The organism is Sorangium sp. So ce1153 (assembly GCF_051521595.1).
In the GTDB taxonomy this organism is placed as follows: domain Bacteria; phylum Myxococcota_A; class Polyangia; order Polyangiales; family Polyangiaceae; genus Sorangium.
This window is the reverse complement of sequence record NZ_CP150361.1, coordinates 5,927,128-5,984,798: the sequence shown is the minus strand read 5'-3', so window position 1 is coordinate 5,984,798 and position 57,671 is coordinate 5,927,128. Positions and strand designations below refer to the sequence as shown.

The 57,671-nt window shown below is 72.9% G+C and carries 43 protein-coding genes (1 of these 43 running past the window's edge); 13 read left to right on the top strand and 30 right to left on the bottom strand.

Translation table 11 applies throughout. From position 1 onward, the window contains the following. The 4 genes from WME85_RS21285 to WME85_RS21270 form a co-directional block, all read right to left on the bottom strand. Window positions 1–441, bottom strand: partial view of a lipase secretion chaperone gene (locus tag WME85_RS21285; RefSeq protein ID WP_437840532.1) — the beginning only. It extends 606 nt beyond the left edge of the window; the window shows 441 of its 1,047 coding nt (coding positions 1–441); the start codon lies at window positions 439–441; its stop codon lies beyond the left edge, outside the window. Between the two features lie 14 nt (window positions 442–455). After that, window positions 456–1,355 (bottom strand): esterase/lipase family protein, encoded by a 900-nt coding sequence (locus WME85_RS21280; protein WP_437840531.1) that lies wholly within the window; start codon window positions 1,353–1,355, stop codon window positions 456–458. 536 nt (window positions 1,356–1,891) lie between these two features. Next, the gene (locus tag WME85_RS21275) at window positions 1,892–6,157 is read right to left on the bottom strand and encodes a serine/threonine-protein kinase (RefSeq protein ID WP_437840530.1); all 4,266 of its coding nucleotides are present in this window, start codon (window positions 6,155–6,157) and stop codon (window positions 1,892–1,894) included. A gap of 1 nt (window position 6,158) precedes the next feature. Beyond that, window positions 6,159–6,986, bottom strand: coding sequence for a hypothetical protein (locus WME85_RS21270; protein WP_437840529.1), 828 nt, complete (start codon window positions 6,984–6,986; stop codon window positions 6,159–6,161). A gap of 840 nt (window positions 6,987–7,826) precedes the next feature. Between WME85_RS21270 and WME85_RS21265 the strand changes: the two genes are divergently transcribed. Beyond that, window positions 7,827–8,231, top strand: a complete 405-nt coding sequence (locus tag WME85_RS21265; RefSeq protein ID WP_437840528.1) for a CBS domain-containing protein — start codon at window positions 7,827–7,829, stop codon at window positions 8,229–8,231. Window positions 8,232–8,636: 405 nt separating this feature from the next. Continuing rightward, a complete protein-coding gene (locus tag WME85_RS21260; RefSeq protein WP_437840527.1) occupies window positions 8,637–9,704 on the top strand; it encodes an Rpn family recombination-promoting nuclease/putative transposase in 1,068 nt (355 codons plus the stop codon). A 139-nt stretch (window positions 9,705–9,843) separates the two neighbouring features. Here WME85_RS21260 and WME85_RS21255 read toward each other — a convergent pair whose 3' ends face one another. Both WME85_RS21255 and WME85_RS21250 read right to left on the bottom strand, forming a co-directional pair. Then, window positions 9,844–10,656 (bottom strand): metallophosphoesterase family protein, encoded by an 813-nt coding sequence (locus WME85_RS21255; RefSeq protein ID WP_437840526.1) that lies wholly within the window; start codon window positions 10,654–10,656, stop codon window positions 9,844–9,846. Window positions 10,657–10,670: 14 nt separating this feature from the next. Continuing rightward, the gene (locus WME85_RS21250; RefSeq protein WP_437840525.1) at window positions 10,671–11,006 is read right to left on the bottom strand and encodes a BolA family protein; all 336 of its coding nucleotides are present in this window, start codon (window positions 11,004–11,006) and stop codon (window positions 10,671–10,673) included. Between the two features lie 290 nt (window positions 11,007–11,296). Here WME85_RS21250 and WME85_RS21245 point away from each other — a divergent pair, with 290 nt between their 5' ends. Beyond that, window positions 11,297–11,905, top strand: coding sequence for a hypothetical protein (locus WME85_RS21245; protein ID WP_437840524.1), 609 nt, complete (start codon window positions 11,297–11,299; stop codon window positions 11,903–11,905). A 69-nt stretch (window positions 11,906–11,974) separates the two neighbouring features. Here WME85_RS21245 and WME85_RS21240 read toward each other — a convergent pair whose 3' ends face one another. The 7 genes from WME85_RS21240 to WME85_RS21210 all read right to left on the bottom strand — a co-directional run bounded on the left by WME85_RS21240 (window position 11,975) and on the right by WME85_RS21210 (window position 19,813). Further along, window positions 11,975–13,597 carry a hypothetical protein gene (locus tag WME85_RS21240; protein ID WP_437840523.1) on the bottom strand — a complete coding sequence of 541 codons (1,623 nt, stop codon included), beginning with the start codon at window positions 13,595–13,597 and terminating at the stop codon, window positions 11,975–11,977. A 124-nt stretch (window positions 13,598–13,721) separates the two neighbouring features. Next, entirely contained in the window at window positions 13,722–14,753 is a 1,032-nt protein-coding gene (locus WME85_RS21235) for an ABC transporter ATP-binding protein (RefSeq protein ID WP_437840522.1), read from the bottom strand. Continuing rightward, the gene (locus WME85_RS21230; RefSeq protein WP_437311256.1) at window positions 14,750–15,763 is read right to left on the bottom strand and encodes an ABC transporter ATP-binding protein; all 1,014 of its coding nucleotides are present in this window, start codon (window positions 15,761–15,763) and stop codon (window positions 14,750–14,752) included. The genes WME85_RS21235 and WME85_RS21230 overlap by 4 nt, the downstream gene beginning before the upstream one ends. 24 nt (window positions 15,764–15,787) lie before the next feature. After that, entirely contained in the window at window positions 15,788–16,843 is a 1,056-nt protein-coding gene (locus tag WME85_RS21225) for an ABC transporter permease (RefSeq protein WP_437840521.1), read from the bottom strand. 2 nt (window positions 16,844–16,845) lie between these two features. Then, on the bottom strand, window positions 16,846–17,766 hold the full coding sequence (locus WME85_RS21220) for an ABC transporter permease (protein WP_437840520.1): 921 nt from the start codon (window positions 17,764–17,766) through the stop codon (window positions 16,846–16,848). Window positions 17,767–18,138: 372 nt separating this feature from the next. Next, the gene (locus WME85_RS21215; protein ID WP_437840519.1) at window positions 18,139–18,504 is read right to left on the bottom strand and encodes a glutaredoxin domain-containing protein; all 366 of its coding nucleotides are present in this window, start codon (window positions 18,502–18,504) and stop codon (window positions 18,139–18,141) included. A gap of 340 nt (window positions 18,505–18,844) precedes the next feature. Further along, a complete protein-coding gene (locus WME85_RS21210; protein WP_437842339.1) occupies window positions 18,845–19,813 on the bottom strand; it encodes a quinone oxidoreductase family protein in 969 nt (322 codons plus the stop codon). Window positions 19,814–19,920: 107 nt separating this feature from the next. On the opposite strand from WME85_RS21210, the gene WME85_RS21205 reads away from it, so the two are divergent. Next, window positions 19,921–21,480 (top strand): GH1 family beta-glucosidase, encoded by a 1,560-nt coding sequence (locus tag WME85_RS21205; RefSeq protein WP_437840518.1) that lies wholly within the window; start codon window positions 19,921–19,923, stop codon window positions 21,478–21,480. Between the two features lie 448 nt (window positions 21,481–21,928). Then, window positions 21,929–25,447, top strand: coding sequence for a family 43 glycosylhydrolase (locus WME85_RS21200; protein WP_437840517.1), 3,519 nt, complete (start codon window positions 21,929–21,931; stop codon window positions 25,445–25,447). Between the two features lie 40 nt (window positions 25,448–25,487). Here the strand turns inward: WME85_RS21200 and WME85_RS21195 are convergent, their stop codons facing one another. Then, a complete protein-coding gene (locus tag WME85_RS21195; RefSeq protein ID WP_437840516.1) occupies window positions 25,488–25,901 on the bottom strand; it encodes an ester cyclase in 414 nt (137 codons plus the stop codon). Window positions 25,902–26,349: 448 nt separating this feature from the next. Between WME85_RS21195 and WME85_RS21190 the strand changes: the two genes are divergently transcribed. Further along, entirely contained in the window at window positions 26,350–27,756 is a 1,407-nt protein-coding gene (locus WME85_RS21190) for a hypothetical protein (protein WP_437840515.1), read from the top strand. A 6-nt stretch (window positions 27,757–27,762) separates the two neighbouring features. Here WME85_RS21190 and WME85_RS21185 read toward each other — a convergent pair whose 3' ends face one another. The 4 genes from WME85_RS21185 to WME85_RS21170 all read right to left on the bottom strand — a co-directional run bounded on the left by WME85_RS21185 (window position 27,763) and on the right by WME85_RS21170 (window position 32,326). Further along, a complete protein-coding gene (locus WME85_RS21185) occupies window positions 27,763–28,707 on the bottom strand; it encodes a fibro-slime domain-containing protein (protein ID WP_437840514.1) in 945 nt (314 codons plus the stop codon). Between the two features lie 212 nt (window positions 28,708–28,919). After that, window positions 28,920–30,125, bottom strand: a complete 1,206-nt coding sequence (locus tag WME85_RS21180) for an SO2930 family diheme c-type cytochrome (RefSeq protein WP_437840513.1) — start codon at window positions 30,123–30,125, stop codon at window positions 28,920–28,922. Beyond that, window positions 30,100–31,497 carry a parallel beta-helix domain-containing protein gene (locus WME85_RS21175; RefSeq protein ID WP_437840512.1) on the bottom strand — a complete coding sequence of 466 codons (1,398 nt, stop codon included), beginning with the start codon at window positions 31,495–31,497 and terminating at the stop codon, window positions 30,100–30,102. The genes WME85_RS21180 and WME85_RS21175 overlap by 26 nt, the downstream gene beginning before the upstream one ends. A gap of 112 nt (window positions 31,498–31,609) precedes the next feature. Continuing rightward, entirely contained in the window at window positions 31,610–32,326 is a 717-nt protein-coding gene (locus tag WME85_RS21170; RefSeq protein WP_437840511.1) for an SDR family oxidoreductase, read from the bottom strand. Window positions 32,327–32,388: 62 nt separating this feature from the next. On the opposite strand from WME85_RS21170, the gene WME85_RS21165 reads away from it, so the two are divergent. Continuing rightward, a complete protein-coding gene (locus WME85_RS21165; protein WP_437840510.1) occupies window positions 32,389–33,276 on the top strand; it encodes a LysR family transcriptional regulator in 888 nt (295 codons plus the stop codon). Window positions 33,277–33,335: 59 nt separating this feature from the next. Here the strand turns inward: WME85_RS21165 and WME85_RS21160 are convergent, their stop codons facing one another. From WME85_RS21160 to WME85_RS21145, 4 genes are all read right to left on the bottom strand, one after another. Further along, window positions 33,336–35,741 carry a glycoside hydrolase family 31 protein gene (locus WME85_RS21160; RefSeq protein WP_437840509.1) on the bottom strand — a complete coding sequence of 802 codons (2,406 nt, stop codon included), beginning with the start codon at window positions 35,739–35,741 and terminating at the stop codon, window positions 33,336–33,338. A gap of 70 nt (window positions 35,742–35,811) precedes the next feature. Beyond that, window positions 35,812–36,555 carry a DJ-1/PfpI family protein gene (locus WME85_RS21155; protein ID WP_437840508.1) on the bottom strand — a complete coding sequence of 248 codons (744 nt, stop codon included), beginning with the start codon at window positions 36,553–36,555 and terminating at the stop codon, window positions 35,812–35,814. A 49-nt stretch (window positions 36,556–36,604) separates the two neighbouring features. Then, window positions 36,605–36,913 (bottom strand): DUF3817 domain-containing protein, encoded by a 309-nt coding sequence (locus WME85_RS21150; protein WP_437840507.1) that lies wholly within the window; start codon window positions 36,911–36,913, stop codon window positions 36,605–36,607. Further along, window positions 36,910–37,278: a hypothetical protein gene (locus tag WME85_RS21145; protein ID WP_437840506.1), complete on the bottom strand. Its 369-nt coding sequence runs from the start codon at window positions 37,276–37,278 to the stop codon at window positions 36,910–36,912. The genes WME85_RS21150 and WME85_RS21145 overlap by 4 nt, the downstream gene beginning before the upstream one ends. 213 nt (window positions 37,279–37,491) lie before the next feature. Here WME85_RS21145 and WME85_RS21140 point away from each other — a divergent pair, with 213 nt between their 5' ends. Then, window positions 37,492–38,529, top strand: coding sequence for a GlxA family transcriptional regulator (locus tag WME85_RS21140; protein ID WP_437840505.1), 1,038 nt, complete (start codon window positions 37,492–37,494; stop codon window positions 38,527–38,529). Here the strand turns inward: WME85_RS21140 and WME85_RS21135 are convergent. Continuing rightward, the gene (locus tag WME85_RS21135) at window positions 38,480–38,821 is read right to left on the bottom strand and encodes a hypothetical protein (RefSeq protein WP_437840504.1); all 342 of its coding nucleotides are present in this window, start codon (window positions 38,819–38,821) and stop codon (window positions 38,480–38,482) included. The two genes, WME85_RS21140 and WME85_RS21135, sit on opposite strands and share 50 nt — an antisense overlap. Before the next feature lie 133 nt (window positions 38,822–38,954). Between WME85_RS21135 and WME85_RS21130 the strand changes: the two genes are divergently transcribed. Continuing rightward, window positions 38,955–39,446: an NADAR family protein gene (locus tag WME85_RS21130; protein ID WP_437840503.1), complete on the top strand. Its 492-nt coding sequence runs from the start codon at window positions 38,955–38,957 to the stop codon at window positions 39,444–39,446. 94 nt (window positions 39,447–39,540) lie between these two features. Here the strand turns inward: WME85_RS21130 and WME85_RS21125 are convergent, their stop codons facing one another. The 3 genes from WME85_RS21125 to WME85_RS21115 form a co-directional block, all read right to left on the bottom strand. Continuing rightward, on the bottom strand, window positions 39,541–41,880 hold the full coding sequence (locus WME85_RS21125) for a peptide ABC transporter substrate-binding protein (protein WP_437840502.1): 2,340 nt from the start codon (window positions 41,878–41,880) through the stop codon (window positions 39,541–39,543). A gap of 183 nt (window positions 41,881–42,063) precedes the next feature. Next, entirely contained in the window at window positions 42,064–43,080 is a 1,017-nt protein-coding gene (gene galE / locus WME85_RS21120) for a UDP-glucose 4-epimerase GalE (protein WP_437840501.1), read from the bottom strand. A gap of 239 nt (window positions 43,081–43,319) precedes the next feature. Next, the gene (locus tag WME85_RS21115) at window positions 43,320–45,734 is read right to left on the bottom strand and encodes a peptide ABC transporter substrate-binding protein (protein ID WP_437840500.1); all 2,415 of its coding nucleotides are present in this window, start codon (window positions 45,732–45,734) and stop codon (window positions 43,320–43,322) included. Between the two features lie 132 nt (window positions 45,735–45,866). Between WME85_RS21115 and WME85_RS21110 the strand changes: the two genes are divergently transcribed. Beyond that, window positions 45,867–50,486: a hypothetical protein gene (locus tag WME85_RS21110; protein ID WP_437840499.1), complete on the top strand. Its 4,620-nt coding sequence runs from the start codon at window positions 45,867–45,869 to the stop codon at window positions 50,484–50,486. Here WME85_RS21110 and WME85_RS21105 read toward each other — a convergent pair. Together WME85_RS21105 and WME85_RS21100 are read right to left on the bottom strand one after the other, a co-directional pair. After that, window positions 50,473–51,501, bottom strand: coding sequence for an OmpA family protein (locus WME85_RS21105; protein ID WP_437840498.1), 1,029 nt, complete (start codon window positions 51,499–51,501; stop codon window positions 50,473–50,475). The genes WME85_RS21110 and WME85_RS21105 overlap by 14 nt on opposite strands. 259 nt (window positions 51,502–51,760) lie before the next feature. Continuing rightward, on the bottom strand, window positions 51,761–52,828 hold the full coding sequence (locus WME85_RS21100; RefSeq protein ID WP_437840497.1) for an RNA polymerase sigma factor: 1,068 nt from the start codon (window positions 52,826–52,828) through the stop codon (window positions 51,761–51,763). 118 nt (window positions 52,829–52,946) lie between these two features. Between WME85_RS21100 and WME85_RS21095 the strand changes: the two genes are divergently transcribed. The 3 genes from WME85_RS21095 to WME85_RS21085 all read left to right on the top strand — a co-directional run bounded on the left by WME85_RS21095 (window position 52,947) and on the right by WME85_RS21085 (window position 54,991). Then, window positions 52,947–53,687: a L,D-transpeptidase family protein gene (locus WME85_RS21095; RefSeq protein ID WP_437840496.1), complete on the top strand. Its 741-nt coding sequence runs from the start codon at window positions 52,947–52,949 to the stop codon at window positions 53,685–53,687. A gap of 126 nt (window positions 53,688–53,813) precedes the next feature. Then, entirely contained in the window at window positions 53,814–54,218 is a 405-nt protein-coding gene (locus WME85_RS21090; RefSeq protein WP_437840495.1) for an EVE domain-containing protein, read from the top strand. A gap of 32 nt (window positions 54,219–54,250) precedes the next feature. Then, window positions 54,251–54,991, top strand: coding sequence for a hypothetical protein (locus tag WME85_RS21085; RefSeq protein WP_437840494.1), 741 nt, complete (start codon window positions 54,251–54,253; stop codon window positions 54,989–54,991). A gap of 48 nt (window positions 54,992–55,039) precedes the next feature. On the opposite strand, the gene WME85_RS21080 is transcribed toward WME85_RS21085, so the two are convergent. Together WME85_RS21080 and WME85_RS21075 are read right to left on the bottom strand one after the other, a co-directional pair. After that, window positions 55,040–56,302: a glycosyltransferase gene (locus WME85_RS21080; RefSeq protein WP_437840493.1), complete on the bottom strand. Its 1,263-nt coding sequence runs from the start codon at window positions 56,300–56,302 to the stop codon at window positions 55,040–55,042. 515 nt (window positions 56,303–56,817) lie between these two features. Further along, the gene (locus WME85_RS21075) at window positions 56,818–57,480 is read right to left on the bottom strand and encodes an HAD family hydrolase (protein WP_437311220.1); all 663 of its coding nucleotides are present in this window, start codon (window positions 57,478–57,480) and stop codon (window positions 56,818–56,820) included. Window positions 57,481–57,671: the final 191 nt, after the last annotated feature.

Sequence of the window (57,671 nt, the reverse complement as noted above, 5' to 3'; positions counted from 1 at the left end):
GTCCGCCGCCGGCTCGGCGGCGCGCTCCCGGATCGCCGCGATGATCCGGGCCCTGATCGCCGCCGCCGGCTCCTCGCCGGCGGCGCTGAGGAAGTAGTCGAACAGCGCGAGGATCTCGGGGCCGACGACCAGATCGCCGCGCTCGTCGACGAGCACCGCGCCGTCGACCTCCGTGCCGCGGAGGGATGCCGGCGCGGGCGCCGCCTCCGGCCGCGCCGCGGGGACCGGCGTCACCGACAGCGCCCGCTGGAGGCGCGCGGGGTCCGGCGCCACCGACAAGGCCGGCAGCGCCCCCTTCCGGACGGGGCGCGCGGCCGCGCCCATCGACCGAGCGGCCGAGGGGACCGGGCGCTGCCGCTCGCCCAGGGCGAGCCAGCCGACGCCGACGAGCGCGGCGAGCGCCATCGCCGCGAGGAGGCCTGTCGTTCCACGACGCTCCACGTGTGCCCCCTGGCTCAGAGACCGGCGCCCTTGAGCCGGCTCGCGTGCGCCCGGAACACGGACTTCGGGTTCGGGCCAGATAGATTGATGAACCCGAAGAGCTGATTCACCTCGTCGAGGTGGTTCATCCCGTAATCGTCGCGGAGCACCTCGCCGAAGTGGGAGCTGCACCTGCCGACCATCCCGTCGTTCGACTCCGAATACAGCTTGGAGATGAGGCCGAGCGTCAGGTCGGTCGGATCGAGGACGCTGGTGATGATCCCTGTCCCCGACCACGAGAAGAAGCGCACGCCGCCCTCCTCGGCGGGCCCCTGCCCGCACCGGCTGGCGGGCAGCCCGGCCGGATAGCGCGCGTTGAACTCGCGCATCCCCTCGGCCGAGAGCGACCTCACGGCGGCGATCGAGTCCTGAGGCGCAGATCGCCCGGTGAGCAGGCCGAGCACCGTGCCGAGGCTGTTGGCGAGGAACGAGAGCGCCCCCTGGGCAAACCCGCCATCCCGCAGGTTCTCCTGCAGGTAGCTGGCGAGCTCGGCCCCCTGGTGCGGCGCGCCGATCGTCGTGACCGAGGCGACGAGATCCGGCCGCACCGCGGCGACATACCGGACGTCGAGCCCTCCATGGCTGTGCCCGATCAGGTTCACCTTCCCGCTCCCCGTGCGCGCGACGATGTCCTCGACCTGCGCGAGCAGCGCCTCCCCGCGCGCCTCGGTGCTGTCGAACTGGGGCACCGACGTGGCGTACACCTCCGCTCCGCCCGAGCGCAGCGCCGAGGCGACGCCACCGAAGTAGTCGACCACACCGAACATGGCCTTGAACCCGGCCATCCCATGACAGAGCACGATCGGATACTGCGTCTGCGCATAGCTCTTCAGCGCCAGCGCGCTCTCGCCGATGTCGGCGCGCTCCGCGTCCACCGGCTCATCCGTCGACGCAACGCATCCTTGCGCGAGCAACGCCACGACAACCCCCGCCGCACAGCGCAATGCGTCAATTCGCGGCCGGCCCCCGGTCCCTCGTTTTCTCTCGACTCTCTCCTGATTTCGAGCAGGTGTGACGGTGCTGGGTAGTACAGCGCGCGAGTTGGAGGAATGAGCTCGTCTGATCACCTGTCACCTCTGATAGAGTATTTTTTTAATTCGAATCAAGCAGAACTCACAGGCTCTCAGCGCGACAAGCACCTGGCGTATCCTGGACAATCGGCACGCCGGTGTCCTCGCCATCACCTGGCGCGTCGATCCAGGCCACGCGACAGGCCATCAGCGCGGCGCCAAACCGCCATGTCGCGCGCCGCTCGCTGGCGGAGCGCCCGAGAGGCGGCGCGGGCGGGCGAGGCGGAGGGGGCGTTTGCCCTCGGGCCGGCCCGCTCCGCCGCGCGGCGCGCCTTCCGTCCCGCGCTCGCGGCGCGCCTTCCGTCCCGCGTTCGCGGCGCGGTTGGCCGCGGCCGCATCGCCTACGAGGCCCGCGCGGCGCAGGGAGGGCTCTCCTCGCCCGCCGGCGCGCCGCCGCCTTCCTCGGTCGCCGCGACGCCCCGGACGACGCGCGCGTTCTCCGGCACCGCCGTCAGGAACCGCTCGCGCCGCCGCGGGTCCGCGATGCGCTCGGCCCGCGCGAGCAGGCTCTCCCTGGCCTCCGCGAGCACCGCCGCCGCCTCGCCGTGGGCGCCGGACGCGGCGAGCGCATCGGCGTACGCGAGCCGCACGAGCGACTCGCCCTCTTCGAGGGACCCGAGCGCCGCGAGCTCGCCGAACGCCGCCCGCGCCGCGCCGAGCGCCGCCGCGACCTCGCCGAGGGCGAGCAGGGCCCGCGCGCGCACCGCCACGGCGGGCGCGCGCAGCCGCGGGGCCACGTGCAGCGCCGCCTCGGCCGCGCGCGCCTCCCGCTCGGCGGTCGCGGCGTCGCCCGAGAGCAGCGCGATCTTCGCGAGGTACGTCCGCGCCACGCCCTCCATGCGGAGGTCGCCCCGCTGCTGGAACGCCTCCACCGCGCGCCGCTCGGCGAGCTGCGCCTCGTCCAGCTTGCCGAGCTGCCCGAGCACGTGGCCGAGGTTGTGCAGCGCCACCGTGGCGAGCTCGCGCAGCCCCATCCGGTCGGCGGCCTCGAGGGCGGCGCGCAGGACGGACTCGGCCGCCGGGAGCTCGCCGAGCTCGGCGTAGATGAAGCCGAGGTTCGCGCCGATCACGCACGCGCTGCGCCGGTCGCCGGCCTGCTCGAAGGCCGCGAGCGCCGCCTCCAGCCCCTCGAGGCACGCCTCGGGATCACCGCCGGCCGAGGCGCGGATGGCGCGCAGCTGCTGCGCCATCGCGACGAGCTCGGCGTCCGGCGCCGGCAGCGCGCGGAGGTCCTCGTCGATGCGCGCGAGCAGCGCGTCGGCCTCGGCGTATCGCCCGCCGAAGACGAGCTGCGCGCCGCACTCGCAGAAGCACGCGACGCGGGCGCGGCGCAGCCCGGCGGCGCTCGAGGTCGGCCCTGCCGCGGCGCTCGAGGTCGGCCCTGCCGCGGCGCTCGAGGTCGGCCCTGCCGCGGCGCTCGAGGTCGACCCTGCCGCGGCGCTCGAGGTCGACCCTGCCGCGGCGCTCGGGGGCGGCCCTCCGGCGAGGCCCTCGGCGATGGCCGCCCACCGCGCCACGCGGTCGACCGCGCCGAGCTTCCCTGCGGCGGCGGCGATCTGCGTGACCGCGCGGAACCACCCGGGGCAGCCGGCGGGGAGCAGCTCGGCCGCGGACGCGCCGAGCTCCTCGGCGGCGGCGAGGTCGCCCTCCCAGACGTTGGCCTCGGCCGCGACGAGCCGCAGCGCGCCGAGGTCCTCGCCGGCCGCGCCGCACGACTCGCCGCACGCCGCGCGCTCGATCGCGGCGCGCAGGTCGTTCGCCTCGAGCGACTGCTCGGCCGCGCGCCGGTACCAGCGCACCGCGCGGCCGGGCTCGCCCCCCTTCCGGAAGTGCTCGGCCACGACGCGCGGGTCCGCGGCGCCGCCCCGCTCGAGCCACGCGCCCGCGAGCCGGTGGCCGAGGGCGCGATCGCGCTCGGTCAGCATGGCGTAGGCCGCCTCGCGGACGAGCGTGTGGCGGAAGACGTGGTCCGGGGCGTCGCCGAGGCCCGCCGACGCGCCGATCGGCGCGACGAGCTCGCGGTCCGCGAGCGCCGAGAGCCAGGCCTCCACGTCGGCGAGGCGCTCCTCGCCGCCGAGCAGCGCCGCGACGCCGCGCTTCGAGAAGCGATCGCCGAAGATGCTGGCCGCCCGGAGCACGCGCTTGCCCTCGTTGCCCTCGGCGTCGAGCCGCGCCTCCACCGTGCCGAGCACCGAGTCGGGCGGGAGCTCTCCCTTGCCGCTCGCCACCGCCCGGATGAGCTCTTCCAGGTAGAACGGGTTGCCGCCGGCGCGCTCGACGAGGTGCGCGACCACGCCGTCGGGCACCGACTCGCCGAGCGCCGCGCGCACGAGCTCCGCGCCGGCGCGGCGCGGCAGCGGGCCGAGCTTGATCGTCTGCACCTCGCGCTCGGCCCACAGGCTCGGGAACTGCCGGTGCACGTCGGGGCGCGCGAGCGCGAGCAGCATCAGCGGCAGCTCGCGGAGGTTCCGCAGGGTCGCGTCGAGCAGGCGCACGGTGGCGGCGTCGCCCCAGTGCAGGTCCTCCAGCGCGAGGAGCACCGGCCGCGCGGCGCACTCGGCCGCGAGCCAGTCCTCCCACGCGGCCCGCGCGCCGTCGCTCATGCCGGCCGCGCTCTGGCGCGCCGCCCGCAGCAGGCGGGCGTGTTCGGGGGCCGGCGCGCCGGCGATCTCGCCGAGGAAGGCGGCGGCGCGATCGAGCTCCGGGCCGCCGAGGTGGCGCCCGAGCCGCTGCTTCAGCTTGCGGTGCCGCGCCCGCGTCGGGTCGCGATCGCGGAGGCCGGCGGCCCGGCAGAGGACGTCCGCGATCATGCCGAACGGCGAGCCGGACGAGCTCGAGTCGGCGCGGCCCCAGAGGATCTCGACCGGCTCGTCCCGCCGCTGCAGCGCGGCGAAGAGCTCCTGGCGCAGCCGGGACTTGCCGGCGCCGGGCGGTCCGAGGACGAGCACGGCGCTCGCGAGCGACTCGGAGATGCAGCCGGAGAGCACGCCGTGGAGCATCGAGAGCTCGCGGGCGCGGCCGACGCAGGGCGTGCTCCTCCCGAGCAGCGCGGGGGCGATCTCGTCGACGGCGCGCTCGCCGGAGAGGACGAGCGCCTCGCTCGGCGGCGCGCCGGGCGCGACGAGGAAGCGCGGCCCGAGCATGTCGGCGGTCGCGCGGTCGACGCGCACGCCGCGCGCGGCGTGGACGGCGTCGCGCGCGGCGCGGAGCTCGGCGACGCCGCGGTCGATCACGTCGCCCTCGACGAGGCCCGCGGAGACGACGCCGCGCCCGGTGATCACGCAGAGCGCTGCGCCCGGCAGCTCGGCGCGGAGGGCCAGCGCGCACTGGGCGGCGCGCTCGGCGCGATCCACGGCGCTGCCGGGGCCGGACATCATGACGAGCTCCGCGCCCGGCACGAGCTGCGTGAGCCTGCCGCCATGGAGCTCGACGAGCGCGCGGATCTCCGCGCCTCGGCCGGTGGACGCGGGCGGCGGCGCCCCGGCCGAGCTCGACGGCGGCTCGTCCGGGGCGTGCGCGGCCAGCGGGGCGTGCGCGGCCAGCGGGGCGTGCGCGGCAGGCGGGGCGGGCGCGGCCGACCGCGGCGCGCCGGGCGCGTCGTGGTCGGCCGCGCCGAGGAAGATCAGGCTGACGAGGCGCTGTTCGCCGAGCGTGAGGGCGACGCGCTCGCGCGGTGCCGGGCCGCGGGCCGGCGCGCCCGCGGAGCTCGCGAGCGCCGCCGCGTCTGGCGGGGGCACGCTCCCCGCGAGCGTCGTCGCGTCCGGGGGCGCGGTCCACGCGCCGCCCGCGGCGGCGATCCGATCGAGCTCGGCCGCGACCTCGGCGGCGTCGCGCGGGCGCTCGCCGGGCGCCCTGGACAGCATGCGCGCGACGAGCTGGTCGAGCGGCGCGGGCGCGTCTGCGCGGAAGTCGCGGAGGCGGGGGGCGTCCCTGAGGAGCATCTCGCTGAGCGCGGCCATCGGGCTCGCGCCGGCGAAGGCGGGGTAGCCGGTGAGGCACTCGAACAGGACGCACCCGAGGGAGAACACGTCGCTGCGCGGATCGGGCGTGGACCTGGCCTCGACCTGCTCCGGGGCCATGTACCCCGGCGTGCCGAGGACGCCGCCGGTGACGGTCACGCGCCCCGCCTCCGCGCTGGGCCGCGCGATGCCGAAGTCGACGAGCTTGACCCGCCCTGCGTCTCCGCCGGGCAGGAAGAGGTTGCTCGGCTTGATGTCGCGGTGGACGATGCCGCGCGCGTGCGCGAACGCGAGGGCCTCGGCGGCGCGGCGCACGAGCGAGAGCCCCTCGCTCGCGGGCAGCACGCGGCGCGCGAGGCGCGCGGCGAGGTCCTCGCCGTCGAGCCACTCCATGGCGAGGTAGCGGTCCCCAGCCGGCGTGCTGCCGTGCGCGATGTAGCGCACGATGCCCGGGTGGACGAGGGCGGCGAGGAGGGCGGCCTCCCGCTCGAACCGCTCGACCTGGATCGCGCTCCGCAGGCGGACGATCTTGAGGGCGACCGCCCCCCCGCCGAGGCGGTCCTGGGCCTTGTAGACGGTGCCCATCCCGCCGGAGGCGGCCTCTCCTTCGACGACGAAGCGCCCCGCGATGACCTCCGCGTTGCTCACGTCAGCGCAGGAAGACGGTGACCGAGCCGGCGTGCGGCGTCTTCGCGACGGCGAGCTTGCCCGACGGGCGGCGGAACGTGCCGTGGCAGCTCGGGAAGCTGCCGTCGTCGTTCGGCTCGCCGCACAGCGCGTCGCACGGGCCGGCGATCTCGATCGCGCACGACTCGAGCGAGGGCCCGCAGACGCGAGGGATGGACGATGCCCCGGGCGGCAGGCACGCCTGGTAGATGGGCTGCGCCGCGAAGAGGTCGCCGTAGTACGTCGCCTCCCGGACGGGGTACGCGGCGCGCTCGGCCTTGTCGGCCCGGAGCTCCTCGCGGTCTCCGCGGACCGAGATGCTCACCTTCTGTCCCAGGTAGTTGACGCGGGCGAGGACGCAGCCGCTGACCCAGCTCCGGCACGCGTCGTCGCAGGAGCCGCCCTCCTGTCCCCAGCTCGCCGCGAGGCCGAGCTCCCCCGGGAAGGACAGCTTGGCGCCGTCGAGCGTGATGGTGAGGCGCTCGCCTGCGGGCAGCGCGCAGCTCGCGATGTACCTCAGCACGGTGCGCGCGGCCGGATCGCGCAGCGCCTCGGCGGTGAGCTCGTTCGACGTCAGCGCCTCGGCGGTGAGGGCGTTCGACGTCAGCGCGCTCGACGTCAGCGCCTCGGCGGTGAGGGCGTTCGACGTCAGCGCGTTCGACGTCAGCGCGTTGTGCGTCCGCAGCGCCTGAGGAGCCGCGTCCTCCGCTTCCTCGACCGGCGGATCCGGGTCGAGCTGGACCGCGCACGCGCTCGCGGCGAGCGCGGCGACGGCCAGGACGAATGCTGCGAGCTTCGGCGAATGCTCCATGGATGACGTGTTCCCCCTGGGAGGCCATGAGCGGGTGGCCCATGAGCTCCCGAAATCACCGGCGCGGGGACACGGGCCACGGGTGCGCGCATCGACGGCCGGTGCGTACATCTTGGTTCAACTGCAGGGTCAGCGAAAACGCCTACAGGCCGGTGCGCCGGTGCGGGCCATCTTCGCTACAGCGACACTTGGAAAGATGTCACTGATAGCCCGACTGGCAAAGACCGACGCGCACGCAATACGCTCTTTTTTTGTGTCGGGGGGCGATCGATCTGTCTCGACGCACGCCGATGCACGCGATGCGAGGTCCCGGCTCTGTCCACGGCATCATGGATAGCGATGTTCGCACCGGGGACGGAGGAGCGATGACGGGTCGGCGCGTGTCCTGTCGCAGACATCCATCCTTCTGCCGGAAGGCGTGGGGTGGCGCGCGGCGCGATGAGGTGGTCGGCGTGGACCGGTCGCCGGTGGCGTGGACCGGTCGCCGGTGGCGTGGACCGGTCGCCGGTGGCGTGGACGGGTCGCCGGCAGCGTGGACCGGTGGGCCGCCGGTGCGAACGGCGGTGCACCATCCACCTGCGGGGTCGCCCACGTGGCCAGCGGACTGCGCGGGAGTGGCGCAATGAGCTCGTCTGCTCTCGTGCGCCGCCCGTGGCCGGCGCCCGCGACACGGGCGCGCGGGCAGGCAGATAGCCCTCATGTCCGGTGAGCCCTGACGGCGTTTTGCGTCCCCTCCTTGATGGGGTTCCCTGTGGCGTCTGGTGGCGGACGGACTGCTCGGCGCGGCGCTTCGGTGCGCCCTTGACGCCGCCGCGGCTCGATCATTAGATGGCGTACACGATGAAGGGACATGCGCGCAATCTGATGACCGAGCGCGTGATCGCGCTGGAGCAGGGCACGCCGGTCACCGACATGTTGCAGCTCTTCGCCAACGAGAACCTGAGCGGCGCGCCGGTCATCGACGGGGGCCACCGGGTCGTCGGCTTCGTCAGCGAGACGGATCTCCTGGGTGCGCTCCTGCGCAAGGAGTACGAGGGGATGACGGCCGCGGACGTGATGAGCACCCCGCCCATCTCCGTGGACGAGTTCATGTCCACCGACGAGGTGATGACGCTGCTGCGCGAGAACCGGATTCACCATCTTCCGGTCGTGCGCAACGGGCGCCTCGTCGGGATCATCACCCCTCAGGACATCCTGCGCTATCTCGTCGAGCGGGTGCTGCCGATACCGCCGGATCCCGCCTGAGGCGACGAGCACCGGAGCGCTGACCGCCTCGTCAGGGGCGTGGCGCTGCGATGCGGGCGCCCGGGGCCGGTGAGCGCGCCTCCAGGCCTGCGCGAGGACACCAGCGTGACAGCGGCTGGGCGGCCGCCGCTCCCCGACCGGTACGCCTGTCCGCGTCGAGGCCGCGTGCGTATGGCGCGATCTGCGGCGCTGACTCCTTCCTTTTTGTGACGTTGCAGAGGAGTTGTTCGTAAGCGACCCGAAGGAAACGCACGAATCCGCACGACGACCGCGACGATGCAGGATCCCGGAACGAACGCATCGGCTCCTATGTAATGTTGTGCCGAGCGGGCCAGTCGCTCGCGTGCGCATCAAATTCGCTGCTGGCGACTTGCCTCCAGCGCCTCGATCCTCGAGGGTTGATCCGTGCCGAAGTCGCCGCGCAAACGTGCGCTGACCTCCCCTCACGATGCGCTGTTCCAGTGGACCTTCTCTCAGCGCGAGCACGCGATCGGGCTGCTCAAGGCCGCGCTGCCGCCCGAGGTGATCGCGGCCGTGCGCTGGAGCACGCTGCGCATCGAAAAGGGCAGCTTCGTCGACCGCGCGCTGCGCAGCCGCCACAGCGACATGGTGCTTTCCGCCCGGATGGGGGCGGGGCGCATCTACTTCTATACGATCATCGAGCACCAGCGCGACGTCGAGGCGTTGATGGTCTTCCGCATGGGCCTGTACATGATGCGCCTGTGGGAGCGGCTCACCCGCGAGCGGCCAGGTCTGAAGATGCTGCCGCCGATCATGCCGGTGCTGATCCACCACAGCGACACGGGGTGGACGGCGGCCAGGGCTTTCCAGGACATCGTCGCGGTCGAAGGGCCGGAGCGGGCGGCGCTCCTGCCGCACATTCCGCGCTTCGAGGTGCGCCTCGTCGATGTCAGCGGCGGCCGGGCGGCCGACCTGGTGGAGCAAGCGTTGACCGCGCTCGGAAAGGTGGTGCTGTGGTGCCTGTCGGTGGCCGGCGACGACGCGCGGCTCGAGCGGGAGATCGGGCGCATCGCGGCGGCGCTGGACGAGGTGCTGCAGGCGCCGAACGGGCTCGCTGCGCTGGAGGCGCTGCTGCGCTACCTTGTGGCCACGCACGAGCGCTTGAGCGTGCGGAAGATCGGTGGGATCCTGGAGAAAGCGGCGGGCCCGCGGGCCCAGGAGGTTGTCGTGACGGCGCTGGACGAGATCGAGCGTAGGGGTGAGCGTAGGGGTGAGCGCAGGGGGCGAGCGCAGGGGCGAGCGCAGACGCTGCTGGATGTGCTGGCAGCCCGGTTCGGCGCGTTACCGGCCGAGGTGAGCGCCCGCATCCTGGCCGCGGACGAAGCGACGCTCGTCACGTGGACCGCGCGGGTGCTCACGGCGCCGACGCCGGAGGACGTGCTCGGTGAGGACGGCCAGCGCGCCTCGCCGGCACGGCGCCCCGCGGCGCGCAAACGCGCCCGCCGCACCTGACACCGGGCCGACGCCACGCCCGCACGCGGCCTCCCGGCGGCTCGCCGGCACACCGGTCGCCGCCGCGCGCACCGGCCGGCTCAGCTCCTCACGAAGAGGCCACCGCCGCGCACAGGCCCCTTGAGCCGGCGGCGCCCGCCTACCTCCGATCGAACTGGTACCGCGCCCGCTCGGCTCCCTCGATCTCCACCACGATGCGCTTCGGGCCGAGCCGCGCGATCGCGTGCGCGGCGGCGGGACGGCCCGGCGCGTCGTCGTCGAGGTTCTCGATCAGGCTCTGGAGCGTCACGTACGGGATGCCGCGGATCACGTCGAGGTGGTTCCAGTGCAGGTGGCCGTTGAACACGGCGAGCACGCCGTGCTCCTCGAACAGCTTCCGCATCGCGCGCCGCTCTCGCACGAGGCAGATGTGCGGGCTCCCCTCGAACCAGCGGTTGCCCCGGAGGTCCTGATCGGCCGCGCTGTGGTGCATCAGCACGATCTTGGGCAGCGATGACGTCGCGAGGTCCTCGGCGAGCCAGGCGAGCTGCTCCTGGCCCACCGACACATCGTGATCCTTGCGCTCGCGCGTGTGGAGGACCGTGAAGTGGAAGCCGCCGCGGTCGAAGGAGTAGTGGAGCCGCGTCACCTCCGGCCTGCCCCACGCGGACAGGAGCTCCGCCTCGCTCAGGTGGACCACGTCGTGGTTGCCGGCGACGTGGAAGAGCTCGGCCTTCACGCCGCGAAGCGCGGCGACGCACTCGCCGTAGCGCGCCCGATCGGCCTCGGGCCCCTCGTCCTCGATGTCGTCGCCCAGGTTCACGACGAGATCGGGCCGCGTGACCTCGTTCATCCGCTCCACGAAGGCGCGGGTCAGCGCGGGCGCCTCGCCCGTCAGCTTGCGCAGCTTGCCCCCGAACGACGCCTGAGGGCCGAAGTGCAGGTCCGAGACGAACGCGACGACGAGCTCCATGCGCGCCCCGCCGATCAGCTCGACTTCGCGCCGGGCTCCGCCTTGGAGCCGCCCAGGCACGCCGGAGAGCGGAAGTCCGCGCCCCCCTGCCGCTCCCACTCGTCCGGCGTCATCGCGCGGATCGTCAGGGCGTGCAGCCCGGCGCGGAACTCCTCGCGCACGATGTCGTTGACGCGCCGGTGGCGATCGAGGGGGCTCAGCCCCCGGAACGCCTCGCTCACGACGAGCACCTTGAAGTGGGTCTCCGAGCCCGCCGGCACGCTGTGCATGCGGCTCTCGTTCTCCACATCGAGGTGCACCGGTTCGAGCGCGTCAACGAGCTTGCTCCGGATCGACTCCTGCTTCGTCATGGCGCGCGAAGCTTAGCCTCCGCCGCGCCGCCGGTCACCCGCGCGCCGGCCGCCAGGGAGGCGCGGCGGCGCTCCCGCCCGCCGGGGAGGCGCCGGAGCGCGGTCCGCCAGCCCGAGGAGCGCGGCCCCCGCTTCGCTGCCGGCATGGCCGGCGCCGCCCGGCGCCGCCCGGCGCGGCCCGCTGCGGGCTACCCCGCGGTCCACCTGTGCGGCCCGCTGCGGGTGACCGGCGCGGGCCTTCTCGGACGAAGGGATTGCCCGGCGCCACGCCAACGGATAAACCGCGCGGCATGGCATCCCCGATGGTTGCGCGGCTCGCGCTCGTTCTTGCCGCCGCGCTCGCCGGCGCATCCGGTTGCAGCGACGACGAGAGCGAGAGCGTCCCCGGCCCGACCGGAACGCCCGAGCTCGAGATCGTGACCCCGAAGGACGGCGCGTGCGTCGCGATCGGCGCGCCTCCGGCCGCCCCTTCCGCCGACGAGCCGACGATTCCGATCCGCGTCAGCGTCTCGCAGCTCTTCCTCCGCCCTCCTGGCACGTGCGGAACGTACGCGCAGTGCGGGCACCTGGAGCTCAGCATCGACGGCGAGAAGAACAGCGCCGCGGCGGGCCTCGTGATCGACGCGCGCCTCGGCGAGCTCGAGCCCGAGGAGCGCTACGGTGAGCTCACGATCGCCATCACCGTCGTGAGCGACGCGGGCGTGCCGCTCCTCGGCGGCGAGAGCAGGAAGGAGCCGCTCAGCCGAAGCCTGTCGCTGACCGTCGCGGAGTCGTGTGGAGACGGCAGCGGAGGTGCCGGCGGCTCGGGCGGCGCTGGTGGCTCGGGCGGCGCTGGCGGTGCCGGTGGCTCGGGCGGCGCTGGTGGCTCGGGCGGTGCCGGTGGCGCTGGTGGCAGCTGAGTCAAACGCACCGAGACACGTTGCGCGCTCGGGAGCATCGTCCGAGCCCCGTTCCCGCTCGGCTGCGCGTCACTTCGCCTCCGGGTCGGCGCGAGGCAGACCGCGCTCATCGAAGAGGAGCGCGATGTCGACGTGGAACTGCGCTCTGCGCGAGGACGGCGGCGCGCGGTGCGAGCTCGGCGGCGGCGGCGTCGGGTAACAACGCCCTTGCGTTTCGTCTCCCTGCGATCCTGACGCCAGCGCCTCTCGCTGCGAGGACGCCGCGCCCGGCTGCGGTTCTTGCCGCGGATACGCCGCCGCCCGCTGCGAGACCGGCACCGGCGTCTCCCGCCAAGCTTGCGCCACGCCCGGCTGCCCCTCTCGCCGCGAGCTCGGCGCCGCCGCTTGCGACGACGGCGCCAGCGTCTCCCGCCGCGCTCCCTGCGCCGCCTGCCCCTCTCGCCGCGAGCTCGGCGCCGCCGCTTGCGACGACGGCGCCAGCGTCTCCCGCCGCGCTCCCTGCGCCGCCACTTGCGCCCCCCGCCACGAGCTCGGCGCCACCGACTGCGACGACGGCGCCAGCGTTTCCCGACGCGCTCCCTGCGCCGCCGCTTGCGACGACGGTGCCAGCGTCTCGCGCCGCGAGCTCGGCGCCGCCGCCTGCCCCTCCCGCGCCGGGTAGCCCCCGGCCGGCTGCGTGGCAGGCGCCGGCGTGTCCCGCCGCGCATACGGCGCGGCAGGCGGCCCCTCCCGCCACGGAGGCGCCCCGGCCGGCTGCGCGCCCATCGAGCCCACCACCGGCGTGTCGCGGCGCGAGGAGGCCCCGCCAGGCCGCGACGTCGGCACCGGCGTGTCCCGCCGCGCGTACGTGACGCCCCTCGCCGAGGGCGGCTCCGACGGCTCTCGCCGCGCGTACGTGACGCCCCTCGCCGAGGGCGGCTCCGACGGCTCCCGCCGCGCGTACGTGACGCCCCTCGCCGAGGGCGGCTCCGACGGCTCCCGCCGCGCGTACACGACGCCCGCCGGCGCCGGCGGATCGCGGCGAGGCCTCGACGAAGCCGGCCCCGCCCCGAACCCCGCCATGACCCCGATACGCGCCGACTGCGGCCCCGCCGGCTCGCTCGGCGGGCGCGCCCCCTCCGCGGGCGCCCCCGCGCCCCAGCGCTCCGGCGGCGCGGCCACCGCGGCCGCCACGCGCTCGCGGTACGCGGGCTCCGGCGCGCCCGCGCTCCGCGGACCGGAGCGCGGCAGCGGCGTCGACTCCGCCTCGCGCCGCGACGGCGTCATCACGCCGATGCTCCACCGCTCCGAGCGCGGCTCGGATGCCCCCTCGTCTGCGGGCATCAGCGAGTAGCGCCCCGGCGTGTTCTGCCGCGAGCGCTGCTTCCGGCTCTCGCGCGCCGCCGTCGTCAGCATCGCCTCGAGCTCCTCGTCCGTCAGCGCCTCATCGACCCGCACGAGCGTGCTCACCACGTCGCGCGCGATCTCCTCGAACCCCTCCGGCGCGAGCGCGTAGGTCGACGCCGTGACCACGATGACCACCGGCCTGCGCTCCTCCGCCAGCGCCGCGGCCATCGAGACGGGGCACGCCTTGACGACGATCCCGACATCCATCGCCGCCGCCTGGCAGCGCGCTAGCAGCGCCTGATCGCCGCCGATGAGGAGGGCTGTCGGGATCTGGGCGCGAAGCGTGGCGTCAGAAATGCGCGGCATCGGTCCAAGGATCCTAGCCTCCCCGCCCCAAACACAGGTCAGGAAAATCCTGTCATCGGACATTCCCCGTCATGTCTGGACAGCGGACTCAACGATGTCGGGCACTACGCGCCGTCGGATCACCTCACGGATGCGTAGGGGCAGTGGGCAACTCGGTGAGGTGGCAAGCAGCCCAGTGTCCAGGACGACGCTCCTCCAGCAGAGGCGCCTCGATGCTGCACCGCTCCATCGCATAAGGACAGCGGGTGTGGAAATGGCACCCGGACGGCGGATTCAGCGGACTCGGCACCTCGCCGACGAGCGTCAGCCGGCGCCGCTTGCGCTCCACGTCAGGATCCGGGACCGGGATCGCCGACAGGAGCGCCTGCGTGTAGGGATGCTGCGGTGAACGGAATAGTGCATCTGGGCGAGCGCGCTCGACGACCCGGCCGAGGTACATCACCGCGATCTCGCTTGACAGATGGCGAACCACCGCGAGGTCGTGCGCCACGAACACGTACGTGAGCGACAGCTCGCGCTGGAGCGAGGCGAGCAGGTTGACGATCTGCGCCTGGATGCTCACGTCGAGCGCGCTGACCGGCTCGTCCGCGATCACGAGCTTCGGGTTCAGGGCGAGCGCGCGGGCGATGCCGATGCGCTGCCGCTGGCCGCCGGAGAACTCGTGCGGGTAGCGCCGCATGTACGACGGCGAGAGCCCCACCATCTCCATGAGGCGCGCCACCTCGCGGAGCGCCTCGTCCCGCGACCCGACGAGGTCGTGCGTGAAGAGCGGCTCGGCGATGAGGTCGTGGACCGTCATGCGCGGGTTCAGGCTCGCGTACGGGTCCTGGAAGATCATCTGCATCTCGCGGCGCGCCTTGCGCAGCGCGCGCGGATCGAGCGTCAGGACCTCCCGGCCGTCGATCTTCACGCTCCCCGACGTGGGCGGGACGAGGCGGAGGATCCCCCGGCCCGTCGTCGACTTGCCGCAGCCGGACTCGCCGACGAGGCCCAGCGTCGCGCCGCGCTCGACGTCGAAGGAGACGCCGTCGACCGCGCGCACCGTGCCGACCTGCCGCTGGAGCAGGCCGCGCCGCACCGGGAAGTGGATCTTGAGGTCGCGCACCGACAGCAGCGGGGCGCCCTTCGGCGGAGGGGTGGCGGCGGAGGTGGTCATGGCGCTCGTCCGGCGACGTCCTCGACATGGCACCGCACGACGTGCAGCGCCTTCCTGTCCCCCTCGCCCGAGACGACGCGCGGCAGCGGCGCCTCCTCCCGGCACACGGCGACCGCGTGCGCGCAGCGCGGGTGAAACGGGCAGCCCGGCGGCAGGCGCGCGAGCGACGGCGGCATCCCGGGGATCGGGACGAGGTCCGCGCCGCGCGCGTCGTCGAGCCGCGGGATCGAGCGCGACAGGCCGATCGTGTACGGGTGCTGCGGGGCGTGGAAGATCGCGCCGACCGGGCCCTCCTCGACGATGCGCCCGGCGTACATGACCGCGACGCGATCGGCCATCTTCGCGACCACGCCGAGGTCGTGCGTGATGAGGAGGACCGCCGCGCCGAGCGCCTCCTTGCGCTCGCGGATGAGGTCCAGGATCTGCGCCTGGATCGTGACGTCGAGCGCCGTCGTCGGCTCGTCGGCGATCAGCAGATCGGGGTCGCAGAGCAGCGCCATCGCGATCATCACGCGCTGCCGCATCCCGCCCGAGAGCTGGTGCGGGTAGTCGTCGATCCGCGACGCCGCCGCGGGGATGCCCACGGCCTGCAGGATCTCGACGCTGCGCCGGCGGGCCTCGGCGCGCCCCATGCCGCGGTGGAGCTCGAGCACCTCGATGAGCTGCTCGCTCACGCGGAGGTAGGGGTTCAGCGACGTCATCGGATCCTGGAAGATCATCGCGATCCGGTCGCCGCGGATGCGCTCCATCCGCGCCTCGCTCGCCTCGACGAGGTCCTCCGCGATGCCCCGCTCGGACTCGAGCAGGATCTGGCCGCCGACGATCCTGCCCGGCGGGTCGGGGATGAGCCGGAGGAGCGAGAGGCTCGTCACGCTCTTGCCCGAGCCGGACTCGCCGACGATCCCGAGGACCTCGCCGCGATCGACGCTGAAGGAGATGCCGTCGACCGCGCGGACCACGCCCTCCTCGGTGAAGAAGTGCGTCTTCAGGTTCTTGACCTCGAGCAGCATGGTCCGTTCGGGCGGGCGGGCCCTTCAGTCCTTTCGGATGCGCGGATCGAGGGCGTCGCGGAGCCCGTCGCCGAGGAAATTGAAGCAGATCAGCGTGAGCGCCAGCATGAACGCCGGGAAGATGAGCTGCCAGGGGTAGAGGTCCATGGCGTCGGCGCCCGTGGACGCGAGCAGGCCCCAGCTCGAGAGCGGCTCCTGCGTGCCGAGGCCGAGGAAGCTGAGGAACGCCTCGGTCATCATCACCTCGGGGATCGTGAGCGTCGTGTAGACGATGATCGGGCCGAGCGCGTTCGGCACGAGGTGCCGGAAGATCAGCGCGGCGTGGCCGACGCCGATCGAGCGCGCCGACTCGATGAACGGCTGGCTCCGCAGCGCGATGACCTGGCCGCGGACGATGCGGGCCATCGTGAGCCAGGAGATGCCGCCGAGCGCGGCGAAAACGACGACGATCTGGAAGATGGGGAAATAGCTCGGGTCGGACGGGTCCTTGACCGCGACGCCGAGCACGACCTTCCAGGCGCGGTAGAGGACCGTCTGGTCGTTCGCGAAGAAGACCATGAGCAGGATGACGAGGATGAGGAACGGGAACGTGTAGAGCACGTCCACGATCCGCATCATGATCGCGTCGACCTTGCCGCCGAAGTAGCCGGCGACGCCGCCCCAGCTCACGCCGATGACGAAGCTCACGAGCGTGGCGACGATGCCGACGGCGAACGAGATGCGCCCGCCGAAGAAGACGCGCGCCATCATGTCGCGGCCGAAGTAGTCGGTGCCCATCCAGTGGGCGAGCGACGGCGGCTGCGCGCCGAGCTTGAGGTCGGCCTTGTCGTACCGGTAGCTCGAGAGCTCGGGGACGAGGACGCAGGCGACGATCATCGCGATGAGCACCGCGCCGCAGGCGACGGCCGCGCGGTTCTTGCGGAGCCTGCGCCACGCGTCGCGCCCGAGGCTCGACCCCTGCTCGAGCGCGTCGAGCCGCAGCGGGCCGGCCGGGCGCGGCGCGGCGCCGCCAGGGACGGCGGGCAGGTCGCCGGGGGCCGCGGGCGCGGCGGCGTGCGGCGGGGGGGCGGCGGGGGGCATGGTCAGCGCAGCTCCACGCGCGGGTCGATGAAGGCGTACGCCACGTCGACGATCGCGTTGAAGAGCATGAGCAGGAAGCCGTAGACGAGCATGACCCCCATCACGAGGTTGTAGTCGCGGTTCGTGGCCGCCTCGACGAAGTAGCGGCCCATGCCGGGGATGTTGAAGATCTTCTCGACGACGAGGGAGCCGACGAGCAGGCCGCTGAAGCCGGGGCCGAGGAAGCTCACGACCGGGAGCAGCCCGCCCCGGAGCGCGTGCTTCAGCACCACCTTGCGCTCGGAGAGCCCCTTGGCACGGGCGGTGCGGATGAAGTCGGAGCGGATCACCTCGAGCATTCCGCCGCGGGTGAGCCGCGCGATGTAGGCGGCCACCGGGAGCCCGGCGCAGATGACCGGGAGCACCATGTGCCGCCACGTCTCCCACCGGGCGACCGGGAACCAGTAGAGCTTGAGCGAGAAGACGAGCATGAGCAGCGGCGCGAGCACGTACCGCGGCACGCTGAGGCCGACCATGGCGACCGCCATCGCCGCCGTGTCCTTCCATGTGTTCTGGCGGATCGCCCCGATCACGCCGAGCGGGATGCCCATCGCGAGGGCGAAGAGCATCGCCCAGAACCCGAGCTGCATCGACACGGGCAGGCTGAGCGCGATGATCTCGTTGACGGTGCGGTTCGGGTACTTGAACGTCGGGCCGAGGTCGCCCTTCGTGACGAGCGCAAGGAGCCAGTCGCCATACTGCTTGAGGACCGGATCGTTCAGGTGGTACTTCGCGTCGAGCTGCCGCTGGACCTCGACGGGCACCGCCCGCTCCTGATCGAACGGGCCGCCCGGCACGACGCGCACCAGGACGAACACGAGGGTGGCGACGAGCAGGAGCGTGGGGATGATCGAGAGCAGCCGCTTGATGGCATAGGTGCTCACGGGGCGCCGCCTCCTGACCCGAGGGATCGCCGGGGGGCGCCGGGGTGGACCACGTCACACGAGGAGGGAGCCGCGTCGCTCCCCTCGTCATCCCGCCGCCTTCCGTGGATCCCGAGCGATGTCACGAGGTGCCTCCGTGCTGGCGTCCTTCAGCGACGCGACCGCCGCGAGAGGCGCGCCGCGACCTCCCGCATATCACGGAATCGCCGGCCAGCGCGGCGTTTCGCGCGGCGCTGGCCTCGACCGCCGTCGAGGCGGCCTGGGCGCTCGGGCGATCATCGCCGGCCGGCCCTGCCGCGACCGCAGGGCGGGAGGTGGCGTGTCCAGATCGACGTATCCCTGTCGTGGGCCTGCGCGGCACGCGGGCGCGCTTCAGGGCTGCTTCTTGAGCTTGCCCTGGTCGCGGAGCTTGACGAGCTCGCTGTGGCCGCCTTCGAGGACGCCGTCGATGAATACCATGGGGAACGTCGGGAAGCCGGCCCAGAGCTTGAGGGCGAGCCGCTCCTTCCACTTGGAGAGATAACTGCCGTACTCCAGGTAGGTATATTGAACGCCCTCCTGATCGAGCAGCTGGCGCGCCTTCTTCACGACAGGATTCTGCGCCATCCCGACGACGACCACCCGGTCGCGGCTCACCGCGGCGGCGACCTCATCGACGATGGCGCGATGGAAGCTGGCGACCTGAGACTTCACCGCCTCGGACACCTTCTCGGGAGCAAGCGTGGGACGTTCTGACATGGTATGCACCTCCGCGGCGGCAGCCTAACGGCACGGAGGCGGCACGGTCAACTTGCGGAGCCGGACGGCGCTACCGCGCTTCGCCGCCCAGCTCGAGCGCCCCCGAGCTCCTCTCGCGGTGCCTGCGCGGGGGGACGACAGGGCGCCAAGAGAGAGGAGAGAATCAACCGCCAAGAGCGCCAAGGACGCCAAGACGAGAAAGAGAGATGGAGAGTTTCATGACCAATCCGCCACGAGATGGCTGAATGCCGAGCACCAGGAGAGACTCGAAAATCTTCATCTCTTCTTGGCGCTCTTGGCGCTCTTGGCGGTCAATCTTCTCTCTCTCCCTCCCTGCGCGCTACGGGATGAGCAGCACCTTCCCCGTCGTCGCGCGCCCAGCGAGCGCGCGGTGCGCCTCGGCGGCGTCCGCCAGCGGGTACGTGGCGCCGATCGAGATGGTGAGCTCGCCGCGGGCGATCGCGCCGAGCACGTCGCCGGCGCGCTCCAGCAGCTCCTCGCGCGTCGCCGTGTAGTGCTGGAGGCTCGGGCGCGTGAGGTAGAGCGACCCCTTCTGGCTCAAGATCTGCGGATCCAGCGGCGGCACCGCGCCGCTCGCCTGGCCGAAGAGCACCAGCGTGCCGCGCAGGCGGAGCGCGCCCAGGCTCTTCGCGTAGGTGTCGCTGCCCACGCCGTCGTAGACGACGTGAACCCCGGCGCCGTCCGTGAGCCGGCGCGCCTCGGCCTCGAAGTCGGCCTGCTTGTACAGGATCACCTCGTCGGCGCCCGCCTCGCGCGCGAGCCGCGCCTTGTCCTCGGTCGACACCGTGCCGATCACGCGCGCGCCGAGGCGCTTCGCCATCTGGCAGAGGAGCAGGCCCACGCCGCCCGCGGCCGCGTGGACGAGGCACGTGTGGCCCGGCCCGAGCGCGAACGTGGAGCGCACGAGGTAATGCGCCGTCATGCCCTGCAGCATCGCCGCCGCAGCGCGCTTCGCCCCGACGCCCGCGGGCACGGGGACGAGCTTCGCGACCGGGATGCGGACGTGCGTGGCATACGAGCCAGGGCTCCCGGACCACGCGACCTCGTCGCCCTCCCTCACCTCGGTGACGCCCGGCCCCACGGCCTCGACGCGCCCCGCACCCTCGAGCCCGAGCGGGATCGGCGGCTCGATCTTGTACTGGCCGCTCCGCTGGTAGATGTCGATGAAGTTCACCCCGGCGGCCTCGACGCGGACCACGGCTTCACCGGGGCCCGGCGCCGGCGTGGGGTGCTCCTCGAGCTTCATCACCTCGGGGCCGCCAGCGGCACTCGGACGGATCGCGCGCATGCCGCCCATGTTGTCGAGCCGGAGCCGGCCGTCAAGCGGCGGCGCAAGGAGCGACAGCCATGGCTGTCCACTTGCTGTCCATCGGGCGCCGTGGATGATGCGCACCCATGTCCGCTTCCACTCCTTCCGAGTCGCTCACCCAGCGCAACGCCTCTGGAGCCTCCCCCACCCTGTCCGCTGCAGCGGCGCCACCCGCGGCTGCAGCCTCATCCGGCGCCGCGCCCGCGTCGCCGCCGGCCGCCTCTGCCGGCGCCGGCCCGGCCGACACGACGGCCGCGCCGTTCCCCGCGGACTTCCTGTGGGGCGCCGCCACCGCGGCCTACCAGATCGAAGGCGCCGCCACCGAGGACGGCCGGGGCCCCTCCGTGTGGGACGTCTTCTCGAACACCCCCGGGAAGACCTTCGAGGGCCACACAGGGAACGTCGCCTGCGACCACTACCACCGCTACAAGGACGATGTCGGGCTGCTCGCGGAGCTCGGGGCCAAAAGCTACCGCTTCAGCGTCTCCTGGACGCGGGTCCTCCCGGAGGGCACGGGCAAGGTCAACCCGAAGGGGCTCGACTTCTACGATCGCCTCGTCGACGAGCTGCTCCGCCGCGGCATCGTGCCGATGTGCACGCTGTTCCACTGGGACTTCCCCCAGGCGCTCCAGGAGCGCGGCGGGTTCCTCCAGCGCGACGTCGCCGAGTGGTTCGCCGACTACACGACCGTCGTCGCCAGGCGGCTCGGCGACCGCGTGCCGTGGTGGGTGACGCAGAACGAGCCGCAGGCCTTCATCGGCAACGCGCTCCTCGACGGGAACTTCGCGCCCGGGCTCAAGCTCCCGTACCGGGACTTCCTCACCGCCGCCCACAACCAGATGCGGGCCCACGGCAAGCAGGTGGACGCCCTGCGCGCCGCGGCCAGGGCCGCGAAGGTCGGATACGTCCTCGCGACCCAGGTGCAGCGCCCGGCGACCGAGGACCCGGCCGACGTCGAGGCGGCGCGCGAGGCGATCTTCTCGGTGTACGAGCGGCACCCGTGGAACAACGCCTGGTGGATCAGCCCGGTGCTCGAGGGGCGGTATCCGGAGAGCGGACTCAAGCTCTTCGGCAACGACATGCCCGATTTCCCCGCCAGCGACTTCGACGAGATCAAGCGGCCGCTCGACTACCTCGGTCTCAACATGTACTCGGCCGGCACGTGGCGGCAGGGCAAGGACGGCAAGCCCGAGCGCGTCGCGTCCCCGCCCGGCTACCCGCGCGCCACGCTCGACTGGCTGCAGGTGGTGCCCAGCACGCTGTACTGGGGCTCCAGGTACTTCTGGGAGCGCTACAAGCTGCCCATCGGCATCACCGAGCACGGCACCGCCACGCGAGATCAGGTGTTCCTCGACGGCAAGGTGCACGACCCGCAGCGCATCGACCTCATGCACCGTTACCTGCTCGGCCTGGCGCGCGCGGTCAAGGAGGGAGTCCCGGTGCTCGGATACTGGGCCTGGTCGCTCCTCGACAACTTCGAGTGGGCCGAGGGCTACAAGGAGCGTTTCGGGCTTGTGTACGTGGACTACAAGACCCAGCGGCGCATCCCGAAGGACTCGTTCTCGTGGTACAAGGAGGTCATCGCGACCGGCGGCCGCTCGCTCCTCGGCCCGACCGCCGTGGCCTGGGACAACGTGACCGGCTGAGCCACAGAGGCCCGCGGCGCGGCGCGGATCGTGCCGCGCCTGCGGCTGATCCCACCAGCCTGTTGCCGCGTGTGCTTGTCGTTCGTCGCCTGAGCGCGCCCTGCGGCAGGTCGGCGACCCGCTGAGCTCGGCGATTCGTCAGGCACCATGGCGGACAACAACGTCCACCCAGGGCGCATCGCTCACAGACAGAGATGAGATCCGCGCGCTGCGGAACGACAGCGGTCGAGCCCGCTGCCTCATGTTGCACGCTCCTCGAGTCGATCGCGCGCGACTGGCGGCTTGACAGCGCGCGCTCAGCCATTGCCTACTTCGTCTTGTAGAGGCCGCGCGTCTCCTTCGTCATCGACGACGCATTTGCCGAGCGGCTGCACGGGCGGAGGAGAAGCTCATGGTGCGATGCCTGGTCTCGTCTCGACGCCTGGGCCAGCGTTGCGCTGCGACGCTCATGTCGACCTCGCTGCTCCTCCTGGGTGGCTGCGGGGATGACACCGAGCCAGCGCGCCCCTCGGGTGCCACCGGCGCCGCGACGGGGGTCGGCGGGGGCGACGGCGGCAGCGGGGTCAGCGGGGGCGACGGGCACGGCGGCGCTGGGGGCGACGGGCACGGCGGCGCTGGGGGCGACGGCGGCGCTGGGGGCGACGGCGGCAGCGGTGGAGAGGCGTTCGAGAAGTACACGAACCCGCTCGCGATCAGCATCCCCGGCGGCGGGGCGGTCACGAGCTGCCCGGACCCCGCGATCCTCGGCGGCCAGGCCTCCGGGGACGGGCGCTGGTACCTCTTCTGCAGCTCGGGTCCGCTGAACGGAGATGACAGGGACTCAGGCGGTGCCCTCCGCGAGCACCTGCTCCCGATCCTGCGGTCCGACGATCTCGTCGCGTGGACCTACGCCGGTGACGCGCTCGACGCGCGCCCCGTATATGCATCGGAGAACGCGGAGCTCAGGGCGCCGGATATCCAGCGCGTCAACGGCAGATACCACCTCTATTACACGGTCACCGAGGTGATCGGGGGCGGCAGCGCCATCGGCGTGGCGACGAGCGACAGCCCGGCCGGGCCGTGGGTGCAGCAGGAGCTGCCCGCGGTGGAGCCGCACCCGGCGCCGTGCTGCTCCGGGTCCAGGCGCTCGGTCCAGGACCCCAGCGTCGTCACGGACGAGAGCGGACAGCGGTACATCTACTACGGCGGCATCTACGGCGGCATCTCGGTGCGCGCGCTGTCGGAGGACGGGCTGATCGCCGATCCCCTGAGCCAGACCGAGGTCGCCATCCCGAACCGCTACGAGGCTGCCCACGTCGTGCGGCGCGACGGGTACTATTACCTCTTCGGCTCGGCGGCGGGCTGCTGCAGCGGGCCGCTCTCGGGATACAGCGTCTTCGTCGGGCGCTCGAGGGGCCCTTTCGGTCCCTTCGTCGATCGCGAGGGTGTCCCGCTGCTCGAGGCGAGCGTCGGCGGCACCCCGGCGCTCACCCTGAACGGCAACCGCTGGGTCGGGACGGGACACAACGCGGTCTTCACCGATCTCGCCGGCCAGGACTGGACCGTCTACCACGCGGTAGATCGGTTCGAACCGTACCTCGAGGAGACCGGCGGCAGCCTCCTGACGAGGCGACAGCCGCTCCTGGATCCGCTGGACTGGATCGACGGGTGGCCGACGGTGCGCGGTGGCCAGTGGGCGTCGGATTCGCCACAGCCGGCGCCCGCCGCGCGCGAGGGCGACGAGGGGCACCACCTCGTGGAACCGCCGGCGGACGACGCGCCAGGCGCGGCGCTCGACGCCTACTCGGACGAGTTCGACGGGGCCGCGCTGGGCGCCCAGTGGCGCTGGGTGCGCGAGCCTGCCGCCGGCACGTTCGGCCTGAGCAACGGCGGCCTCCGGTGGAACACCCAGGGCGCCGACCTCTTCGAGGACCTCGACAGCGCCTCGGTGCTGCTCGAGCCGGCGCCCGCCGACGACTACATGGTCGAGACGAAGCTCACCCTCGATCTGCCGCCCGAGGGCTGCTGCTTCAACTTCGCGCAGGCGGGGCTGGTCGTCTACCGGGACGACGACAGCTTCGTGAAGCTCGTCAGCTATTCGAGCTGGGACACGCGACAGATCGAGTTCGCCAAGGAGGTCGCCCCGGCGCAGGCGGGGTATCCGCGGTACGGCAGCACGGTCCTCGCCGCAGCGCAGAAGACGATATGGCTCAGGCTGGTCCGGCGCTCGGGCGACGGCGGCGAGCGCTACACGGCGTACTCGAGCCTCGACGGCCAGACGTGGGCGCGCGGCGGGACGTGGACTCACGAGCTCGGCGCAGGGGCGCAGATCGGGCTCGTGTCCATGGGGGCCCCGGACAGCACCACGTGGCCCGCGACGTTCGCGTATGTCCGCGTCCATCGCCTGGGCGCCACCGGCGACGGGGCGGGCGGCTCCGGCGGCTCCGGCGACGGCGCAGGCGGCAGCGGCGGTGCGGGCGGCGCCGTGTACACCAACCCGGTGATCCCGGGGGATTTCGCGGATCCTTCCGTCATCCGCGTCGGTGACGACTACTGGGCGACGGCCACGAGCTCCGAGTGGGGCGCGCCCTTCCCGCTCCTCCACTCGACGGATCTCGTGAACTGGGAGCGGGTGGGCTCCGTGTTCTCCGAGCTCCCCTCCTGGGCCTCAGGGAGCCTCTGGGCGCCCGAGATCAGCGAGGACGGCGGCCGCTATCACGTCTTCTACACGGCGCGGCAGCGCGGCGGCCCGCTGTGCGTCGCCGCGGCCAGCGCCGAGGCGCCGGGAGGGCCGTACACCGACCACGGGCCGCTCACGTGCATGGACGTCGGATCCATCGACGGCTTCCCGATCCGCGACGAGAACGGCGTCCGCCACCTCGTCTGGAAGGAAGACGGGAACAGCGTCGGAGCGCCGACGCCCCTCTGGGCCCAGGAGCTCTCCGAGGACGGCACCGAGCTCCTCGGCGCGCCTGTCGCGCTCTTCCAGAACGAGCCCTCGTGGGAGGCGAACCTCGTCGAGGGGCCCTATCTCATGCGGCATGGCGGCCACTTCTACGCCTTCTACTCGGGCGCGGGCTGCTGCGGCAAATCGTGCAGCTACTCGCTCGGCGTGGCGCGCGCGCCGGGCCTCCTCGGGCCCTGGGAGAAGAACCCCGCGAACCCGATCCTCGCCGGCAACGAGGTCTGGAAGTGCCCCGGGCACGGCAGCGTGGTGGACGACGGCGGCGGGCGGTTCTTCCTGCTCTACCACGCGTACAGCGTCGAGGACTCGGTGTTCGTGGGCCGCCAGGGCCTGCTCGACGAGGTGATCTTCGGCGCCGACGGCTGGCCGACGATCCACGGCGGCGACGGCCCCAGCGCCACCGCCGAGGCGCCCCTCGCGCCCCAGGCGCCGTGGCCCGCGGAGATCGTCGACGAGTTCGACGGCGACGCGCTCGACCCGCGCTGGCAGTGGCCCGCGGCGGCGCCCACCGGCGCGGCCCTCGATCCGACCGACGGCGGGTGGCTCACGCTGCCGGCGGCGCCGGCGGCCCCGGGGAGCCACCTCGGCGCGGTCGTCGGGCGCCCGACGCTGCGGGGCGACTACGAGGTCACGACCGAGCTCGCGGTCGAGCCGGACGTCCAGGCGGGGCTCGCGGCGTACGGCGACGGCGCCAGCGCCGTCGGGATCTCGGTGGGCGGCGGGGTCGCCGCCGTCTTCCGCCTCGCGAACAGCGCCAGCGAGGTGGTGGCCGAGACGAGCGCCCCCGGCGGCGCGCAGCTCCGGATGACGGTCGCGAACGGGCACCTCTTCCGCTTCGCGATCCGCGCCGCCGACGGTGCCGCCGAGTGGGCCCCGCTCGGCGGCATCGTCGACTCCGAGGCCGGTCCCGACCTGCCGCCCTGGGACAGCGCCGTGCGCGCGGCCCTCTTCGCGATCGGCCCGAGCGGCGCCTCCGCGCGGTTCGCGTCGTTCCGCATGGAGCAGCCGGAGCGCCAGCCCTGAAGCCGATCGAGCGCGCGCGGGGGGCCGCGCGCAGCGCGCGTCAGCCGAAGCCCTCCAGCCCGAGCTGATCGAAGAAGGCCTTGTCGTCCTCCTGCAGCCACGCCTCGCGGAGCTGGCCGTCCTCGATCCGGTACATGGCGAAGCCGTGCTTCTCGTAGTGTTTGCCCGAGGGCTCCGCGCCGAAGAGCGGGCCGAGGTGCGTCCCGCGCTCGACGTAGTGGGCGACCACGAGATCGTTCTCCGCCACGAGGTCCAGCAGCTCGATGACCACATCGGGGAACGCCTGCCAGTACAGGCTCAGGAGCTGCGTATAGCCATCACGTCCCGGCTTGCAGAGCGGGTGGTGCACCGTGAACTCGGGGTGCATGATCTCGCTCCACAGCTCGGGCTTGCGCTGGGTCACGGCCTCGAGCAGGTGACGTCGCACGAGCTGCTTGTTCGCTTCCGCGGACACCTGTGCAAAATCTCCTCCAATCATAAATTTACACAGTACATCCGCGTGCGTGCGGATGTCCATCCCCTTCCCTGCGCCGCGGTCGCCTCGCAGGTGTTGCGCCCGTCGTCGCCCGTCGTCGCCCGTCACGGGCTAGCGCGATGCCGCGCGCGCGAACGCGAGGATCGCGCCCCGCCGGTCCAGCTCCGTTGTCCGCGACGTGGGTAAAAGGAGCAAGTCCTCGCACAACGTCTGTTATTCGCCCGGCGGCGCATCATCATCGTGGCTCGGACCGGAGACGCCGTTGGCCGGCAGGGCCCTCAACACATGTGTTTGCCGGCGAGGGGCCGGGCTCATGCGCGCAAAGGCCCTGCGATCCGGCCGCGAATGATCTAGTCTCCACGTCTTTGCTCGCGCGCGTGCGCGTGCCGACGCACAGGCGCTCACAAAGGACCAAAGGACATACGACATGGCTCTACGCAACGTTGTAGTCACGCTCACGGCGACAGGTGTGATGTTCCTCTCCGCGTGCGATCCCGGCGATCCTCCACCCGGCGCCGGCGGCTCGGGCGGCGCCGGCGGCTCGGGCGGCGCCGGCGGCGCCCCCGAGCCGCACTGTGGTGCGCCGTCAGGCGGCCCGACGATCCACGAGGGCGATGTGAACGAGAGCGAGACCTGGACCGCGGAAGGGAGCCCGCACATCGTGAGCTTCCCTGTCCGCCTCCGCAGCGGCGTGACGCTCACGATCGAGCCCTGCGCCGAGGTGCTGCTCGAGGAGGACACGGGGATCTCCGCGATGGACGAGGGCGCCGAGCTGATCGCCGAGGGCGCCGAGGCGCGGCCCATCACGTTCCGCGGCAGCGAGGGGGCCCGCTGGAACGACGTGCACGTCGCCTGGCCGGGCAGGGCGACGCTCCGGCACGTGATCCTCGAGGGGGGCGGCGGCGACCGCTTCCACGCGAACGCGACGCTCTCCGCCTATGGCGCGTCCGCGACCCCGTCGGCGCCGGCGCTGCTCGTCGATCACGTGACCGTGCGCGGGTCGCTCGGCGCCGGGGTCGTCCTGCTGCGGGCTTCCTCGTTCGCCGAGGGCTCGACGGATCTCGTGATCACCGAGAGCGGCGGCGAGGAGCACCCGTATCCGCTGGAGCTCGGCGAGCAGGCGCTCGGCTCGATCCCGGCCGGCGTGTACACGGGCAATCGCAAGGACGAGATCCTGATCCAGGACGAGGGCGCCAATCAGAGCTCCGGGCTGCAGCAGGACACGACCCTGCGCGACCGCGGCGTGCCCTACCACTTCGGGGACTGGCGCGACGCCCGCTTCAACGTCGGCGCCGGGGGCGAGGGCGCGCCCCTGACGACGCTCACCATCGAGCCCGGTGTCACCATCCGCTTCGAGCCCGGCAACTGGATGCAGATCGAGCACTTCACCGGCGAGTTCGCGGCGAGCGGCGTCCTCCGCGCCGTGGGCACGCCGGAGAAGCCCATCGTCTTCACGTCGGCCGCGGAGACCCCCGCGCCCGGCGACTGGGGCGGGCTCTGGTTCGGCGGCATCCCGCGCGACGAGAACGTCCTGGAGAACGTCATCGTCGAGTACGCGGGGTTCGACTGCGGCTGCATCCTGCTCTCGTGCAACGATGTCACGACGTTCAACGGCGCCGTCGTCTTCAGCCAGGCGCCGGGCAGCGCGTTCATCCAGCAATCGACGATCCGCCACGTCGCCGGCCACGGCGTCACCCGGGGGTGGAACGGCACCCCCGGGCCCGACTTCGTCACCGGGAACACGTTCGAGGACGTGAGCGGGTGCAAGCAAACGCGCCCCTGGGTCGAGGGCCAATCGTGCCCTGATCCGAAGCCCGCCTGCCCGGAAGACTGACGGGCCTCAGCGCGGCACGTCGACGGGCACGAAGCAGGAGATGTTCGTCTCGATGTGGAAGTTCGACCCGTCCGTGTGGCGCTCCGCGTGGAAGATATCCATCGGGTAGGTGGTGCCCGGGTAGATGCCCAGATACTGGGCCTGCGCGTCGAAGTCGATCACGCCCGACTCGGGCCCGTGCATGGCGCCGAGGTCGAGGGCGAGCTTGCCGTTGACGAAGATCCACATGTCGTCGTCGCCCCGGAAGCTGAACTTCTGGCCGGCGACGTAGCCGAACTTGAGGTGGATCTCGGTGGTGAAGCTGAAGTTCTGGTTCTTGCCGTTGGGCGGGTCGATCCCGAACCCCTCGGTCGGCAGCAGCGGGAAGAAGTCCGAGCTGTCGAAGATGAACTGACCCGATCCGGGCGCCGACTCCTCGAGCTCGAGCGTCTTCTCGAAGGTCATGTTCACCCCCGGCACGTCCCGATACCACTGGTCGAAGGTGTTTTTGGCGTTGATGACGACCTGGTTCGCGGTCGCGTTGGCCTGGCAGTCGAGCGGCGTCTGCAGGTCCGGGGGGCACCCCACCGAGTCGAGGAACTGCGGCTTCTGCTCGGCGTCGAGCTCCGGCTTCACGAGCTTGCGGCGCACGCCGTCGCCCCGGAAGTCCATCTCGAAGTCCGGGTGCATGCCCGTGAAGTCGCGGTAGACGACATCGAGGACGCTCTTGCACTCGCTCTCGCCGCCGCCGGCACCGCCTGCCCCCACGGTCAAGTTGCCGCCCGAGATGGAGCCGATATCGTCGATGCCCCCGGTGCCGCTGCCGCCCGCCGGCGTCCCGGTGGCCGTGCTGCTGCCAGGACCGGAGGTCGTGTCGCCGCTCCCCCCCGTATCTTCCGGCTCACCGGACCCAGAGGAACACGCCATGGCGGCGACGGCGAAGGTAAGCAAAAAGAAGGATCTGGGTGACATGGGAAGCACTCCTGGCAAGCTGTAGGACAACCACACCGGATCGACTTTGTCAACCGCGTCTCGTGGCGGCCATTTACTTCAACCACGCTGCTCGCTGATCGGCTGCGGCCACTGCGATTGCTGCAAGCGCGAGCTCATGTCGCTCTGCGGCAACTGCGCGCCGCGCAGGACAGCCGCCTCGATCTCGCTCCTTCCCTTCCCGCGCGTGGGCCTCAGGGCGAGGCGGGCTGATCCGGGGCGGCCGGCGCGTCGCCGCACCCCTCGGGCTCCATCTCGGCGATCCAGGCGCGGATGAGCGCGATGCCGTCCGCGTCCGGGAGGCGATTCGATAGCTCCGGCATCTTGATCTCCGGGTCGGTCGAGCCCATCCGGAAGACCATGATGCTCTCGTCCGGCGCCCCGGGGACGATATCGAAGGCGTTCCCGCCCGTCCCCGCGCCGGCCGCGGCCGCCACCTTGCACACGCCGTTCTTGGACGGCTCGGTCTCCCAGCCGAGCAGCACCAGCCCGCTCACGCCGCCGCCGCCGCCCGGGCGGTGGCAGTGGGCGCAGTTGCCGTGCAGGTACGCCCGGGCGCGGGCGTCGAGCGGCGCGTCGCCAGCGGGATCCGGGAAGCTCGGCAGCGCCTCGGGCGCAGCCCAGAGGGGCTCGCGGAAGAGCCCCTGCTCCTCGAGCCAGGCGAGCTGGTTCCGGGGCGCCCCGTCGACCAGGATGTCGCGGTTCAGCTGCGGGGTGATCAGCCCGAGCACCTCGGTGCGGTCGTCGCGCTCGTGGCAGCTGTTGCACTGGTTCGTGTTGGGGACGAGGTACTTCGCGCGCGCCGGGCTCCCCGATTCGTCGATCGTGTCGAGCTCGATCCGGGTGCCCGCGATGGTGCGGGTCGCCTCGGTCTGCTCCTCGTTCCACACGTAGGTGTGCGGCTTCCACCCCTTCTCCGTGAGGATCAGCAGGCGCGTCTCGAGGATGCGGGCGGCGCCCTCCGGCTCGCGCCGATCGAGCGACAGGAAGAACGTCTTGATCACGATGGTGCCGATCGGAAACTGCCAGTCTTCCACCTCGCCCGCCGCGATCTTCTCGCCCTCCGGGAGTACGAGGAAGCGCCCCTTGCCCGCGTGATCGGCCCAGAGCGGCGCGGCGACCGTGTAGGGCACCACGCCGGCTGCCGGCTTCAGGTCCGCGAGCGCGCCCTCGAAGAAGCCGTACTCCGACAGCGTGTCGTACGGCATCGCCTTCGCCGGCGGCTCCGGATCGGGCGGATCGGGCTGGTCCGGCGGGTCGGGCTGATCCGGCGGGTCGGGCGGCAGCGCGCTGACCGGCGGGGTCCCCTCGTCGCCGCCGCAGCCGGGCGCCGCGAGCGCCGCGATCGCCAGACACGCGCCGACGACGCCGGCGCTAAGGCTGCTCTGGAAGCGGATCATAGGCGCACGCGACAGCCGATACATCCTGGCTCTCCTCCGGCAGCTCGCCGCAGAGGTTGAAGTTCACGTACGTGGCCTCGGGCTCGGACACACAGTTGGTGAGGTGGCCGTCGTCCTCGGCGCTCGCGTCCGTACACCCGTCCCACGCCACGTCGGGCATCGGCCGGATCGACGTGAACTCGGAGAAGAACGGGAGCGGGTCCATCCCGTTCTCCTCGTAGGCGTTGTCGTGGATGAAGTTGCCCTGCGGGAAGAGGTCGAAATCGGGGTTCATCACCTCGCCGAGCAGCATCTCGTTGTAGCTCACGATCGCCACCGCGACCGACTGGTTACCGCGGATCTCGTTCTCGTGAACCTCGTTGTCGTCGGACGCGAGGATCATGACACCGAGCCCGGACGGCAGGCCGGAGACGACGGTACCAGGGGCGGCGAAGTTCGGGCCGTTGTTGTTCTCGATCCTGTTGCCGTACACGTTGGCCCGCTTGCCGTCCTGGACCGGCAGGTCCGGCAGGTTGAAGAGGAGCACGCCGCCCGCGTTGTCGTGGGCGTAGTTGTCGCGCACGACAGCGTCCGTCGAGTTCTCGATCTCGATGCCGGCGACGTTGCCGTATGCCTCGTTCGAGGCGACGAGGATGTCCTGCGACTGGCCCACGTAGATCCCGGCGTCGCGCGCCCCCTTGACCACGCAGCCCTCGATCAGGACGTCGGTCGAGCCGACCGGGTAGAGACCGTACGCGCCGTTGTCGTCCGAGGCGTCCGCCTCCCACATCACGGCGACATCGCGGAACGTGATCCCTTGCACGCTGTCGGCGCGGATGCCGTCGCCGGGCGTGTTGCGCACCTGGAGCGCCTCCACGGTGACGCCGTCGCTCCGGATGAGCAGCCCGTTACCGCCGGTGTCCTGGTCCGAGAAATCGAGGATCGTCTCGTCCTTGCCCGCGCCGACGAGCGTCACGTCGTCGACGTCGAGCGACACCTCGGTGGTGAACGAGAACGTCCCCGCCTCGAAGCAGATCGTCGCGCCGGGCTCGGCGTCGATGAGCGCCGTCTGTACAGTCGTCGTGTCGTCGTCGCCCGGCGCGAGCCGGACCGAACAGGCATCCTCGCCGCCGCTGCCGCCCGCGCCGCCGCCGCCACCGTCTCCCCCCTGCCCGCCGCCCCCCTGTCCGCCGCCGTCGCCCCCCTGCCCGCCGGTCCCCCCGCCGATCGGATTGACGCCGTTCTCGCTGTCACCGCAGGCGACCGCCGCTGCCGCCAGGCTCAGACAGGCTCCCAGAACGAAATGTCGATGGAATTTCACGCCCGCACGGTACTGGAGCGCGCCCGGGTTGTCCACCTCCGGCACCGGCCGAGTCGCGTCGAAAGGGTGCACGGGACGCGTGGAAGCCGGGAGCGCTCCTTTGCTGAACTCGGCGTCTTCCCCTCTCGTCGCCTCGACGCGCGGCGCTCTTCATCGCCTCGACGCGCGGCGCTGGCCACCAGGCTCAGACGAGGCGGTGCCCGCCGTCGACGTGCAGCACCTCGCCGGTGGTGAACCCGTTCCCCATCAGGAAGAGCGCGGCGTCCGCGATGTCCGCGGGCGCGCCGACGCGCCCGACCGGGAGGCGGCGCGCGTGCTGCGCGAAGCGCTCCTCCTTGGCGCCGCCCGCGATGGAGTCCCATACCGGCGTGTCGACCCAGCCCGGCGACAGCGCGTTCACGCGCACCGGCGCGAGCTCGATGGCCAGGGCGCGCACGAGCGACATCAGCGCGCCGTTCACGGCCGCGACGACCGCTCCGCCGGGCCCCGGCCGCACCGCCGCGATCCCCGTCGTGAAGACGAGCGAGCCGCCCGGCTCGATCCGCGCGTGCTTGGCGACGTGGAGCGCCGCGACGAGCTTCGAGTCGATCAAGCGCCGCGCCGCGGCGATATCCATCTCGCGGACCGGCTGATAGTGGCCCTGCACCGCGGTCACCACCACGTGGCGCGCGGGCGGGTGCTGGTCGAACAGACTCCGCACCTCCGCCTCCTGCGTCACGTCGGCGGCGAAGGTCCGCACGCGGCGCGCGTCCCCGAGCTCCGCCGCGGCGCCGGCGAGCTTCTCGGGCGAGCGGCTCACGAGCGTCAGGGTGGCGCCCCGCGCGAGGCAGGCCCTGGCCACGCCGAGGCCGATGCCCGACGAGCCTCCGATCACCACGACATGCTGTTGTTCAAGGTTCATGTCGAGAGACGTAACCCCGGCGCCCGCTGGAAACCATGGGACGCTGTGGCATGCTTCATCCCATGAGCGGGATGATCTCCCTCGAGGACGTGCGGCTCTTCGCGACCGTCGCTCAGCACCTGAGCTTCGTGGAGGCGGCGCGGCGCACGGGGGTGCCCACGAGCACGGTGAGCCGCCGGGTGGCGCAGCTGGAGGAGGCGCTGGGCGTGCGGCTGCTCCAGCGCACCTCGCGCCGCGTCGGCCTCACCGGCGAGGGCGCGCGGCTGCTCGAGCGCGCGGGGCCGCTGCTCGACGAGCTCGGGTCGGTGCTCGACCGGGCCGCGGACCGCGACGAAGAGCCCGCGGGCAGGCTCCGGGTGACGGCGCCCGTCATGACGGGCGCGCAGCGCATCGCGCCGGCGCTGTTCTCCTTCGCCGCCCGGCACCCGCGCCTGACCGTGGAGCTCACGCTCACCAACGCGGTCGTCTCCCTCGTCGAGGAGGGCATCGACCTCGCCTTTCGCGCGGGGCCCGTTCAGGACGCCGAGCTCGTGGCGCGGCGCATGTGGTCGCTCCCGTACGCGCTGGCCGCGTCGCCGCGCCTCGTGCGCGAGGCCCTGAAGGGCCGCACCCGGCTCGCCCGCGCCTCGCTCGGGTCGGTGCCCGCCGTCCTGAGCCAGCCGGGCGGCGCCTGGCGCCTGCGCCGGCGGGACGGCTCCGTCGAGGAGGTCCGGCCGCGCGCGCAGTGCTGCGTGAACGATCCGCGGGTGGCGATCGCCGCGGCGGCGCAGGGGCTGGGCGTCGTCTGCGCGCCCCGCGAGGTCATCGCGCAGCAAGGCGAGGCGCTCGTCGAGCTCACCGTGACGGGGCGCACGGTCGAGCCTCGCGAGCTCTTCGCCGTCTACCCGTCACGGCGGCTGCTCCCCTCGCGCGTGCGCCTCGCGCTCGACTGGGTGCTGAAGCACGGCTGACCGCGCCGACCGCGCCGACCGCGCCGACCGCGCTGCCGCCCCCGCCGCGCCGCCGGCCGTCAGGTCGCCCGCAGCTCGATCCGCTGCCAGTCGGCCTCGACCTCGACCTCGACCACCCCGTCCAGCACGCGGTGCGACCGCGCCCCGGCCACGGAGCGCGGCGCCGGGACACCGTGGACGCGGATCGTCTCGACCTCTCGCGCGAGCGGCAGCTCGCCCTTCGCGCTGCGCTCGAGCGTGAACGTGCCGCCGTCGAGGCCGCCCGAGAGCTGCGTGAGGCGCGAGGCGCCGTGGCCGTCGCCCTCGTCCTCGTAGAGGCGACCGCGCACCGCCTCGGCCGCGTGCACGTGCCAGGTGATCTCCTCCCAGCGCGCCGTCGTCGTGTGCATCCGCGGCGCGGTGAGCGCCACCGCGCCCCCGGCGCGCAGCCACACGGGCACGACCCCGAGCGGCGCGTCGGCGATCACGTGGCGCCCGCCCTCCTCGACCTTGCCCGCGCCCTCCAGGTTCGCGAAGTCCATCCACGCCCCGGCGGGCAGGTACGCGAGCCGCTTCGACTGCCCCGGCCGCACCACCGGCGCGACGAGCAGGTCGTCGCCGAACAGGAGCTGATCGTAGGCGTGGAGCGCCTCGGGGTCGTCCGGGGCCGCGAACGACAGCGGCCGCAGGACCGGCAGGCCCGTCTCCGCCGCCTCGTGCATCAGCGTGTACAGGGCCGGCAGGAGCCGGTAGCGCCGCTCGAGCAGCGCGCGCGCGAGGTCGAGGTACGGCTCGCCGAAGCGCCACGGCTCCTGCGCCGGCCTGCCCCGGGCCGCGTGGTTGCGCATCAGCGGATAGAACAGCCCGGCCTGCATCCAGCGCACGAGCAGCTCGCCGTTCGCGCGGCCGACGAAGCCGGGGATGTCCGCGCCGACGAACGGCACGCCCGAGAGGCCGAGGCCGAGCAGCATCGGGATCGACGCCTCCAGGTGCGTGAAGTTGCTGGCGAAATCGCCGGTCCACACGGCGGCGTAGCGCTGGATGCCGGCGAAGGCGGCGCGCGTGAGCACGAACGGGCGCCGCGCGGGCGCGTGGCGCGCGAGCCCCTCGTGGGCGGCCCGCGACATGCCGAGCCCGTAGACGTTGTGGACCTCGAGGTGGCGCCGGGCGCCGTGGCGCGCGTCGTACGGGAGCGTGCTGCCCTCGATGGTGCCGAGGCCCGAGGTGCGCCCGCCGTTCGGCCCCGGCAGGCCCCGGTCGGGCTGGACGGAGAAGCACGCCGGCTCGTTCATGTCGTTCCAGATGCCGGCGACGCCCGCGTCGATGAACGGTCTTTGCAGATCGCCCCACCAGCGCTGCACCTCCTCGCGCGTGAGGTCCGGGAAGACCGCCGGGTCGGGCCACACCTCGCCGACGAGCACGCCGCCGCGCGACAGCCGGACGAGGTAGTCGCGCGCGCGCGCCTCCTCGTAGACGGGATAGCCCTCGTCGGCCTTGATCCCGGGGTCGACGATCGTCACCAGCTTGACGCCCTCGGCCGCGAGCTCGCGCGCGAGCCCCGCGGGATCCGGGAAGCGCGAGCGGTCCCAGGTCCACACCCGGTAAGCGTCCATGTAATCGATGTCGAGGTGGACCGCGTCGAGGGGCAGCCCGCGCGATCGATAGCCGCGGACGACGTCGCGCACGTCGTCCGCTGTCTCGTAGCCCCAGCGCGACTGGTGGGCGCCGAGGCTCCAGAGGGGCGGCATCGCCGGGCGCCCCGTGACGCCGGCGTAGCGCCGCAGGACGTCGGCCGGGTGCGGGCCGGCCATGAGGTAGACGTCGAGCTCGGGCCCCCGCGACTCCCACGTGACGCGACCCGGGTCGCTGAGCGCTATATCGACCTCCGAGCGCCACGGCTCATCGAGGAAGAAGCCCCAGGCCACCCCGCCGCGCAGCGCCACGAAGAAGGGAATCGAGGCGTAGAGCGGGTCAGACTCGACGTGAGGCGGGAAAGCGTCGGTGTTCCAGAACGTGAATCGGAGGCCGCGCTTGTCGAGCGGGCCGACCTTCTCGCCGAAGCCGAGGTAGGCCTCGCCCGGCGGCGCCTCGAGCGAGAGCCGGGAGCGGAGCTCGTCGACGGGAAAGGCAGGCTTCACCTCCCCGGAGACCCCGTCGCAGCGCGCGAGGGTGCGGCCCTGTCCATCGCTGAAGGTCCATGTGCCCGAGGCGAGCGAGACCTCGAGAGAGGCGCCCTCGGCGCTGACGTGGAGGGTGTCCCCCTCGCGGCGGGCGGAGAGCGGCAGGGCGCCTTCGGCCACCACGGCGGCCACCACGGCGAAAGAGCGCTTCTGCGGCAGCTCGGGGTGCGTGAAGCCCGTCACGGCGGACGAGGGGGCGTGGCGCACGCGCAGCACGCCGGGACCTGGACAGCGGATCTCGACGGCTGCGCGGGCGCCCCAGAGGAGCACGTGAGTCGCGCCGATCGAGACGTCGGAGAGGTGCATCCCGCGACTCTAGCCGGGCCTGACCGCCACCGCCAAGACAGGAGCGCGTCTCCGGGGAGGCGGATGGCTGTCAAACGGTGTTGACGGTCTCCGCGACCCGCGGGCTCCTGCCCCATCTCGCTTGATGAGCCTGCGCGATCGTCAGGGCTTCGGTCGCGAGCCCGTGAAGGAGGGCGGTCGCCTGGGCCGTCAGCTCGGGCCCGGCTCGGCCGGGGCTCCCCGAGTCGAACGGCGGCTCCGGATCGTACTCGATCATGAGCTGGGTCAGGCGCGCGAGGCGTTCGCCTCGGACCTGCGCCAGCAGCGCATGGCCGAAATCGACGCCGGCCGTGACGCCGCCGGCGGTCACGCGGTTGCGATCGACCACGACGCGCTCCCGGACCGGGGTGATCCCGCCGAGGGCCGCGAGCGCGTCGTAGAGGGCCCAGTGGGTCGCCGCGCGGTACCCCTCGAGGAGCCCCGCGGCGCCGAGCACGAGGGAGCCAGAGCAGACCGAGGTGATGAACTTCGCTGTCCTCGCGCGCTCCGCCAAGAACGCCAGGATCTCGGGATCCTTCATGGCGGCGTTGGAGCCGAACCCACCCGGGACGAACAGGATGTCGAGGTCCCTGGGCGCGTCGGCGAAGGTCACGGTCGGGACCAGCGCCCCGCCGCCGTCGGACGGCACCGGAGCCAGCGTGCTGGCGATGAAATGACTGTTGCTGTGCAGCGCGAGGACCGCCTGTGGGCCGATCAGGTCCAGCATCGTGAACCCTGGATACAGCACCATGCCGACCTCGAGCCGCTGGCCCGGAAATAACCCGCTCGTTTCCATATCGACCCCTTTCGCATTGATGTTGTCGTGAGCCGCGGTGTCACCGCGGTCAGCCAGAAGTTGAGTGGTCTCCGTCAGCGGCGCGTCGCAGCAGCCGCTCGGCGGCGAGGAACCCGAACGGGACGAGCGACAGGCCGAGCACGCGGAGCAAGCTCCTCGCGGAGACCGCTCGCTCGAAGTACGCCCGAGAAGCGACCGAGAGCAGCGCGAGGAAGAGCAGGCCGTGAAGGGTCCCGGCGACGCGCACCGCGATCGCCAGGCCGAGACCGTACTTCAACGGCATGGCGACCATCAGGAGGAGCAGCAGGGATGCCCCTTCGACGACGCTCGCCAGACGCAAGGAACGCAGCGAGGTCACTGGAACACCTGCGACCACGTCGGCTTGAGGACCATGAGCCCGACGACGAAGGCGAGCGGAAGCGCAGCGCACGAGAACGCCAGAGGACCCCGCTTGCCACGCGAGACGCAGTAGACGAGAATGACATTGGAGCCGACGGAGAAGGCGAGCCCGCCGACCACCCACAGCTCGAACATCCGAAACCCACCGAGGGCGGCCAGGGCGTACCCGGCGCACCAGGTCGCGAGCAGGCTCGGAGAGGCGATGTTGTGCACGGCGCGCTTCCGCTCGAGAGGCTCCGCCGTGACGAAGCTCGCGACGAGCCCGCCGGCGTACCCCATCGCGCCGAGGAATTTCACCGTCAGGACCAGCTGATACACCGTCATCTCTCACCCTGGAGCCGTTCACCGAAGCCCCGCGTTCCCGCCTGGCGACGATCGATGTCATCGCACGCGCGCCGCGGCCGCGCGAGCGGCTGAAACGCCAAAGATCGCCAGGTTCTGGCCAACCGGATCGAACGCCATCCCGGAGCCGAGATCCCCGCAGGTCGTCGCGTGCGCCGGCCTGGCGCGATCGCGGCCTCCGTGCATAATCCGGCCATGCACCGCGTCGCCATCGTCGCCTTCGACGACGTCGTGGCCTTCGATCTTTCGATCCCGAACGAGGTGTTCGGGCGCGTGCGGCTCCCGAGCGGACGCCCTGGCTACGAGGTCCGCGTGTGCGGCGCCGCGAAGGAGGTCGACGCCGGGGGCTTTCGCATGCGGGTCCGCCACGGGCTCGAGGAGCTCCGCAGGGCTGACACGGTGATCCTCCCGGGGATCGCCGATATCGCTCGCCCCGTGCCAGAGCGGTTGCTCCGCGCCGTGCGGCGGGCGGCGCGCGCCGGGGCCCGCGTCGCCTCGATCTGCAGCGGTGCGTTCCTGCTCGCCGCGACGGGGCTCCTGGACGGGCGGAGGGCGACGACGCACTGGATCGTCGCCGGGGAGCTCGCGCGGCGGTTTCCGCGTGTCGATGTCGACCCGAGCGTCCTCTACGTGGATGGCGGACAGCTCTTGACGTCCGCCGGCGCGGCGGCTGGCTTCGATCTCTGTCTGCACATGGTCCGGCTCGATCATGGGGCGGCCGTCGCGGCCGAGGCGGCGCGTCTCGCGGTGATGCCCCTCGAGCGCGACGGCGGGCAGGCGCAGTTCATCGTGCACGCGCCGCCCACCGCCGACGGCGGCTCGCTGCGCCGCGTCCTCGACTGGATCGAGGAGAACCTGCGCAAGGAGATCGCGCTCGGCGACATCGCGCGGCAGGCGGCGATGAGCGTCCGCTCGCTGAGCCGGCACTTCAAGGAACAGACGGGCATGACCCCGCTGCAGTGGCTGCTGCGCGCCCGCGTGCGCAGAGCGCAGCTCCTGCTGGAGACGACGGCGCGATCGGTGGAGCGGGTGGCGACCGACGCCGGCTTCGGCTCGGTGGCCGCGCTCCGCCAGCACTTCCACCGCGTGGCGGGCACCAGCCCGCAGGCCTACCGGAGGGCGTTCCGGAGCCGCACGCGCGCGGAAGGGCCCACGCCCCGCGCCGCGACGCGGCTTTCGCCGATCAGAACGGGTTCAGCCCCGCGTACAGGACCTCGTGCTGGTGGAGCTTGATGTTCTGGTCCACGCTGAACTCGTAATTGGTGAGGCGCCTGATCGGCAGCCCGCTATCGAGCCGCAGCACCAGGATGTGCGAGCCGCGGCCGCCATGGGTGGTGGCGCCGATGAAGATGTTCGTGTGCGCCTCGGCCTGCGTCATGGGCTCCTGCGTCAGGTACACAACCCCCTTGTGGTCCGGGCGGAGCACCCCTTCATGCAGGATCCCGCTCAGCCCTTGCTCGTCCGTGTAGTGAAGATAGACGTAGTGCTCGGAGAGGATGGCCTGGAGGATCTCGTCGCCGGTCATGGTCGTCGATCCTACGACCGTCCTTCTCTTCGTGTCCAGGCCCGAGGCGGCGGCCTCCTTCCCGGATCCGCGTCGTGCTACGACACACAGCCGCCGCAATGCCTGCATCCCATCGAGGCGTCGAGGTGCCGAGGTGCCAATCTACTTCTATCTACCGCGGGACGCCTGGGGCTGGATGTCGAACTTCTCGCCGCACGGGATCGCGCTCGATGGCGCGTTCTGGCCGACCGTCGAGCACTTCTTCCAGGCCGCCAAGTTCACCGGGACCGATCCGGCGCACGCGGACGCGATCCGGCGCGCGCCGAGGCCGCGCGACGCGGCGCGCATGGGGCGCGACCGGAGCCGCCCGCTGCGGTCCGACTGGGAGGCGGTCAAGGACGACATCATGCGGCGCGCCGTGCGTCGCAAGTTCGACACACACCTCGATCTGCGGCATCTGCTGCTCGACACGGGAGACGACGAGATCGTCGAGGCTTCGCCGATCGACTTCTACTGGGGGTGCGGAGGCGACGGCTCCGGACTCAATCGTCTGGGGCAGATCTTGATGGATGTGCGCGCGGCGCTGCGGTCGGCTCCCCCGGCCGAGACGCCGGCCGCCGCGCCGCGGCGCAAGCGCGGGCGCTGAGCGGTCGCCCGGAGGACATGAACGGCCGGCGGGGGCTCGAAGGGCGGCGGAGGACCTCGAGCGATGAGCGCCCGGCCCGCCGCTGCGGGGGTGCTCACTGCGGTCCTCCGAGCCGCCCCGGCGGCGGCAGCTCCAGCGCCGGCGGGGGCTCTCCCGGCGGCCGGTGCTGCCAATCGGGGTCGATCCAGAGCCACTTGATCAGCTGCGTGTTGCGCGCGTTCGGGCTGTACCCCCTCACCCACGGCTTCACGAGCGTCGGCTTCTCCTCGAAATAGAGCGGGATCCGGCACATCCCGTCGAGGGCTCGCCGCTCGGCCTCCCGGAAGACCCGGATGCTCTCCCTCTGGTCGGCGATCGACGCGGCCCTGCGCACCGCCTCGTCGAACTCGGCGTCTGCCCACCCGCTCCGGTTCTGGGGGCTGTACGAGAGGAACGTCCCGAGCCACGTCTGCGGATGGTTGTAGTCGGCATACCAGGCCAGGCGGATCACCTGGAAATTGCCGTCGCGGAGGTCCTTGAGCATCACCCGCCACTCCTCGTTCCGCAGCGTCGCGGAGACCCCGAGGTGGCGCTTCCACATGTCCTGGATCGCCACGGCGACCTGCCCGTGCCCCTCCCCCGTGTTGTAGAGGACCTCGAGCGGGGGAAAGCCCTTCGCGCGGAGCTCGCCACCGTCGGAGATGACCTCGTAGCCGGCCTCGGCGAGCAGCGCGCGAGCGCGCGCGGGGTCGTGGCCGACCTCGGGGCGCGAGAACGGATCTGCGCCGCGCCTCCTGTCCTCCGCCACCTGCTCGGCGTAGCCAGATCCGGTGATGTCGGGCACGTAGTGCGTCGCCGGCGTGCCCACGCGCGTGACCTTGTCGACGAGCTCTCGCTTGTCTATCGCGAGGTTCAGCGCCCACCGGACGCGCGGGTCGTCGAGCGGCGGCTTCCTGGTGTTGACCTCGTAATACACGGTGGAGAGGTACTCGCTCCGCCGGAGATCCTTCTTGCCGGACAGCCAGGCGAGGTGCTCGTAGGGGAGCTCGGAGTTGTCGCCCAGGTAATCGAGATCCCCCGCTCGGTAGAGCTGCATCGTGGCGTTGTACTGGGCGATCTCCATCCACACGATCCGGTGGATCCGGAGCGCGTCACGGGCCCAGTATGCCGGGTTCCGCTTCATCGTGATCTCGTAGCGGAACTTCCACTCGTCGAGCGTGTAGGGCCCGTTGACCACGATGTTCTCGGCGCGGAACCAGAGCTCCGGCTCGCCCCGCGCCTCGAAGGGCTCGATGACGTCGCGGCGCACCGGGAGCAGGGTGACGAAGCTCGTGAGGTCGGTGAAGTACGGCGTGGGCTGCTCGAGCTCGACGTCGAGCGTCACGTCGTCGACGGCCCGCACGCCGACGGCCGTGTCGTCCTCGACGAGCGCCGACGCGGCCACGAACCCGGTCACGGCGGCGGGCGGCGGCGCGGCGCGCGGCGCGGCGGGGTCGTACGTGGGGAGGCTCGCGTGGGGCGCGACGAGCGCGTACGCGGCGCGCTCCGTCGGCGCGGCCTGCGCTGGCGGCTCGGGCGGCGCGAGCAGGCAGCCGGGCAAAAAGCCGCGGCCCCGGGGGCCCTCGACCTCGAACCAGCGGTCGGCCGCGCCGTTGCAGGCGACCGGCGGGCCGGCCGCGAGGAGGGCGACCTCGGCGCCCCGCCACCCGCCGTCGGGGGCGGCGTCGCGCGGGGCGGGCGGCGGGGTCGCGCCGGCCGCGTCGAAGGCGAGCCGCTCGCCGGCGCCTGTCGTCTCGTCGGGCTCGCTGTAGGTCACCGCGGCGACCCCGGGGGGCGGCGCGGCGAGGGGCGTCACCGCCGAGACGACCCGGGCGGGCGACTGGCCGAGCACGACCACGAACGCGCCTTGCGGCAAGGACAGCGCGGCCGGCGCGTCGGGGCGCGGGGCGCTGCGCAGCGCCGCGGCCTCGCGCAGCGCCTTGAGCTTGCCGAGGTTGAACAGCTCGCCGTTCTTCAGGACGTGCAGGTTGGTCGCGGCGAGCGAGGCCGTGGACGGCCGCAGCACCCGCTTCCACGCGTACTCGAAGTCGTGCGCCGTCACCGGCTTGCCGTCCGACCAGCGCGCCTCGGGGCGCAGGTGGAACCGGAAGATCCGGTTGTCGTCGCTCTGCTCCCACCGCGTCGCCACCCCCTGCACGGGGTGGAGATCGCCCGCGCCGTAGGTCGTCAGCCCCTCGAACATCTGCTGGAGCAGCGAGATGCTCACCGAGTCGACGGCCTTGCCCGGATCGAGGTACTCCGGCTCTTCACCGTTGTTGACGTAGAAGGTCGCGACGTCCTTGCCGGCGCGCGTCGTCGTCCCGACGTACTCCTCGCTGTGGCCGGAGCAGGCCGCGAGCAGCGCGGCGAGCAGGGCGATGCGGGGACGCAGGAGCTCGTGGACCATCGACGTCATCTGCGATGCTCGAGCCCTGGCTATCCCGGGCTCATGAGAGAAGGAACCACAGAGGCACAGAGGGCACAGAGGAAAGAGCAGAGGGGCAAAAACATCTCTTTCTTCTCTTTCCTCTGTGCCCTCTGTGCCTCTGTGGTTCAATTCCCCATCACGAAACCAGGAACGAGCTTGGGAAATGCAGCGTCAGTCGGCGAAGCCCTTCGGGTTCTGCTCCTGCCAGCGCCAGCTGTCGCGGCACATGGTCTCGATGTCGCGCTCCGCGCGCCAGCCGAGGAGCTCCGTGGCCCGCGCCGGGTCCGCGTACACCGAGGCGACGTCCCCGGGGCGCCGGGCGACGATCTCGTGGGGGATCCGCTTGCCGCTGACCTTCTCGAACGCGGCCACCACCTCCAGCACCGAGTTCCCCCGCCCGGTGCCGAGGTTGACGGTGAAGCTGTCGCCGACCGAGAAGATGCGCTTCAGCGCGGCGAGGTGGCCCTGCGCGAGGTCGACCACGTGGATGTAGTCGCGGACGCCGGTGCCGTCCGGCGTCGGCCAGTCGCCCCCGAACACGCGGAGCTTGTCGCGCCGCCCCACCAGCACCTGCGTGATGAACGGCGTCAGGTTGTTCGGGATGCCGCTCGGGTCCTCGCCGATGAGCCCGCTCTCGTGGGCGCCCACCGGGTTGAAGTAGCGCAGGGACGCGAGCGACCAGCCCCCGGTCGCCGCCAGGTCGCGCAGGATGTACTCCACCATGAGCTTCGACTGCCCGTACGGGTTCGCCGGCCCGAGGCGGCTCCCCTCGTCGATCGGCACGCGCTCCGGATCGCCGTACACGGTGGCCGACGAGCTGAAAACGAGCTTCCGCGACCCATGGACGTCGAGCGCCTTGAGCAGGCACACGGTCCCGGCGACGTTGTTCTCGTAGTACGCGAGCGGCTTCTCGACCGACTCGCCGACGGCCTTCAGCCCGGCGAAGTGGATCGTCGCGTCGATGGGGTGCTCGGTGAGCAGCCGGTCGAGCAGCGCCGCGTCGCGGATGTCGCCCTGGATGAACGTCACCTGCTTGCCGGCGATCCGCTCCACGCGCTCGACGGCCGCCTTGCGGCTGTTGCAGAGGTTGTCGAGGATGACCACCTGGTAGCCCGCGTGGAGCAGCTCCACGCAGGTGTGCGAGCCGATGTAGCCCGCGCCTCCGGTGACCAGGATCGTCTTGCTCATGTCTTTCTCCCGAGATGGTCCTTGCTGCGCTCTCTTCGATGAGGCCATGGCGCAGGCCAGCGCGTCAATGGGGACTTCTCCCTACGACGCGCGGCCAGGCCCGCTGAAAGCCTGCTCCTCGGCCGCCGCCGTCTTCCCGAGACGCGTGCGTCTCCTCCTGGTTCGGCCTCGGCCCGGAGCACACGAGTCAGGGTCGAGGCCGGCGGGCGCAGAGTCGCTGTCGCGCCCGGGCGCCGCCCTCACGGCGCGGTCGGCCCGCCCGGAGCCGGACCGAGCCGCCCGGGCGGCGGGAACTCGAGCGGCGGAAACGCCGTCTCGTTGGACGCGTTGTCGCGCCAGCTCGGGTCGATCCAGAGCCATTTCACGAGCTGCACGCTGCGCGCGTTGCCGATGAACCCCTTGACCCAGGGCTTCACGAGCGTGGACTTCGTGTAAAAGTAGAGCGGCATCTTGGGCATGCCGTCGACGGCCCGCTTCTCCGCCTTGCGGAACATCAGGATGCTCTGCTTCGGATCGGCCGTCGCCGCGGCGGCGCGCATCAGGTCGTCGTACTCCTTGTCGGCCCAGTTGGTCCGGTTCTGCGGGCTGTACGAGAGGAGCGTGCCGAGCCAGGTCGCCGGGTGGTTGTACTCGCCGATCCAGCCGAACCGCACGACCTGGAAATGGCCGTCGCGCACGTTCTTGAGCATCACCTTCCATTCCTCGTTCCGCAGCGTGGCGGAGATGCCGAGGTGACGCTTCCACATGTCCTGCACGGCGACGGCGATCTGCTTGTGCCCCTCGCTCGTGTTGTAGAGGATCTCGAGCGAGGGGAAGTTCTTCGCCCTGTATCCGTCGCCCTCCTGGACAACCTCGTAGCCTGCCTCGGCGAGCAGCGCGCGGGCGCGCTCGGGGTTGAACGCGACGTCCGGCGACGCGAACGGATCGACGCCGCGCTTCCGCTCGTCGGCCACCGTCTCGTCATAGCCCGAGCCGGTGTAGTCCGGGACGTAGTGCGTGGCCGGCGTCTGCCCCGCCCGCGCGATCTTGTCGACGATCTGCTGCTTGTCGACCGCGAGGTTCAGCGCCCAGCGGACGCGGACGTCGTCGACCGGCGGCTTCCGCGTGTTGAACTCGAACCAGTATGTGGACAGGTATGGGAAGCGCCGGAAGTCCTTCTTGGCCGACAGCCAGCTCATGTGCTCGGCGGGGAGCGAGGCGTTGTCGCCCATGTAGTCGAGATCTCCCGCCTTGTAGATGTTCATCGCGGCGTTGTACTGCTCGACCTCCAGCCAGACGACGCGGTGGATCTTGAGCTTATCGCGGTTCCAGTAGGCCGGATTCCGCTTCATCGTGATCTCGTAACGGAACTTCCACTCATCGAGCGTGTAGGGGCCGTTGACCACGATGTTCTCGGGGCGGAACCAGAGCTCGGGCTCGCCGCGCCGCTCGAACGCCTCGATGACGTCCTTGCGCACCGGAAAGAGCGTCACGTAGCTCGTGAGATCGGTGAAGTAGGGCGTGGGCTGATCGAGCTCCACGTCGAGGGTGAGGTCGTCCCTGGCGCGGACGCCGACGGCGCTGTCGTCCTCCGCGAGGAGCGCGTCGGGCACGAAGCCCACCGGGGGCTCGCCCTGCGGGGGCGCCGGCGCCGCGGCGTCGTACGTGGGCAGGCTCGTGTGCGGCGCGACGAGCGCGTACGTCTCGGCCCGGGGCGCGGCGCCCCCGCGCGCGCCGTCCGCGGCCGGCTTGAGCAGGCAGCCCGGGAGGAAGCCGCGCGCGCCGCCGCGGTCGAGCTCGTACCAGCGATCGGCGGCGCCGTTGCACTGGCACGGCGGGCCGGCGCGGACGATGTCGACCACGGCGCCCTGCCAGCCGCCGCCGGGCGCGGAACCGACGCCGGCAGCGCCAAACGACAGCCGGTCTTCTACGCCGCCACCGGCACCGTCGCCGCCCTTCCCCTCGCCCTTCGCGAACGTCACCGCGGCGGCGCCCTCGGGCAGCGCCGCGAGCGGCGCGATCGTGGAGTCCACCTGGATCGGCGAGCGCGCCAGCACCACCACGAACGACCCCTTCGGCAGCGCGAGCGTGGAAGGCGCGTCGGGCCGGGGGGCCGCGCGGAGCGGCGCGGCCTCGCGCAGCGCCTTGAGCTTGCCGAGGCTGAACAGCTCGCCGTTCTTCAGGACATACAGGTTGGTCGCGGCGAGCGAGGCCGTGGACGGCCGCAGCACCCGCTTCCACGCGTACTCGAAGTCGTGCGCCGTCACCGGCTTGCCGTCCGACCAGCGCGCCTCGGGACGCAGGTGGAACCGGAAGATCCGGTTATCGTCGCTCTGCTCCCACCGCGTCGCCACCCCCTGCACCGGGCGAAGGTCGCCGGCGCCGTAGGAGGTCAGCCCCTCGAAGAGCTGCTGGATCAGCGTGGAGCTCGCCGAGTCGTTCGATTTGCCGGGATCGAGGTACTCCGGCTCGCTGCCGTTGTTGATGTAGAGCGTCGTCGCGTCCTTGCCGACGCGCGTGGTCGTCCCGGCATAACCGCCCTCGTCGCCCTCGCTGCACGCCGCGAGCGAGGAGGCCAGGAGGCCGAGCACCGCGAAGGCGCCGCGCGCCGCCCTGCCGGCGCTCCCGCCGCCCCCCTCGCCACCGGCACCTCGTCGCCCCGGAGCCCGTCGCATGCGAGCGGGGTAGCACGGCGCCAGAGGGGCAGGAAGGCCGTGGCCGCTCCGCCTGCGGGGCGCTCGACCTCATCCGGCCGGCGACACCATCGCAGACAGCGCGCGGTCTTCGTGTAAGGTCGCGCGCTCGTCATGCTGCACGACCGCGTGGTTGTTCCGTCGCGCGCTCTCTCGATCTGCGCGGCGCTCCTCGTCGGGTTCCTCGCCCCGGGCTGCGGCGGCGCCAGCCCCGCGGGCGGTGCGCCCCGGGCGGCGGCGCGCTGCGATCCGGCGCAGCTCGAGCCGTGCGAGCGCGCCCTCGCCGCGGCCGTCGCGGAAGGGCGCGCGACGCGGGAGCTCGCCCTGGGCTACCTCGAGGCCCGGGCCGCACGCAGCGCGGGCGATCCGTGGGCGCGCCTGCTCCGCGATCTCGACCGGCGCGACCGGCGCGACGGGCTGGCGCCGAGCGCCGCGGTGATCGTCGAGGCGGGCGCGGCGGACGTCGGCGAGGGGCGCGGCGGCGCGGCGGACGCCGTCTGGATCCGCGCCGCGCCGCTGCCGCCCCCGGGGGAAGCCCTCGGGGCCGAGGCGCTGCTCCTCGCGATCGGCGAGGCCCTCGGGTACGAGCACCTCGTCCACGCGCGCGCTCGCGGCGGCGCGGTGCAGCTCTTTCCGCGCGATCCGCTCGCGCCGTTCACGGCCGGCCTCGCGCCGGTCGCGCGCAGCGACGCGCCGCTCGCGCGCGTCGCGGACGACATCGCGCTCGCGGCGCTCGTGCGCCGCGCCTTCAGCGCGGCCAGCGGCTTCCGCTACGTCGAGGCCGCGCGCGCGGCCGACGCCCTCGCGGTCGCGGTGAAGGGGCGCGATCCGGACGGCGAGCCGGTGCTGCGCGGCCGGTACGCGCTGCAGCTGCTCGGGACCGCCGGGATCGCGCTCGACGACGACGACGACGACGACGAGCGCAGCGCGAGCGGCGCCGCCCGGGTCGACCCTGCGCCCTCGCCCGGGGACACGCCGTACGGCGACTTCCTCCGCGTGCGGACGGCCCGGGACGGCCGCGCGGCGTGGCGCGCCCGCGGCGCGGCGGTGCTGCGGGGCGTGCCCGCGGATCGACGCGCGGCGCTCGACGATCTGCTCGGGAAGGCCCGCGGCTGCGGCCGGGGCCTCGCGCCGCCGATGGAGGGCGCGCGCGATCTCGTGTTCGCCGCGGAGCTCGCCGCCGCCCTCGCCCCGGGCGATGGCGCCGCCGCGCGCGCCGGCGGCAGCGCCGCTGCGCCCGCGTCCGGGAGCGCCGCTGCGCCCGCGACCGGGAGCGCCGCTGCGCCCGCGGCGGCGAGCACGGCAGCGAGCGCCGCGGCGGCGACGCCGGACGGACGGCTACCGCTCGAGGCGTGGCTGCCGCGCTACGAGGCGCTCGTCCGCGCGGTCGACCAGACGAGCACCGCGTGGGCCCACGCGCCGAGCCTGCTCCACGAGCGCGGCCCCGCGCCGCCCGCGGGCCAGGCGGGCAGCGCCGTCCACCAGCGCGTCACCGAGCTCGGCCTCGCGCACCTCGCCGCGCTGCGCGCCCTCGCCGAGGCCGAGCCGCGCCGCTACCGCGCGCTCGCGCAGATCCCGCTCGCCTACAGCCCCGGCGTGCTCGCCGACGAGCGGCTCCGCGACGCCATCGTCGACCTCACGCAGGTCGCCGTGCAGCGCCGCATGGCCGAGGCGCGCGACCCCGAGGCCGTCCTCGGCGCGCTCCTCGCCGGCGTCTTCGCGGGCATGTCGTACCCGCCCGAGGTGCAGCCCGCGCACTTCCTGGCCCTGCAGGGCGCGCTCACCGCCAAGCTGCGCGGCGACCTCACCGCGCAGACCGGCTGGGGCGCCGCCGGCCTCTACGCCGCCGACGCGCTGTACCGGCTCCTGTCGGACCAGGCGCCCGACCTCGCGTTCTCGTCGGCGCAGGTCGGGCGCGCGCTCTCGCCCGATCCGGCGCTCCCGTACCCGGGCCTCGCGGCCCTCGCCGCGAGCTTCTCGCGTTACGCCGCGCTCGGCGCCGCGGGCGCGCTCGACGCCCGGGCGACCGACGCGGCCAGGTTCCCCCCGGAGCGCCGCGAGGCGCGCGAGGCGCTCCGCCGCGCGATCGCGGGGCTCGCCGCGCCCGAGGGCGGGAGCGCCGCGCCCGGAGGCGCCGCCGCGAACGGCGGTGCCGCCGCAAACGAAGGCAGCACCGCCGCGCCCGGAGGCGCCGCCGGCGGGGCGGACGCCGTGGACGCGCCGCCGCCCGGCCTCGTGGACGACGTCGCCGCCCTGGCCGACGGCGTGCTCGCCGTGCTCCTCACCGAGCGCGCGCGCCGCCCGCCGCCGGCCGCCGGCACCTGCGCCGCGGGGCGAGGGCCGAGCCCCGAGGCGCGCCGCGCGCTCGCGCGGCTCGGCGACGTCCGCGGGCGGATCCTGCTCGCGCCGCGGTACAAGCAGGGCGACGGCGCGTGGGCGCGGCGGGCGCGGCTGCTCGTGACGCTCCTCTCCGACGCGATGGACCTGCTCGCGGCGCCGGCCCACACGCCGGCGCGCGCCGGCGCGCCGGAGCCCCGCGTGCGCTTCACCGTCCCGACCGCGGCCGCCGAGGCCGCCGTGGCCGCGGGCCTGTCCGGCTGGGGCGACCGCGATCTCTCGGACGCGCTCGCCGGCGCCTACGCGCTCGCCCGCGCGCTGCTGGAGTCCGCCACCGCGGAGCGCTTCGCGCAGCAGAGCGGCGCCCCCCTCGGCCGGGTGCTCCGCGGGCTCTCCGCGGCGCTCCGCGACGGCGGAGCAGCGCAGGGCACGGCCGGCGTCGCCCTCCTCGACGCGCTCGCGTCGCTCCCCGCGCGCGCGGAGGGCGACCTCCGGGGCCTCTTCGTCGGCTACGCCAGGGCGCTCTCCGCCCGCGGGCTGCGCGACCAGGCCGACCTCGGGCTGCTCACCTCCCTCCTCGGCGCGGCCGTGCTGGGCGCGCCCCCGTCGCCGGAGGCCGTCGCGCTCGCGACCGAGAGCGGCAGCAGGGTAGCGTGGGCGCTCTCGTACCTGAGCGAGATCGCGAAGGCCCGGCGCGGAGTCGCCCCCGATCCGTCCGCCTACGCCGACGCGATGCGCAGGGCGTCGGACGACGCCTGCCAGACGGCCGACCCGGGCGACGTGCTCGCGATCGTGGGGGCCGCGCGCGATTTCGCCGGCGGCCGGCGCGCCGAGGCCCGCGAAGCGCTCGACCGCATCCTCTCGACCGCCGACGCGCGCGGCCTGCGCGTGCCGCGCATGACCTACCGCTACGAGGAGAAGACCGCGACGCGCGTCTTCTCGCTCAGCTTCGACGTCTCGTACGGCGCCGGGATCCTCGAGGGATCGACCGGCTTCCAGCTCGGCCTCGGCCTGCGCACCCGCGGCGAGCCCGAGGGCGCCCTCACCGCGGCGCTCGCGCCCGAGGGCTCGCCCCAGGGCGACGACGACGCGGCGCGCGCCTACGTCAGCGCCGCGGCGCTCGCGGCCGCCTACCACTTCCTCGAGGGCGACGCCGATCGCGGCGCCGCCGCGGCGCGCCGCGCGATCGCGGCGCTCTCGTTCGGGCTCCGGCTCGGCCCGCGGGCGCTGCGCTCGGACCAGCCGCTCGCCTGGGGCAAGGACGCGCGCGCGCTGCTCGCGATCGACGCCCAGCTCGCGGCCGAGGCCGGTCACCCCTTCCTGGCCGGCGACCTCTGGACGCTCGTCCGCGGCCTCTTGCCGCCGGACACGGGCGACGCCGCGGTCGCGGCGCTGCTCGATCCGCTCCCGGCGGGGCTCGCCGCCGTCGCGGGCGTCGAGCCGCTCGTCGCGAGGACCGCGCGCTCGCTCGCCGCCCTCGCGGCCCCGCTCGCCTGCACCGAGGCGAAGGTCGAGCTCGGCGGCTACGAGGAGCCCGCCTGCGACGCGTACCCGCTCGCGCTCTCGCTGCGCATCGCGGACGTGCTCGGCAAGCTCCCGCACCTCCGGCGCGCCGGCAGCGCGGCGGCGTGCCCCGTCCTGCGCAGCCTCGACGGGTTCCTCACGGCCGCGGAGCGCGGGACGTACGACCCCGACGCGTTCACGGCCGCCGTGGAGGCGCTGCGCCGGAGCGGCCGGCTCTACGACGCCGGCGTGATGCTCGCCCGGCAGCGGCGCGAGGGGCACTGCGGCCCGCTCGTGCTCGCCGCCGCGCGCGCGCTCGGCCGCGAGCCTTCCCTGGGCCCGGCGCTGCGCGCCGACCTGCTCAGCGTCGCGGTGCGCTGCGCGGCGGCGGCGCTCGACGCGAGCGTCGTCGACGACGTCATGGCGCTCGACGACGAGACGCGCGCCCTCCCGGACCTCGGCCGCAACCTGAAGGTCGTGCTCTTCGCGACGGAGCTCGCCGCGCGCGCGCAGCGCTGGGACGTCCTCGCGCGGCTCGCGAGGCAGCCGGAGTTCGTCGCGCGCTGGCTGGGGGAGAGCGACGAGGCGGCGGCGACCGCGCTCCTCATCGAGGCCGCCGCGGCCGTGCTCGCGGGCGGGCCGGCTCCAGGCGGCGCGCGCGGCGCGCGCGGTGCGCACATCGACAGCGCGCGCGAGCGGCTCTGCGCGCAGCCTCCCGCCGGCGATCTCGCCGCGCTGTGCGCCGAGATCCAGCGCCTCGGCGCGGGCGCGCTGCCCGAGCCTGAGCGCCAGCAGCGCGCGAAGGACGCGCTGGAGCGCCTGCTGGAGGCCGCGCGCGGACAGGCCCAGCCGCCTGCCCGCGCGCCGCTCCGCCCCCCGGCTACTTCACGCTAGCGGGCTTCGTCTCGGCGGGCTTCTGATCGGCGGGCTTCGCGGCGGCCGGCTTCGTCGCGTCCGCGGGCTTGGCCTCGGCCGGCTTCGCTGCCTCCGCGGGCTTCGCGGCCGCAGCGGGCTTCGCTGCTTCCGCGGGCTTCGCGGCGCCGGCCTTCGTGTCGGTGGGCTTCAGATCGACCGGCTTCGCCTCCACCGGCTTGGGATCGGAGCCCTTCTGGGCGGCCTTCGCGGCGCCCTTCGGCGCGGTGGCGGGCACGCCGGCCGGCTTGAGGCCCTTGGTGACGGCGGCGGCACAGGCGAGCTCGACGCCGGTGTCCTTGCCCTCGAACCGCATGATCTTGATCTCGACGCGGCGGTTCTTCTCCTTCGCCTCCTCGGTCTCGCCCGCGTCGAGCGAGCAGTGCGCCCCGTAGCCGGCGGGCCGCACGCGGTTCTTCTCGACGCCGAGGGCGACGAGCGCCTTCACCACCGCGTCCGCGCGCTTCTTCGTGAGCGTCACGGTGGCCGCGTCGTTGCCGACCTTCTCGGAGTAGGCCGCGACCTCGACGAACTCGATCTGCGGATTGTCCTTGATGACCTGGGCGATGTTGGCGAGGAGCTCCTGCGAGGCGGGCTCGATATCGGCCTTCCCGGCGGCGAAGGTGATCTTCTCGTTGAGCTTCACCTCGCTCCCGACGAGAGCGACCCTGGGGACGTCGGGACACCCGTCCTCGTCCTTGTAGTTGTTCTTGACCTCAGCCTCGCCGGGGCACTTGTCGGCGTCGGCCACGAGGCCGTCTCCATCCGGGTCGGTCGACTTGCAGCCATCCTTCGCGTCGGGCGGCAGGCCGTCCTCTTTCTCGGCGACGCACTTGTCGGCGCCGTCATCGAGCACGCCGTCCGCGTCCGCGTCGGGGGGCGGCGGCGGCGGCGCGGGCGGCGGCGGCGCGGGCGGCGGCGGGGCCGCCGCGGGCTGCACCTGGGGCTCTTTCGCGCAGCCGGCGTTCGCGGCGAGCAGCGATGCTGCGAATGCCATTCCAAGCCATCTCGTGGTTCGCATCTCCTGGGCTCCTCTCCTTGGCGTCCTTGATTGCGCCGAGCGCCCGCGTGTTTAGACGACTACGCCGGAAACTGCGAGATTTAAGCGCACGGTACGGCGCGCAGCGCGGGGCGCGCGCCCCGCGCGGCAACACGGCCCCGGCGCAGTGAGGACACATCGCCGCTGGCGAGCCATCGAGATCGATCGGCTCCGCGCGCGTCGCTCGCTGTGCTGACTGCTCCCCTGGCGCGCGGCTTTACCGCTTCACGGACGGGAAATCCATCTTTTCGGACGCATCGCTCTTCTTCAGGTCTGGCGGCAACGGCTTCTTGGGGCTGAACAGCTTCTCTGTGGGGGCGGTCGCGGTGGACTTCGGCGAGGGCGGCGGAGCCACCTTCTTCTGGTTCTGGCGCTGGGGCGAGGGGCTCGCGTCGGTCGCATCCCTGTCTGTCTTCTCGTCCTTCCCGTCGAGCGTCGGCCCCGGCGCCGGGGTCGTCTCCGTCGGCGTGCGGAGCGCGTCGAGCGCGCGCGCGCGGGCCGCGGCGACGTCCGGCGCGCCGCGGCCCGCCGGGTCGAGCCGGTCCGCCTCGTCGAGCTGGTCGAGGCACCGGCGCCACGCCGCCTCGTCGCACGCGCGCAGCGCCTCTGCCCTGAGAGAACGCGCGCGGTCGCGCGGATCGCGTGGCTCGAGCGGATCGCGCGGCGACGGCGCCTCGCGGGGCGGAGCGCTCGGCGGCGGCTCGGGCAGGGGCGCGACCACCGGAAGATCCCTGGTCGACCGCAGGAGCCGGACGACGACGATCGCGAGCAGCGCCAGCGCGGCGACCGCGGCGAGCTCCGCGAGCCAGCGCTCGCGCATCCACCGCCGCATCCGCGACACGCGCTGCCGCACCCGGGCGGCGGGCACCTGCTCCTCGGCGGCGATGCTCTCGAGCTTCTCGCCCTCCCCCTCGCGGGCCATCCACGCGAGCGTCTGCTGGGCGTCGCGCGTGGCGGAGGCCTGCTCCTCCGCCCAGCGCGCCAGCTCGCGCGCCTCGACGGGCGGCGGGCCCACCGGCAGGTCGGGCAGCTCGGTCGCGGCCTCGCGCGACGAGCGCCGGTGGTGGTCGGCGACCTTGTGGCGCGCGATCCCGAGCAGCCAGCGCCGGAGCTCCGTCGGGTCGGCCGGGCGCGCGGGCGAGGCGAGCGCGTCGCAGAGGACGGTCTGCACCACGTCGTCCACCTCACCGCTGGGCACCCGCCGGCGCACGAACTCCTCGAGGGCTCGGCGGATCCCTGGCTCTGCCAGGGGGTTCGTCGCGGGGCTGCGGTGCTCGGTGGTCATCGGCGTGCTCATCGACCTCTGCATCGCGCCGCGGTCGCGGAGTGTGACGCGCCCGCTCGAGAATAAGGCAGACCCCGCTCGCGCGTCACACTCCGTGGCGCTGCGCCGACGCTCGGGCATGGTCCTCAGGCTCCCTGCTGCTCTCGCCGCGGCGTCGCTCGCCGCCTCCCTCGCCCTCACCGCCCCCTCCATGACCGCCGGCCCGGGCCGCGTCTCCGGCGCGGCGCCGGCGCTGCCGCGGCCCGTCGCGCTCACGCCCGGCGCCACCACCGCGGTCGCTGCCGCCCTCGTGCCCGGCGCCGCAGCCGCGGCCGCCATCGTGCCCGGCGCCTCGGCCGCTGCCGCCGTCGTGCCACATGCTCCTCCCATCGCTGCCGTGGCCACGCCCGCCGCGGCCGCTGCCGCCTCGGCGCGGGTCACCGAGATCCGGATCGACAAGAGCGAGCACACCCTCGATCTCGTCGCGGACGGCACGATCGTCCGCTCCTATCGGGTCGCCCTCGGACCGGGCGGATCGGGACCCAAGCTGTACGAGGGCGACAGGCGGACGCCGGTCGGCACGTACCGCGTCGCCGGCCGCATCAAGGGTCTGTTTCATCAGTTCCTGGTCGTCAGCTACCCGAACGAGGAGGACCGGCGCCGCTTCGCCGAGCTCAGGCGTCGCGGCGAGGTCCCGCCGGGTCGCGGCGTCGGGCACGGCATCGGCATCCACGGCGTGGGAGGCGGCGGCGGCGCGGTGCACGCCGGCTCGCACAAGGACACCGACTGGACGCTCGGCTGCATCGCGCTCGACGACGACGAGATTGACGAGGTCGCGCGGCGAACCCCGGACGGCGCCAAGATCGTGATCACCGATTGAACGGGCGGTGCTAGGGTAGCCGGTCAAATCGACGGGCTGTCCGTCGAGGATGGGAGCGCGACGGCCCGACCGGCGCCGCCCTCATGCCTTCCCGGGAGATCGTGCATGTCTCGCCGTTACTGGCTGATGAAGAGCGAGCCTCAGAAATATTCGTTCGCGCAGCTCGTGCGCGACGGCCAGACGATGTGGGACGGCGTCCGGAACTTCGAGGCCCGCAACAACATGCGGGCCATGAAGGAGGGCGACCTCGTGCTCTTCTATCACTCGAACGAGGGCCTGGCGGTCGCGGGCGTGGCGCGCGTCAAGCGCGAAGCGTACCCGGACCCGACCGCCGATGCGGAGGAGGACTGGAGCGTCGTCGACATCGCGCCGGTCGCGCCGCTCAAGGTGCAGGTGACGCTCGACACGATCCGCGGCGACGAGGCGCTGGCCGAGATCGCGCTTTTGAAGAAGTCGCGCCTCAGCGTCGTGCCCGTCTCGAAGGAGCACTTCGATCGCGTGCTGAAGCTGGGCAAGACCAAGATCGCTTGACGCGGGGACCCGGGGTAACGACTAATCCCGGCGTGAACCTCCGCCCCGGAGCCCGAGCCTTCGCCCTCCTCCTCCTCTCCAGCGCCGCGTGCGGCGGCCCGCTGACGCCTTCCCCGATCGAGGGCGAGCCGGTCTGCCCCGACTTCGAGATCGGCGCGACGCACGCGCCCATGCGCGGGAGCCTCCGCTTTCCGGTCACCTTGACGGTGCTCGACGGCAAGAAGCCGATCACCCGGACGACGCTCACCGGCCGCCGATCGCAGGACGATCCGGCGAGCCGCGTCCTGCTCGCCGACGAGGACGCCGAGTACGAGCTCGAGTGGGCGCAGTGCGAGAACCAGCGCGCGCCCCGGGCGCGCACGCTGGCCCGCGACACGAAGGACACGGCCGAGTACGCGTGCGGCAGCGCGACGGTGTACAAGACGGACAAGCTCGTCACCCGGAAGGGCGACGCCGCCTCGCGCACGGTCCACTTCGCGGCGCCCCCGAAGTCGGAGTGCTGGGAGAGCGAGCTCCCTGCGGCCGAGCCGCCCCCGGCGCTCCCTGCGGTGCCCGACCAGCCGCAGCCCGACGCGTCCGCCGCCGAGCCGGCAGCAGCCGCCGACGCCGGCGTCGCTGACGCGGGCGCCGCCGGTGCGTCCGCCGCGCCGGTCGACGCCGGCGCGCCCCGCGATGCGGGCGCTGGCGCGCCCCGCGACGGAGGCGCAGGCGGCGCCGCGACGCCTCCCCGCGCCGGGGCCGCGGATGCCGGCGCCGTCCCGCAGGGCAGCTAGTTTCGCCCGCCAACCCCTCGGATCAGAGGTCTCGAACGCGATCGCGGATCATCGTGCTCCCGACGCGAGGTAAGCCTCGATCCATCGCAGGCCGGGTTGCTCTCGCTCCAGCGCGACGAGCTCTTCTCGCACGGACGCGACATTCGCTCGGACGGCGGCGTCGGAGGACAGCCTGCGGAGCGCCTCCACCACCTCCGCGACCGTGACCGAGCTGTCTTCGAACACCGCACCGAGACCATGATGGCGGACCCGCGCCGCGTTGCCTGGTTGATCGAAACGACCAGGGATCACGACGACCGGCTTGCCGTGGTAAAAGCACTCCTTGAGCGAGCTGAGCCCACCGTGCCCGATGACGGCGCAGCTCCGCTCGATGAGCGCGAGCTGAGGCGCGAACCGGACCTCGATCAGATTGGGCGGTCGCGCCGTCTCCCCGGGGCCGCCCTCCGGCATGGCCGCCACGAACTGGTGATCCGGCATCGCGGCCGCCACCTCCGCTGCGAGCCCGCCGAGCGCGAGGGTCTCTCGGCGGCGATGAGCCTGGCTGCCTCCACCGACGTAAACGAGCGGTCGCCCGTCGAGTAGCTCCCAGGGGAACCGGACCTCCGGACGATCGAGCCAGAGCGATTCGGCGTGGATGCGCCGGTCGGACGGAGGTCGCGGGAAATCGAGCCGCGAGGGCCCGAGCACGATCTCGGGGAACTCGGGCAGCTCCGCCTCGAACGATCCGCGACGATCGATCCGATCGAGCGGATACCCGTAGCGGTGGACCAGGACGGCAAGCTTGATCGAATGATAGCTGCCCTGGTCCGTGCGCGACCCGAGCAGGGCTTCCCAGGCCCCCTCCGACCGCGCGAGCCCCTCGGGCGAGGCGTCGTAGGGGAGCGGGCTCGACAGGGGAGGTACGCCGGGCGCCCAGCCTTGAGGCAACGACGTCGAGAGCCGCAGGCACCGGATACCGAGCGACCAGGCGCTCACCGTGAGAAAATCGTTGAGCGTGTCGGCGAGGATGAGGTCGGGGCTCACCTCTCGCAGGCGTGACTCGAGCGCTCCTCTCATCAGGTACTCGCCATAAGCGGCGAACCGCGCAGCCAATACCTCGGGGGTCTCGGCCCGGTTCTCCGTCAGGGTCCCGCGAGGAAAGACGGTCTCGAAGACGGGAACGAACCCGAACCCGCGCTCGAGGATCCACCCTTCGAAGTCCGGGACCCCGAGGTAGACGACCTCGTGCCCCGCGGCGCGCAAGTTCTTTGCCAGCGATAGCGTCGGAACGAGGTGGCCGAGCTCGGGGAGCATGCCCAACGCGATCTTCATCTTTATCCTCCTATTCAGCGCCGAGCGCTCGGTTCGCACTTCGATAACGCACGCCCAGGGAGGCACTCTAAGCGATGGCCGCTCGGCTCCGCCGCCACGAGCAGCGAAACGACGCCGGCCGCCGCGACGAACGCCAACTCGGGGCAGGCCCCGCAGCTGAGTTTGATGTTTCCGAAACGGTTAATTATCGTTCGATGGAGCGCAGTGTCAAGGCAGGTCCACCTCGCCGAGCGTGCTCGCATGCACGCCATGGAGTCCACGGACCACGGAGGCGTCTGCTCTCGGTCGACATGTCCAGCGTGGCGACATGTCCAGCGTGGCTTTCCCGGGTGCAGAGGCAGCACGGCTTGCGTCCGCCATCTCCTCCATCACGGATCGCGCCCGGCGCCCCTCAACGTTGTTTGAGCTGGGCAAGAACGATAGTCACGACGATGTGAAATCGGACGTCGCCGCAGCGCTCGCGCGCGGCCGCTGGGCGCGGAGGCGCGCGGACGGCGCCACGCGGGCGATCGTCTCTACCCAGGCGACAGCAGGCGCTCGAACGCGCCCTCGGAGAGCTGATCCAGCCGCTCCACCGAGAGGTCGGCGCCGAGCTCCGCGTGGCGCGGCCCCACGCCGATCACCTTCATGCCGCCGCGCTTGCCCGCGAGGACGCCCGCGGGGGCGTCCTCGACGACGACGCTCCGGTCCGGCGGGACGCCGACGCTCTCGGCCGCCCGGAGGAAGACCGCCGGGTGCGGCTTGCCGTAGGGCACTTCCTCGCTGCTGATCACCGCGTCGAACACGCCCGTGAGCCCGGTCGCCGCGAGGATCGCGTCGAGGTTCTCGCGCGGCGCCGAGGAGGCGATCGCCATCCGGAACCCGCTCCGGGGGAGCGCGCCCAGCCACGCGCGCACCCCCGGCAGCGGCTCGATCCCCGATTCAGCCACGAGCTTCCGGTAGTGCCGCTCCTTCGCGCCCGCGATGCGGGCGATCTCGGCTTGCGGGATCTCGGGACCGATCAGGCGGCGGAGCAGATCGTCGTTGCGCATCCCGAACACCGCATCATGGTCGGCGTGATCGTAGGAGCGCCCCTCGGCCGCGAGCGCCTCGCGCCAGGCGATGAAGTGGAGCTCGCTGGAGTCGACCAGCGTCCCGTCCAGATCCCAGAGAACGGCCTTCGGATGCGATAGCGACATGGAATGACACTATCACCTGCTGCTCCGCGAGATCTCGCGCCCGCCGCCGCGCTCGCGCCCCTCACCGCGCGCCCGGCCGCCGCTCGCGCCGGGTCGCTGCTCGCGCGGGCCCCCGCGGCGCCGACCGGTCGCTGCGCCCCCGGTTTCTTGCTATCGCTGCCCCGCGCTCCTCCGCGACCGCCTGGCCCTCG

Excerpts from the sequence above, each read along its gene's own strand:
- WME85_RS21215 (WP_437840519.1), bottom strand. The coding sequence starts at position 18,504 with ATGTCAGAACGTCCCACGCTTGCTCCCGAGAAGGTGTCCGAGGCGGTG.
- WME85_RS21165 (WP_437840510.1), top strand. The coding sequence starts at position 32,389 with ATGAGCGGGATGATCTCCCTCGAGGACGTGCGGCTCTTCGCGACCGTC.
- WME85_RS21200 (WP_437840517.1), top strand. The coding sequence starts at position 21,929 with ATGTCGACCTCGCTGCTCCTCCTGGGTGGCTGCGGGGATGACACCGAG.
- WME85_RS21075 (WP_437311220.1), bottom strand. The coding sequence starts at position 57,480 with ATGTCGCTATCGCATCCGAAGGCCGTTCTCTGGGATCTGGACGGGACG.
- WME85_RS21240 (WP_437840523.1), bottom strand. The coding sequence starts at position 13,597 with ATGCCGCGCATTTCTGACGCCACGCTTCGCGCCCAGATCCCGACAGCC.
- WME85_RS21180 (WP_437840513.1), bottom strand. The coding sequence starts at position 30,125 with ATGATCCGCTTCCAGAGCAGCCTTAGCGCCGGCGTCGTCGGCGCGTGT.
- WME85_RS21255 (WP_437840526.1), bottom strand. The coding sequence starts at position 10,656 with ATGGAGCTCGTCGTCGCGTTCGTCTCGGACCTGCACTTCGGCCCTCAG.
- WME85_RS21095 (WP_437840496.1), top strand. The coding sequence starts at position 52,947 with ATGGTCCTCAGGCTCCCTGCTGCTCTCGCCGCGGCGTCGCTCGCCGCC.
- WME85_RS21090 (WP_437840495.1), top strand. The coding sequence starts at position 53,814 with ATGAAGAGCGAGCCTCAGAAATATTCGTTCGCGCAGCTCGTGCGCGAC.
- WME85_RS21140 (WP_437840505.1), top strand. The coding sequence starts at position 37,492 with ATGCACCGCGTCGCCATCGTCGCCTTCGACGACGTCGTGGCCTTCGAT.
- WME85_RS21205 (WP_437840518.1), top strand. The coding sequence starts at position 19,921 with ATGTCCGCTTCCACTCCTTCCGAGTCGCTCACCCAGCGCAACGCCTCT.
- WME85_RS21170 (WP_437840511.1), bottom strand. The coding sequence starts at position 32,326 with ATGAACCTTGAACAACAGCATGTCGTGGTGATCGGAGGCTCGTCGGGC.
- WME85_RS21270 (WP_437840529.1), bottom strand. The coding sequence starts at position 6,986 with ATGGAGCATTCGCCGAAGCTCGCAGCATTCGTCCTGGCCGTCGCCGCG.
- WME85_RS21235 (WP_437840522.1), bottom strand. The coding sequence starts at position 14,753 with ATGACCACCTCCGCCGCCACCCCTCCGCCGAAGGGCGCCCCGCTGCTG.
- WME85_RS21245 (WP_437840524.1), top strand. The coding sequence starts at position 11,297 with ATGGCATCCCCGATGGTTGCGCGGCTCGCGCTCGTTCTTGCCGCCGCG.
- WME85_RS21225 (WP_437840521.1), bottom strand. The coding sequence starts at position 16,843 with ATGCCCCCCGCCGCCCCCCCGCCGCACGCCGCCGCGCCCGCGGCCCCC.
- WME85_RS21115 (WP_437840500.1), bottom strand. The coding sequence starts at position 45,734 with ATGCGACGGGCTCCGGGGCGACGAGGTGCCGGTGGCGAGGGGGGCGGC.
- WME85_RS21250 (WP_437840525.1), bottom strand. The coding sequence starts at position 11,006 with ATGACGAAGCAGGAGTCGATCCGGAGCAAGCTCGTTGACGCGCTCGAA.
- WME85_RS21160 (WP_437840509.1), bottom strand. The coding sequence starts at position 35,741 with ATGCACCTCTCCGACGTCTCGATCGGCGCGACTCACGTGCTCCTCTGG.
- WME85_RS21230 (WP_437311256.1), bottom strand. The coding sequence starts at position 15,763 with ATGCTGCTCGAGGTCAAGAACCTGAAGACGCACTTCTTCACCGAGGAG.
- WME85_RS21210 (WP_437842339.1), bottom strand. The coding sequence starts at position 19,813 with ATGCGCGCGATCCGTCCGAGTGCCGCTGGCGGCCCCGAGGTGATGAAG.
- WME85_RS21125 (WP_437840502.1), bottom strand. The coding sequence starts at position 41,880 with ATGACGTCGATGGTCCACGAGCTCCTGCGTCCCCGCATCGCCCTGCTC.
- WME85_RS21265 (WP_437840528.1), top strand. The coding sequence starts at position 7,827 with ATGAAGGGACATGCGCGCAATCTGATGACCGAGCGCGTGATCGCGCTG.
- WME85_RS21190 (WP_437840515.1), top strand. The coding sequence starts at position 26,350 with ATGGCTCTACGCAACGTTGTAGTCACGCTCACGGCGACAGGTGTGATG.
- WME85_RS21145 (WP_437840506.1), bottom strand. The coding sequence starts at position 37,278 with ATGACGGTGTATCAGCTGGTCCTGACGGTGAAATTCCTCGGCGCGATG.
- galE (WP_437840501.1), bottom strand. The coding sequence starts at position 43,080 with ATGAGCAAGACGATCCTGGTCACCGGAGGCGCGGGCTACATCGGCTCG.
- WME85_RS21155 (WP_437840508.1), bottom strand. The coding sequence starts at position 36,555 with ATGGAAACGAGCGGGTTATTTCCGGGCCAGCGGCTCGAGGTCGGCATG.
- WME85_RS21105 (WP_437840498.1), bottom strand. The coding sequence starts at position 51,501 with ATGGCATTCGCAGCATCGCTGCTCGCCGCGAACGCCGGCTGCGCGAAA.
- WME85_RS21080 (WP_437840493.1), bottom strand. The coding sequence starts at position 56,302 with ATGAAGATCGCGTTGGGCATGCTCCCCGAGCTCGGCCACCTCGTTCCG.
- WME85_RS21185 (WP_437840514.1), bottom strand. The coding sequence starts at position 28,707 with ATGTCACCCAGATCCTTCTTTTTGCTTACCTTCGCCGTCGCCGCCATG.
- WME85_RS21100 (WP_437840497.1), bottom strand. The coding sequence starts at position 52,828 with ATGACCACCGAGCACCGCAGCCCCGCGACGAACCCCCTGGCAGAGCCA.
- WME85_RS21110 (WP_437840499.1), top strand. The coding sequence starts at position 45,867 with ATGCTGCACGACCGCGTGGTTGTTCCGTCGCGCGCTCTCTCGATCTGC.
- WME85_RS21135 (WP_437840504.1), bottom strand. The coding sequence starts at position 38,821 with ATGACCGGCGACGAGATCCTCCAGGCCATCCTCTCCGAGCACTACGTC.